This is a genomic window from Brevundimonas sp. UBA2503 (genome assembly GCF_002341485.1).
GTDB lineage: Bacteria > Pseudomonadota > Alphaproteobacteria > Caulobacterales > Caulobacteraceae > Brevundimonas > Brevundimonas halotolerans.
Window position 1 is genome coordinate 22150 of record NZ_DDOD01000020.1, and the last position, 55794, is coordinate 77943.

The 55794-nt window shown below is 67.4% G+C and carries 57 protein-coding genes and 1 pseudogene (1 of these 58 only partly in view); 25 read left to right on the forward strand and 33 right to left on the reverse strand.

Annotated elements, in window-relative coordinates; genetic code table 11:
- Nucleotides 1-203, reverse strand: a pseudogene (locus B4K74_RS09410) (ribonuclease PH); the annotation flags it as partial.
- Nucleotides 204-329: 126 nt separating this feature from the next.
- Between B4K74_RS09410 and hrcA the strand changes: the two are divergent.
- A complete protein-coding gene (gene hrcA, locus B4K74_RS09415; RefSeq protein WP_414631002.1) occupies nt 330-1409 on the forward strand; it encodes a heat-inducible transcriptional repressor HrcA in 1080 nt (359 codons plus the stop codon).
- Nucleotides 1410-1459: 50 nt separating this feature from the next.
- A complete protein-coding gene (grpE, locus tag B4K74_RS09420) occupies nt 1460-2086 on the forward strand; it encodes a nucleotide exchange factor GrpE (protein WP_414630932.1) in 627 nt (208 codons plus the stop codon).
- Between the two features lie 19 nt (nt 2087-2105).
- On the opposite strand, the gene B4K74_RS09425 is transcribed toward grpE, so the two are convergent.
- Together B4K74_RS09425 and B4K74_RS09430 are read right to left on the reverse strand one after the other, a co-directional pair.
- A complete protein-coding gene (locus tag B4K74_RS09425; RefSeq protein WP_286692718.1) occupies nt 2106-3008 on the reverse strand; it encodes a dienelactone hydrolase family protein in 903 nt (300 codons plus the stop codon).
- Between the two features lie 82 nt (nt 3009-3090).
- Entirely contained in the window at nt 3091-3510 is a 420-nt protein-coding gene (locus B4K74_RS09430; protein WP_286692719.1) for a hypothetical protein, read from the reverse strand.
- A gap of 352 nt (nt 3511-3862) precedes the next feature.
- Here B4K74_RS09430 and dnaK point away from each other — a divergent pair, with 352 nt between their 5' ends.
- From dnaK to B4K74_RS09450, 4 genes are all read left to right on the forward strand, one after another.
- Nucleotides 3863-5776, forward strand: a complete 1914-nt coding sequence (gene dnaK, locus B4K74_RS09435) for a molecular chaperone DnaK (protein WP_286692720.1) — start codon at nt 3863-3865, stop codon at nt 5774-5776.
- 193 nt (nt 5777-5969) lie between these two features.
- A complete protein-coding gene (dnaJ, locus tag B4K74_RS09440; RefSeq protein WP_286692721.1) occupies nt 5970-7178 on the forward strand; it encodes a molecular chaperone DnaJ in 1209 nt (402 codons plus the stop codon).
- Nucleotides 7175-7924, forward strand: a complete 750-nt coding sequence (gene dapB / locus B4K74_RS09445) for a 4-hydroxy-tetrahydrodipicolinate reductase (RefSeq protein WP_286692722.1) — start codon at nt 7175-7177, stop codon at nt 7922-7924. Before dnaJ ends, dapB begins: the two co-directional genes overlap by 4 nt.
- A gap of 11 nt (nt 7925-7935) precedes the next feature.
- The gene (locus B4K74_RS09450; RefSeq protein ID WP_286692723.1) at nt 7936-8835 is read left to right on the forward strand and encodes a DMT family transporter; all 900 of its coding nucleotides are present in this window, start codon (nt 7936-7938) and stop codon (nt 8833-8835) included.
- A 5-nt stretch (nt 8836-8840) separates the two neighbouring features.
- On the opposite strand, the gene dut is transcribed toward B4K74_RS09450, so the two are convergent.
- Nucleotides 8841-9290 carry a dUTP diphosphatase gene (gene dut / locus B4K74_RS09455; RefSeq protein ID WP_123285893.1) on the reverse strand — a complete coding sequence of 150 codons (450 nt, stop codon included), beginning with the start codon at nt 9288-9290 and terminating at the stop codon, nt 8841-8843.
- A complete protein-coding gene (gene coaBC, locus B4K74_RS09460; protein ID WP_286692724.1) occupies nt 9287-10537 on the reverse strand; it encodes a bifunctional phosphopantothenoylcysteine decarboxylase/phosphopantothenate--cysteine ligase CoaBC in 1251 nt (416 codons plus the stop codon). The genes dut and coaBC overlap by 4 nt, the downstream gene beginning before the upstream one ends.
- A 137-nt stretch (nt 10538-10674) precedes the next feature.
- On the opposite strand from coaBC, the gene B4K74_RS09465 reads away from it, so the two are divergent.
- The gene (locus B4K74_RS09465) at nt 10675-11196 is read left to right on the forward strand and encodes an S-type pyocin family protein (RefSeq protein ID WP_241153072.1); all 522 of its coding nucleotides are present in this window, start codon (nt 10675-10677) and stop codon (nt 11194-11196) included.
- Here B4K74_RS09465 and B4K74_RS09470 read toward each other — a convergent pair.
- The 15 genes from B4K74_RS09470 to B4K74_RS09540 form a co-directional block, all read right to left on the reverse strand.
- The gene (locus B4K74_RS09470) at nt 11193-11609 is read right to left on the reverse strand and encodes a helix-turn-helix domain-containing protein (RefSeq protein ID WP_123285895.1); all 417 of its coding nucleotides are present in this window, start codon (nt 11607-11609) and stop codon (nt 11193-11195) included. The genes B4K74_RS09465 and B4K74_RS09470 overlap by 4 nt on opposite strands.
- A 160-nt stretch (nt 11610-11769) precedes the next feature.
- Nucleotides 11770-13377, reverse strand: coding sequence for an apolipoprotein N-acyltransferase (lnt, locus tag B4K74_RS09475; RefSeq protein WP_123285896.1), 1608 nt, complete (start codon nt 13375-13377; stop codon nt 11770-11772).
- Nucleotides 13374-13859: an rRNA maturation RNase YbeY gene (gene ybeY / locus B4K74_RS09480; RefSeq protein WP_286692725.1), complete on the reverse strand. Its 486-nt coding sequence runs from the start codon at nt 13857-13859 to the stop codon at nt 13374-13376. Before ybeY ends, lnt begins: the two co-directional genes overlap by 4 nt.
- Nucleotides 13856-14803, reverse strand: a complete 948-nt coding sequence (locus tag B4K74_RS09485) for a PhoH family protein (RefSeq protein ID WP_286692726.1) — start codon at nt 14801-14803, stop codon at nt 13856-13858. Before B4K74_RS09485 ends, ybeY begins: the two co-directional genes overlap by 4 nt.
- The gene (gene miaB, locus B4K74_RS09490) at nt 14804-16186 is read right to left on the reverse strand and encodes a tRNA (N6-isopentenyl adenosine(37)-C2)-methylthiotransferase MiaB (RefSeq protein WP_286692727.1); all 1383 of its coding nucleotides are present in this window, start codon (nt 16184-16186) and stop codon (nt 14804-14806) included. It lies immediately after the preceding gene.
- A 56-nt stretch (nt 16187-16242) separates the two neighbouring features.
- Complete coding sequence (locus B4K74_RS09495) at nt 16243-16716, reverse strand: Fur family transcriptional regulator (protein ID WP_123285900.1); 474 nt, start codon at nt 16714-16716, stop codon at nt 16243-16245.
- A 27-nt stretch (nt 16717-16743) separates the two neighbouring features.
- Nucleotides 16744-17169 (reverse strand): GNAT family N-acetyltransferase, encoded by a 426-nt coding sequence (locus B4K74_RS09500; RefSeq protein WP_286692728.1) that lies wholly within the window; start codon nt 17167-17169, stop codon nt 16744-16746.
- A complete protein-coding gene (gene tsaB, locus B4K74_RS09505) occupies nt 17166-17897 on the reverse strand; it encodes a tRNA (adenosine(37)-N6)-threonylcarbamoyltransferase complex dimerization subunit type 1 TsaB (RefSeq protein ID WP_286692729.1) in 732 nt (243 codons plus the stop codon). The genes B4K74_RS09500 and tsaB overlap by 4 nt, the downstream gene beginning before the upstream one ends.
- 16 nt (nt 17898-17913) lie before the next feature.
- Nucleotides 17914-18336: a helix-turn-helix domain-containing protein gene (locus B4K74_RS09510; protein ID WP_123285903.1), complete on the reverse strand. Its 423-nt coding sequence runs from the start codon at nt 18334-18336 to the stop codon at nt 17914-17916.
- 75 nt (nt 18337-18411) lie between these two features.
- A complete protein-coding gene (locus tag B4K74_RS09515; protein ID WP_286692730.1) occupies nt 18412-19044 on the reverse strand; it encodes a helix-turn-helix domain-containing protein in 633 nt (210 codons plus the stop codon).
- Nucleotides 19045-19097: 53 nt separating this feature from the next.
- Nucleotides 19098-19661: a NifU family protein gene (locus B4K74_RS09520; RefSeq protein ID WP_286692761.1), complete on the reverse strand. Its 564-nt coding sequence runs from the start codon at nt 19659-19661 to the stop codon at nt 19098-19100.
- 88 nt (nt 19662-19749) lie between these two features.
- Nucleotides 19750-20214: a universal stress protein gene (locus B4K74_RS09525; RefSeq protein ID WP_123285905.1), complete on the reverse strand. Its 465-nt coding sequence runs from the start codon at nt 20212-20214 to the stop codon at nt 19750-19752.
- 21 nt (nt 20215-20235) lie between these two features.
- On the reverse strand, nt 20236-25155 hold the full coding sequence (locus B4K74_RS09530; protein WP_286692731.1) for an NAD-glutamate dehydrogenase: 4920 nt from the start codon (nt 25153-25155) through the stop codon (nt 20236-20238).
- A 173-nt stretch (nt 25156-25328) separates the two neighbouring features.
- Complete coding sequence (locus B4K74_RS09535) at nt 25329-26177, reverse strand: outer membrane protein (RefSeq protein ID WP_286692732.1); 849 nt, start codon at nt 26175-26177, stop codon at nt 25329-25331.
- Nucleotides 26178-26470: 293 nt separating this feature from the next.
- Nucleotides 26471-27613, reverse strand: a complete 1143-nt coding sequence (locus B4K74_RS09540; RefSeq protein WP_286692733.1) for an AI-2E family transporter — start codon at nt 27611-27613, stop codon at nt 26471-26473.
- Between the two features lie 81 nt (nt 27614-27694).
- Between B4K74_RS09540 and B4K74_RS09545 the strand changes: the two genes are divergently transcribed.
- The gene (locus B4K74_RS09545) at nt 27695-29269 is read left to right on the forward strand and encodes a helicase HerA-like domain-containing protein (RefSeq protein WP_286692734.1); all 1575 of its coding nucleotides are present in this window, start codon (nt 27695-27697) and stop codon (nt 29267-29269) included.
- Nucleotides 29269-29727, forward strand: a complete 459-nt coding sequence (locus tag B4K74_RS09550; RefSeq protein WP_286692735.1) for a hypothetical protein — start codon at nt 29269-29271, stop codon at nt 29725-29727. Before B4K74_RS09545 ends, B4K74_RS09550 begins: the two co-directional genes overlap by 1 nt.
- On the opposite strand, the gene B4K74_RS09555 is transcribed toward B4K74_RS09550, so the two are convergent.
- Together B4K74_RS09555 and timA are read right to left on the reverse strand one after the other, a co-directional pair.
- Complete coding sequence (locus B4K74_RS09555; protein WP_286692736.1) at nt 29724-30839, reverse strand: MltA domain-containing protein; 1116 nt, start codon at nt 30837-30839, stop codon at nt 29724-29726. The genes B4K74_RS09550 and B4K74_RS09555 overlap by 4 nt on opposite strands.
- On the reverse strand, nt 30836-31471 hold the full coding sequence (timA, locus tag B4K74_RS09560; protein ID WP_286692737.1) for a TIM44-related membrane protein TimA: 636 nt from the start codon (nt 31469-31471) through the stop codon (nt 30836-30838). The genes B4K74_RS09555 and timA overlap by 4 nt, the downstream gene beginning before the upstream one ends.
- 218 nt (nt 31472-31689) lie before the next feature.
- Between timA and secB the strand changes: the two genes are divergently transcribed.
- Complete coding sequence (gene secB / locus B4K74_RS09565; protein ID WP_123285912.1) at nt 31690-32223, forward strand: protein-export chaperone SecB; 534 nt, start codon at nt 31690-31692, stop codon at nt 32221-32223.
- Nucleotides 32224-32242: 19 nt separating this feature from the next.
- Here secB and dnaQ read toward each other — a convergent pair whose 3' ends face one another.
- Genes dnaQ through B4K74_RS09590 form a run of 5 tightly spaced genes read right to left on the reverse strand, consistent with a single transcriptional unit; the run spans nt 32243 to nt 35851 of the window.
- Nucleotides 32243-32932 (reverse strand): DNA polymerase III subunit epsilon, encoded by a 690-nt coding sequence (dnaQ, locus tag B4K74_RS09570; protein ID WP_123285913.1) that lies wholly within the window; start codon nt 32930-32932, stop codon nt 32243-32245.
- 30 nt (nt 32933-32962) lie between these two features.
- Complete coding sequence (coaE, locus tag B4K74_RS09575) at nt 32963-33565, reverse strand: dephospho-CoA kinase (RefSeq protein ID WP_286692738.1); 603 nt, start codon at nt 33563-33565, stop codon at nt 32963-32965.
- Nucleotides 33562-34371, reverse strand: coding sequence for a shikimate dehydrogenase family protein (locus B4K74_RS09580; protein WP_286692739.1), 810 nt, complete (start codon nt 34369-34371; stop codon nt 33562-33564). The genes coaE and B4K74_RS09580 overlap by 4 nt, the downstream gene beginning before the upstream one ends.
- The gene (locus B4K74_RS09585; protein WP_286692740.1) at nt 34368-34976 is read right to left on the reverse strand and encodes a Maf family protein; all 609 of its coding nucleotides are present in this window, start codon (nt 34974-34976) and stop codon (nt 34368-34370) included. The genes B4K74_RS09580 and B4K74_RS09585 overlap by 4 nt, the downstream gene beginning before the upstream one ends.
- Complete coding sequence (locus B4K74_RS09590) at nt 34973-35851, reverse strand: pyruvate, water dikinase regulatory protein (RefSeq protein ID WP_286692741.1); 879 nt, start codon at nt 35849-35851, stop codon at nt 34973-34975. Before B4K74_RS09590 ends, B4K74_RS09585 begins: the two co-directional genes overlap by 4 nt.
- A gap of 550 nt (nt 35852-36401) precedes the next feature.
- Here B4K74_RS09590 and hemE point away from each other — a divergent pair.
- The 11 genes from hemE (at nt 36402) to B4K74_RS09645 (ending at nt 46711) form a co-directional block, all read left to right on the forward strand.
- Nucleotides 36402-37436: a uroporphyrinogen decarboxylase gene (gene hemE / locus B4K74_RS09595; protein WP_286692742.1), complete on the forward strand. Its 1035-nt coding sequence runs from the start codon at nt 36402-36404 to the stop codon at nt 37434-37436.
- A complete protein-coding gene (gene hemH, locus B4K74_RS09600) occupies nt 37433-38497 on the forward strand; it encodes a ferrochelatase (protein WP_286692743.1) in 1065 nt (354 codons plus the stop codon). The genes hemE and hemH overlap by 4 nt, the downstream gene beginning before the upstream one ends.
- Nucleotides 38494-38964 (forward strand): CopD family protein, encoded by a 471-nt coding sequence (locus tag B4K74_RS09605; protein ID WP_286692744.1) that lies wholly within the window; start codon nt 38494-38496, stop codon nt 38962-38964. The genes hemH and B4K74_RS09605 overlap by 4 nt, the downstream gene beginning before the upstream one ends.
- 226 nt (nt 38965-39190) lie before the next feature.
- Nucleotides 39191-40582: a transcription termination factor Rho gene (gene rho, locus B4K74_RS09610; protein ID WP_123285921.1), complete on the forward strand. Its 1392-nt coding sequence runs from the start codon at nt 39191-39193 to the stop codon at nt 40580-40582.
- Nucleotides 40583-40656: 74 nt separating this feature from the next.
- Complete coding sequence (locus B4K74_RS09615) at nt 40657-40881, forward strand: DUF6489 family protein (RefSeq protein ID WP_286692745.1); 225 nt, start codon at nt 40657-40659, stop codon at nt 40879-40881.
- 7 nt (nt 40882-40888) lie between these two features.
- Nucleotides 40889-42205 carry a tRNA uridine-5-carboxymethylaminomethyl(34) synthesis GTPase MnmE gene (gene mnmE, locus B4K74_RS09620; RefSeq protein ID WP_286692746.1) on the forward strand — a complete coding sequence of 439 codons (1317 nt, stop codon included), beginning with the start codon at nt 40889-40891 and terminating at the stop codon, nt 42203-42205.
- 62 nt (nt 42206-42267) lie between these two features.
- Nucleotides 42268-44124: a tRNA uridine-5-carboxymethylaminomethyl(34) synthesis enzyme MnmG gene (gene mnmG, locus B4K74_RS09625; protein ID WP_286692747.1), complete on the forward strand. Its 1857-nt coding sequence runs from the start codon at nt 42268-42270 to the stop codon at nt 44122-44124.
- A gap of 53 nt (nt 44125-44177) precedes the next feature.
- Nucleotides 44178-44753 (forward strand): 16S rRNA (guanine(527)-N(7))-methyltransferase RsmG, encoded by a 576-nt coding sequence (rsmG, locus tag B4K74_RS09630; protein WP_286692748.1) that lies wholly within the window; start codon nt 44178-44180, stop codon nt 44751-44753.
- Entirely contained in the window at nt 44746-45561 is an 816-nt protein-coding gene (locus tag B4K74_RS09635) for a ParA family protein (protein ID WP_241153079.1), read from the forward strand. Before rsmG ends, B4K74_RS09635 begins: the two co-directional genes overlap by 8 nt.
- Nucleotides 45562-45585: 24 nt before the next feature.
- Nucleotides 45586-46482 (forward strand): ParB/RepB/Spo0J family partition protein, encoded by an 897-nt coding sequence (locus tag B4K74_RS09640; RefSeq protein WP_286692749.1) that lies wholly within the window; start codon nt 45586-45588, stop codon nt 46480-46482.
- A 25-nt stretch (nt 46483-46507) separates the two neighbouring features.
- On the forward strand, nt 46508-46711 hold the full coding sequence (locus B4K74_RS09645; protein WP_286692750.1) for a hypothetical protein: 204 nt from the start codon (nt 46508-46510) through the stop codon (nt 46709-46711).
- A gap of 26 nt (nt 46712-46737) precedes the next feature.
- Here the strand turns inward: B4K74_RS09645 and holA are convergent, their stop codons facing one another.
- From holA to B4K74_RS09665, 4 genes are all read right to left on the reverse strand, one after another.
- Nucleotides 46738-47790 carry a DNA polymerase III subunit delta gene (holA, locus tag B4K74_RS09650; protein WP_286692751.1) on the reverse strand — a complete coding sequence of 351 codons (1053 nt, stop codon included), beginning with the start codon at nt 47788-47790 and terminating at the stop codon, nt 46738-46740.
- Nucleotides 47791-47799: 9 nt separating this feature from the next.
- Nucleotides 47800-48306, reverse strand: coding sequence for an LPS assembly lipoprotein LptE (lptE, locus tag B4K74_RS09655; protein WP_286692752.1), 507 nt, complete (start codon nt 48304-48306; stop codon nt 47800-47802).
- Nucleotides 48303-50864: a leucine--tRNA ligase gene (gene leuS / locus B4K74_RS09660; RefSeq protein ID WP_286692753.1), complete on the reverse strand. Its 2562-nt coding sequence runs from the start codon at nt 50862-50864 to the stop codon at nt 48303-48305. Before leuS ends, lptE begins: the two co-directional genes overlap by 4 nt.
- Nucleotides 50865-50983: 119 nt before the next feature.
- A complete protein-coding gene (locus B4K74_RS09665) occupies nt 50984-51442 on the reverse strand; it encodes a DUF3576 domain-containing protein (protein ID WP_123285930.1) in 459 nt (152 codons plus the stop codon).
- 381 nt (nt 51443-51823) lie between these two features.
- On the opposite strand from B4K74_RS09665, the gene B4K74_RS09670 reads away from it, so the two are divergent.
- Nucleotides 51824-52270, forward strand: coding sequence for an NtrZ family periplasmic regulatory protein (locus B4K74_RS09670; RefSeq protein WP_221403366.1), 447 nt, complete (start codon nt 51824-51826; stop codon nt 52268-52270).
- A 9-nt stretch (nt 52271-52279) separates the two neighbouring features.
- Here B4K74_RS09670 and B4K74_RS09675 read toward each other — a convergent pair whose 3' ends face one another.
- Nucleotides 52280-52924 (reverse strand): thiamine phosphate synthase, encoded by a 645-nt coding sequence (locus B4K74_RS09675; protein ID WP_286692754.1) that lies wholly within the window; start codon nt 52922-52924, stop codon nt 52280-52282.
- Here B4K74_RS09675 and B4K74_RS09680 point away from each other — a divergent pair.
- Entirely contained in the window at nt 52923-53621 is a 699-nt protein-coding gene (locus B4K74_RS09680) for a YggS family pyridoxal phosphate-dependent enzyme (protein ID WP_286692755.1), read from the forward strand. The genes B4K74_RS09675 and B4K74_RS09680 overlap by 2 nt on opposite strands.
- Nucleotides 53622-53681: 60 nt before the next feature.
- Nucleotides 53682-54368 carry a response regulator transcription factor gene (locus tag B4K74_RS09685; RefSeq protein WP_123285933.1) on the forward strand — a complete coding sequence of 229 codons (687 nt, stop codon included), beginning with the start codon at nt 53682-53684 and terminating at the stop codon, nt 54366-54368.
- A gap of 44 nt (nt 54369-54412) precedes the next feature.
- Here B4K74_RS09685 and B4K74_RS09690 read toward each other — a convergent pair whose 3' ends face one another.
- Entirely contained in the window at nt 54413-55291 is an 879-nt protein-coding gene (locus tag B4K74_RS09690; RefSeq protein ID WP_123285934.1) for a hypothetical protein, read from the reverse strand.
- 104 nt (nt 55292-55395) lie between these two features.
- On the opposite strand from B4K74_RS09690, the gene B4K74_RS09695 reads away from it, so the two are divergent.
- Nucleotides 55396-55794: the start of an SLC13 family permease gene (locus B4K74_RS09695; protein WP_286692756.1), read on the forward strand. The gene runs 1008 nt beyond the window's last position; the window shows 399 of its 1407 coding nt (coding positions 1-399); it begins with the start codon at nt 55396-55398; its stop codon lies beyond the right edge, outside the window.

Sequence of the window (55794 nt, forward strand, 5' to 3'; positions counted from 1 at the left end):
CGGGGCAGCATGCCGTATTCGGCCGTCACCCAGCCCTGGCCCTTGCCGCGCAGCCACGGCGGCAGGTGCTCCTCGACCGAGGCGGTGACCAGCACCTTCGTCTGGCCGAACGACACCAGACACGACCCCTCGGCATAGCGGTTGACGCCGGTTTCAAGCGTCACGGGGCGAAGCTGGTCGGGCGAACGGTCGGAAGGGCGCATGATGTCTCTTTTGCGTATTGGATGGGGTCGCGGGCGTGCTTATCCTGAAAGCGTGACCCTGTCCCGCTCCCAGATGCCAGAAGACCCGCCCCCCGCAGATGCCGGACGAGGCTGCGCATGAGCTCCATGCCGTTTCATCCCTCGCCCTCGCTGACCACGCTGGACGCCCGGGCGCGCGACATCTTCCGCAGCATCGTCGAGACCTATCTGGAGACGGGAGAGCCGGTCGGGTCGCGGACCCTGTCGCGCGGGACCATCGCCCTGTCGCCGGCCTCGATCCGCAACACCATGCAGGACCTGACGCTGGCGGGTTTGCTGGCGTCGCCGCACACCTCGTCCGGGCGGGTGCCGACCCATGCCGGGCTGCGGCTGTTCGTCGACGGTTTGCTGGAGATCGGCGACGTCGGCACCGAGGAACGGCGCGAGATCGATGCGCGGCTGGCGGGGCTGGCGCGGCCGGGGGGGCGCGTGGATTTCGATCAGGCGCTGAACGAGGCGTCGTCCCTGCTGTCGGGACTGGCGGGCGGGGCCGGCATTGTCGCCAGCCCGGTCCGGGATACCGGAATCAAGCACGTCGAGTTCGTGGCGCTGGGCCATGATCAGGCCCTGGCCATTCTGGTGGCCGAGGACGGGCAGGTGGAGAACCGGCTGATGCCCATGGGGCCCGGCATGACCCCCTCGACCCTGCAGGAGGCCTCGAACTTTCTGAATGCCCGGCTGAAGGGTCGCTCGCTGACCGAGGCCCGGGGCGAGATGAGCCAGGAGCTGAATTCGGCGCGTCAGGCGCTGGATGCGGCGGCCGCCCGGCTGGTCGAGGACGGCATGGCGGCCTGGTCCGGGGCGGCGGGGCCGCGGTCGCTGATCGTGCGGGGGCGGGCCAATCTGTTGCAGGACCGCGAGGCGCTGGAGGATCTGGACCGGGTGCGGGTGCTGTTCGATGATCTGGAGCAGAAGGAACAGCTGATCGGCCTGCTGGACGGGGTGTCCGAGGCCCAGGGGGTGCGCATTTTTATCGGCGCCGAGACACGACTGTTTTCACTTTCGGGTTCCTCTGTGATCGCCGCGCCCTATATGACGGGGCGACAACGGGTGCTGGGCGCGGTCGGCGTGATCGGCCCCACGCGTTTGAACTATGCCAGGATCATTCCGTTGGTGGACTACACCGCCCGCGTACTGAGCCGATTGTTTGACGGACAAGAGCCTTGAACGACACACCGCACGACCCCGAAACTCATGAATTCGACGACCTGAACGGTATGGATCCGGCCGATGAAGCCGACGCCGAGGCGGGCCTGAATTCCGATCCTGCCCATACAGGTGTGGGCATGGACAACCTCGACGCCATCCTCGACGAGCGGGACCAATGGAAGGACCGGGCGCTGCGCGCCGTGGCCGAGGTCGAGAACATCAAGCGCCGGGCCGAGACCCAGAACAATGACGCCCGCGCCTATGCCATCCAGCGCTTTGCCCGCGACCTGCTGGGCGTGGCCGACAATCTGGAGCGGGCCCTGCAGGCGGCACCCAAGAATGCCGAGGGGGCCGAGGCCGGGTTGGTGACCGGGCTGGAGCTGACGCAGAAGTCCCTGCTGTCGGCCTTTGCCAGCAACAATCTGGTGCGCGTGGCGCCCGAGGCGGGTGAAGCATTCGATCCGCACCTGCATCAGGCGATGATGGAGCAGCCGTCAGAGACAGTGCCCGGCGGGTCTGTGATCCAGACGCTGCAGGCGGGCTATGCCCTGTTCGGGCGCACGGTGCGCCCGGCCATGGTGGTCGTCGCCGCCAAGGGGTCCGGCCCCGCACCCGGCACCTCGGCCTCAGACGCAGCCCATGCCTATGAGGCCACAGCCTCGGCCACGGGCGGGGCCCACGACTCGAAGGCCTGATGATTTGGGGGCCTGACCCTCAGGTCTTGAGGCGCGCGTCGAACAGGGCCAGCAGCTTGTCCCAGCCGTCGGCGGCGGCATCGGCCTTGTAGCTGGCGCGGTAGTCGGCGTGGAAGCCGTGCTGGGCACCGTCATAGACGTCGATGCCGCTGTCGGTGCGCCCGGCGCGCTGCAGGGCCTGACGCATGAGCTCGACACTGGACAGCGGGATGCCCCGATCCATCTCGCCATAGAGGCCCAGCACCGGCGCCTTCAGGTCGGCCGCCAGATCGACCGGCCAGGGCTGGCCGGCGGCGATCTGTTCGGGCGTGGCCTCGGCGGCGGGGGCCAGACGGCCGTACCAGGCGACGCCGGCGTCGATCACGGCAAAGCGGGCGCAGGCCTGCCAGACGACCTTGCCGCCCCAGCAGAAGCCGGTGATGCCGACCTTGTCGGCCCTGGCCCACAGCTGGCGCGACAGCCATTCCATGCCGGCGGAGATGTCGCCCATCACCTGCTCATACCCCGCCTGACCGACGATCTCCTGGATGCGACCGAAGTCGGTGAGCGGTGCCGGATCCTCGACCCGGACGAAGAAGGCGGGCGCCATGGCCGCATAGCCGGCCTTTGCCAGACGGCGGCAGATGTCGCGGATATAGTCATGGACGCCGAAGATTTCGGAGGCGACGATCACCACGGGAAAGGGCCCCTCGCCCTCGGGACGCGCGACATAGGCGGGCAGATCAAAGCCGTCCGGTGCCGGATAGCTGACGGTTTCGGTGACCAGACCCTCGCTGTCGGTGACGACCGGGCTGGCGTCCTGGGCCAGCGCCGCGGGGGCATAGCCCGCGAACATCAGGCCGGTCAGGCCCCCTGTGGCCAACGCCCTGCGGCTGAAACGAAAATCCTGATCGGTCGGGCCTTCGGGGCGGGTCAGTCGCATCGGGCGGTCTCCTGAGTTTCAGGCCGCAAACCTGCGCCCTGTGTCCCGGGACGTCCAGTCACGATCGCCTCAGCGACCGGGGTCAGCGGGTGAAATAATAGTCCGCGATGCGACAGACGTTGACGCCCACCCGCTCCAGTCGCTCGCCGTTCGAAAACTCGGCGCGCACGACATAGACGCAGGCGCCCGAGCCGTTGTCGACGTCGATGACCGCACTGTCGCCCGTCGCCAGCACCTCGGGCGTCAGAAGATCGCCGCGCCAGTCGGTCCGGGCGGGATCAGCGGCATAGAGGCTGACGATGGTCCAGCCGGTCTGGTTATGGACCCGCACGCGACGGTTCTGGCCGTCATTGGAAGACTGGGCGCCGCGCGTTGTCCCGCGCGACTGGTCCGCCGACTGGGCCCAGCCGGGTTCAGGCGCCGCCAGCAGGCAGGCCGAAAGGGCCAGAACGCCGGTGGCGCTGGCAACGCCGCAGAGCCGCAGGCCGGAAAACTTGGACATAAGGGCGTCGTCCCTGCAGCGAATGAAATCCGGAAAGCGCGGTTTCCGGGCGGTGCAACTGGTTTAGGTGACCCCCATACTGGCGTCCAGCCGAGGCTGTGACACCTGACGGAGCCTGATTATCGTCTTTCGTGAGGCGGTGAGGCGGTCTGCGCCCCGATCACAGCGGGCCCGTATGCACGAAAGGGCTTGCGGGTGCCCCTGCGCTTCCCATATCGGCATCAGCCGTGCAAAGCCCCTTGTCTCTCTGGGGATTTGCCCGAACCGAACACCAACCCCCCGGGGGTGGCTGACAAGGGCGCTCGAACGAGGCCCGGAGCCATCCGCCGAACAGGAGCAAGACGTAGAGTCCATGAGCAAGATCATCGGCATTGACCTCGGTACGACCAATTCGTGCGTAGCCGTCATGGACGGCAAGACCCCGAAGGTTATCGAGAACGCTGAGGGCAACCGCACCACCCCGTCGGTGGTGGCGATCCAGGATGGCGGCGAAGTGCTGGTGGGCCAGCCCGCGCGTCGTCAGGCGGTGACCAATCCGGCCAACACCCTGTTCGCCATCAAACGCCTGATCGGCCGGAATTTCGACGACCCCGTCGTGGCCAAAGACAAGAAGATGGTCCCCTATGAGATCGTCAAGGGCCCGACCGGCGACGCCTGGGTGCGCGCCCAGGGCAAGGATTATTCGCCCCAGCAAATCTCGGCCTACACCCTTCAGAAGATGAAGGAGGCCGCCGAGGCCTATCTGGGCGAGAAGGTCGAAAAGGCGGTCATCACCGTTCCGGCCTATTTCAACGACAGTCAGCGTCAGGCGACCAAGGATGCCGGCAAGATCGCCGGGCTTGAAGTCCTGCGCATCATCAATGAGCCGACGGCGGCCGCTCTGGCCTATGGCCTGGAAAAGAACGACGGCCAGAAGATCGCGGTCTATGACCTGGGCGGCGGCACCTTTGACGTCTCGATCCTCGAGATCGGCGACGGCGTCTTTGAGGTGAAGTCGACCAATGGGGACACCTTCCTCGGCGGTGAGGACTTTGACCTGCGTCTGGTCGATTATCTGGCCGATGAGTTCAAGAAGGATCAGGGCGTTGACCTGCGCCAGGACAAGCTGGCCCTGCAGCGCCTGAAGGAAGAGGCCGAGAAGGCCAAGAAGGAGCTGTCCTCGACCACCCAGTATGAGGTCAATCTGCCGTTCATCACCATGAACGCCTCGGGCCCGCTGCACCTGAACATCAAGCTGTCGCGCTCCAAGCTGGAGGCGCTGGTCGAGGATCTGGTCCAGCGCACCATCGCGCCCTGTGAAAAGGCGCTTAAGGATGCCGGGCTGAAGGCCTCGGATATCGACGAAGTGGTGCTGGTCGGCGGCATGACCCGCATGCCGATGGTTCAGGAAGCCGTGAAGAAATTCTTCGGCAAGGAGCCGCACAAGGGGGTCAACCCCGATGAGGTCGTGGCGCTGGGCGCCGCCGTTCAGGCGGGCGTGCTGCAAGGCGACGTCAAGGATGTGCTGCTGCTGGACGTGACCCCGCTGACGCTGGGCATCGAGACGCTGGGCGGTGTGTTCACTCCGCTGATCGAGCGCAACACCACCATCCCGACCAAGAAGAGCCAGACCTTTTCGACCGCCGAGGACAACCAGTCGGCCGTGACCATCCGGGTCTTCCAGGGCGAGCGGCCGATGGCGTCGGACAACAAGATCCTGGGTCAGTTCGACCTGATGGGGATTCCGCCCGCACCGCGCGGCATGCCGCAGGTCGAGGTGACGTTCGACATCGACGCCAACGGCATCGTCCACGTCTCGGCCAAGGACAAGGCGACCAACAAGGAACAGTCGATCCGCATTCAGGCCAATGGCGGCCTGTCGGATGAGGACATCGACAAGATGGTCAAGGAGGCTGAGGCCAATGCCGCGGCTGACAAGCAGCGCAAGGAAACGGTCGAGGCCCAGAATTCGGCCGACAGCCTGATCCACTCGACCGAGAAGGCCATGGCCGAGCACGGCGACAAGGTTGGCGAGCCCGACAAGGCGGCCATCCAGACCGCCCTCGACGAACTGAAGGCGGCGCGCGAAGGCTCGGACCTCGAAGACCTGCGGGCCAAGACCACGGCCCTGGCCCAGGCCTCGATGAAGCTGGGCGAGGCCATGTATGCGGCCCAGCAGGGTGCGCCGGGCGAAGGTGACGACGCGGCGGCCCCCGCCGACGACGGTGTGGTCGATGCGGAGTTCGAGGAAGTCTCGGGCGACGAAGCGGACAAGAAGGCCGACTGACGACCGCGCCTTCCCCCGTCTTTCGGGAAGGCAAAATGCATCCGGCCCCGCTTGTCAGGCGACAGGCGGGGCCGTTTCATGAAACTTGCATCATGCGACCCGACACCCATGTCTGTCGGGGTATCGGTTTCCGGCCAGCCTCCGCCGAAGAGGGGCGGCCGGATCGAAACGGGATAATGAGGATCACGGCCTGATGGCGCAGCGCGATTATTACGAGATTCTGGGGGTTGAACGCACGGTCGATGCCGCCGGGCTGAAGGCTGCCTATCGCAAGCTGGCCATGCAGCACCACCCGGACCGCAACGACGGCTGCGAGGAGGCCTCGACCCGCTTCAAGGAAGTGTCCGAGGCCTATGCCGTCCTGTCGGATGCGCAGAAACGCGCCGCCTATGACCGGTTTGGCCATGAGGGCGTGGGCGGCGGCGGTCAGGGTCCGTTCGGACGCGGCGGGGCCGGCTATGCCGACGTCAATGACATCTTCGAGCAGGTGTTCGGCGACGCCTTTGGCGATGTGTTCGGCGGGCGCGGTGCCCGCAGCGGCGGACCCCGTCGGGGTTCGGACCTGCGCTATGACCTCGAGATCACGCTGGAAGACGCCTATCGCGGCACCGATGTCGAGATTTCCTTTCCCACGACAACGGCCTGTGAGCCCTGCGAGGGCACGGGAGCCAAGCCGGGCACCCAGCCGGTCACCTGTTCGACCTGTCAGGGTGCGGGCCGCGTGCGGCAGGCCAACGGCTTCTTTCAGGTCGAGCGCACCTGTCCGCATTGTGGCGGGGCCGGCAAGCGCGTGGCCGAGGCCTGTGCCACCTGTCGCGGTCAGGGCCAGGTGCGGCGCTCACGCACCCTGTCGCTGAAGGTGCCGGCCGGGGTGGATGACGGATCGCGCATCCGCCTGACCGGCGAAGGCGATGCCGGGCTGCGGGGCGGGCCGCGCGGCGACCTCTATGTCTTTCTATCGGTCAAGACGCACGAACTGTTCGAGCGGGACAATCTGGACCTGCTGGTGACCGTGCCGGTGCCGATGACGGTGGCGGCACTGGGCGGGGCGATCGACGCCCCCTGTCTGGTGTCCGAGGCCTGTGACGGCCGCTGCAAGGCCCCGGTTCAGGTGCCCGCAGGGGCCCAGACCGGCCGGACCATCCGCATCAAGGGCAAGGGCATGCCGCACCTGAACGGCAAGCAGCGCGGCGATCTGGTCGTCGAACTGTTCGTCGAGACGCCCTCGGACCTGACGCCCCGCCAGAAGGAGCTGATGCAGGAGCTGGCGCTGTCGTTCGGCGAGGACCAGAACCCGCGCAATTCCAGCTTTGCCGGCAAGGCCAAACGCTTCTGGGCCGATATTCTGGGGGGGGACGGCGACGGGCCCGGCGCCTCCTCGTCGCGGGAGTCCGCCGCGTGAACGCCCTGTTCCACGCCGGGATTTCCGGCGCGCGCGGACGGATGGGACGGGCGGTTTCTCAGGTTCTGGACGCCCGCAAGGATGTGGTGGTCGCCGCCCGCTTTGATCGCGGGGAACTGCCCGATCTGTCGCTGTGCGACGTGGTGATCGATTTTTCGACCCCCGAGGCCTCGGTCGAACTGGCCGAGCGCTGCGCCCAGGCGGGTGGCCCGGCGCTGGTGATCGGATCGACCGGCCTGTCACCCGAGGAAGAGGCCCGGATCGAGGCGGCGGCCGAGAAGGTCGCCATTGTCCGGAGCGGCAATTTCTCGCTGGGCGTCAACATATTGATCGGTCTGGTCGAGCATGCGGCCCAGCGGCTGGATGCGCGCGACTGGGACATTGAGGTGCTGGAATCGCACCACCGCAAGAAGGTCGACGCGCCGTCGGGTACGGCCCTGATGCTGGGGGAGGCCGCCGCCAGTGGACGGAATGTCGAGCTGGAGGATGTCCGGGCCGCGCCGCGCAATGGGGTGGGTGAGCCGCGCGCCGAGGGCGAGATCGGCTTCGCCGCCCTGCGCGCCGGGGGCATCGTTGGCGAGCACACCGTGCTGTTCGCCTCGGACGATGAGGTCCTGACCCTCAGCCATTCGGCCATCGACCGGTCGCTGTTCGCCAAGGGCGCGGTGGCCGCTGCCGCCTGGGTGCGCAATCGCCGCCCCGGCCTTTATGACATGCAGGACGTGCTGGGCTTCCGCCAGGCCTGAGAGGAGACGCCGTGATCCGGCTGGAGGGCATCACGGGCGGGATCATCCTGAGGATCCTGGCGGCGGGCAGTTTCTCGCTGATGTCCGGCCTGATGAAGCTGGCGGCCGAAAGCGGCGTCACCGCCCCCGAGATGATGTTCTACCGGGCCATCTTCGGCCTGCCGGTGGTGCTGGCCTGGGTGATGATGGGGCCGGGCCTCAAGGCCATCGCCACGCGGCGGCCGCTGATGCATCTGTGGCGGTGTGGGCTGGGGGTGACCGGCATCCTGTGCCTGTTCCAGGCCCTGACGCTGTTGCCGCTGGCCGATGCGACGACGTTGGGCTTTACCGCCCCGATGTTCGCCACCCTGTTGTCCTTCCTGTTCCTGAAGGAGGCGGTCGGTCGGCATCGCTGGCTGGCGGTGGTGGTCGGCTTTGTCGGGGTGATGATTGTCATGCGACCGGGCGGGGACCCCCTGCCCGCCGTCGGAGTGGCGTTTGCGCTGGTGGGCGCGGGCTTTTCGGCCGGGGTGACGGTGACCCTGCGCCACCTGAGCCAGACCGAGCATGTGGCGGCCATTGTCTTCTGGTTCTTCATCGCCTGCGCGGTCGTAGGCGCGCTGCTGCTGCCGGCCTTTGGCAGTTTGCACCCGCCGCTGGCCTTTGCCTTTCTGGTGGGAGCCGGGATGGCGGGCGGTGTGGCCCAGCTGGCCATGACCGAGTCGCTGCGGCTGGCGCCCGTGTCGGCGGTGACGCCCTTTGACTATCTGCAGATCGCAGGCGCCGTGCTGTTCGGGTGGCTGGCCCTGTCGGTGGCGCCGTCGATCTCGACGCTGGCGGGCGCCGCCCTGATCGTCGCGAGCGGCCTCTATACCGCCTGGCGCGAGCAGGTCCGGCGGCGGGCGGTCACCGCCCCCACGCCGCCGATCTGAGGGGCTCAGCGGCCGGTGGAGCCGAAGCCGCCGGTGCCACGGGCGGTCTCATCCAGGCTGTCGACGACCGACCACTCCGCCCGCTCATGGGCGGCGATGACCATCTGGGCGATGCGCTCGCCGCGCCGGATGACAAAGGCCTCGCCGCCCAGATTGGCGAGGATCACCCCGACCTCACCGCGATAGTCGCTGTCGATGGTGCCGGGGCTGTTCAGGCAGGTGATGCCGGCCTTGAGCGCCAGACCGGAGCGGGGACGCACCTGGGCCTCAAAGCCCACGGGCACCGCAATCTTCAGACCCGTCGGCACCAGGGCCCGGGCGCCGGGCTCAAGCACCATGGGCTGGTCCTCGGGCACGGCCGCGCGCAGATCCATGCCGGCCGCGCCGTCGGTCTCATATGCGGGCAGGGGCAGGCCCTCGGCGTGGGGCAGTTGCACGAGAGCGATGCGGGTCATGGAGCCTCTTTCGTAAAATGGGCCGCCACGGCGCGGACCAGACGGTCGGCCACAGCGGTCTTGGTGGTCTCGGGCCAGGGGTCGGGGGCCTCGCCCTTGCTGAACAGCATCACCCGGGTCTCGTCCCGCCCGAAGACGCCCTCGGACACATCATTGCCGACGATCCAGTCGCAGCCCTTGGTCTCCAGCTTGGCGGCGGCCCGGGCCTCCAGCTGGCCGGTCTCGGCGGCAAAACCGATGACCAGCGCCGGGCGCCCCTTTGTGCGGCCCGCCAAAGCCTTGAGGATGTCGGGAGTCTCGACCAGCGTGAGCGCAGGCGGCCCCTCCCCCGCCTGCTTCTTGATCTTTGTGTCGGCAGCTCCGGCCACGCGCCAGTCCGAGACCGCCGCCGTCAAAATGGCGAGGTCCGCAGGGAGGGCCTGCTCTACCGCGTCCAGCATCTGCTCCGCCGTCTCGACCGAGACCCGGTCGACGCCGGCGGGCGTATCCAGCGCCACCGGCCCGGAGACCAGCGTCACCCGCGCTCCCGCCCGGGCGAGCGCCCCGGCGATGGCATAGCCCTGTTTGCCACTGGAGCGATTGGTCAGGCCGCGCACGGGGTCGATCGGTTCGAAGGTTGGGCCCGCAGTGACCAGGGCATGCCGCCCGGTCAGAAGACGAGTCGACAGCCCGCCCTTGCCGTCATGGGAGAGGATGGCATCAAGTATGGCTGCGGGCTCGGCCATGCGGCCCGGGCCATATTCGCCGCAGGCCATTTCCCCGTCATCCGGGCCGACCACCGCATAGCGGGGCTCGGTAAAGCCCAGCAAGGTCGACAGATTGGCCTGCACCGCCGGGTGTAGCCACATGCGGACATTCATGGCCGGGGCCAGCAGCACCGGAGCATCGGTCGCCAGAAGTGTGGTCGAGGCAAGATCGTCTGCGGCGCCCGTTGCGGCCTTGGCCATCAGGCCCGCCGTGGCCGGAGCTACCACGATCAGATCGGCCCAGCGCGACAGCTCGATATGTCCCATGGTGGTCTCATCTTCCGACGAGAACAGGTCCTGCCGCACAGCACTGCCGGTCAGGGCCGCCAACGACAGGGGGGTGACAAACTCGGCCCCGAACCGGGTCAGGATCGAGCGAACCTCCAGCCCGGCCTTTCGCATCAGACGCACCAGCTCCAGCGCCTTATAGGCCGCGATACCGCCCCCGACGATCAGAAGGACACGACGCACAGCGGGACGAGCGGGAGGATTTTGGGCCATGCGCCTTCCTTAGCCGCCCCTCCCCGCCCCGTCGAGCAGCGGCCCAGCCGGGAATTCGCGCTCACCGAACAAGAACATTGCAAGAACAGTTAACCTGTGCTTCTTTCCTTTCGGCGGGTTCCTTGAGGGAGGGTTTGATGCGCCTGACACGTTCATTTCTGATGATGGCCGGTGTGGCCGCTCTGGGTCTTTCGGCCTGTGATAACGGGGCGTCGGCGGTCGAGACGCGCGACCGTGCGGCGGTGTCCGAAGATGCCAAGCCGGCGGACGGCGGGTCTGACGGGGAGGCCGCCAAGAGCGCGGACGGCTCCGCCGAGGCCAAGCCGCTGCTGACGGCCAATCGGCGTGAAACAGTCGATGCCAAGATTCAGCGGCTGTTCGAGCGGAATGGGGCCGATTTCGGCACGCCAACGGCCGACGCCTATCTGGCGGCGATCACGGCCTTCACGACCACGCCGCCTGCGGATGCCGAGACGGTGCGCCGGGGCAATGGAGACATGTTGATCTATCAGGCCTCGACCAACACCTTTGCCGTGGTGGATTCCGACGGGGTGCCGCGCACCATGTTCAAACCCGACGACGGCCCGGCGTATTGGGCCAAGGAAAAGGCGGCGGCGCCGACCTTTGGCCAGCGGCGTCAGGCTAGCGAGAGCCGCTAATCCGCATCGTCGGTGTCGGGCGTGTCCAGCATTTCGCGGATCAAATCCAGAGCCAGGCGCTGACGTTTGGCCGACAAACGGGGTGCGAGCCGGGTGATCTCGATCGTCTGGCGGGTGGCGGGAAAGTCATGCTCGAACCCGGCACCTTCCTCGGCCACACCGGCAGCGCCTTCGGCCAGCCCGTCGAAGAAATAGCCGACGTCGACCTTGAAGAAGCGCGAGATGTCGAACAGCTTGGACGCCGAGATGCGGTTGACGCCCTTCTCGTATTTCTGGATCTGCTGGAAGGTCAGACCCAGGGCGCGCCCCAGATCGCTCTGGTTATAGCCCAGGCTGATACGTTTTTCGCATACGCGACGCCCGACATACCGGTCTACCGGATGGGGGCCATCGACGCCCTTGCCTCTCGCCATCGTCTCTTGTCCTGTTCCGCGCCCGGCTGCAGCGGGTTAAAGCCGTCATGCGCCCGTCAAAAGGCTGTGTCACCTAAAAATCAAGACAGATACGGGCCGAAATGCGGCTTCGACTCGCCACAGGCCATTTCCCCGCTTATGTCCGATACCGGACAGTCTGTCAGCGTCGGAAGCGTCGGACAAGGGACCCGAACCGGTCACCGATAGCGATCAGCAAGGCCCCCAGGGTCAGCAGCCAGAAGCCGAGGTCGCCGATCCGCCCAAAGAGGGTCGGAGACAGGGCGGCGGGCAGGCGGGTATCGATCACGCCGCTTTCGCCCGGGTCCAGTCGGGCGCGCGGATCGACCCGGCCCCACGGATCGATCAGGGCCGAGATCCCGGTCGGCGTGGCACGCACCACGGGCAGCCCCGTCTCGATGGCACGATAGGCAGCCAGGTTCAGGTGCTGGACCGGCCCCGAAGTCCGCCCGAACCAGGCGTCGTTCGACACATTGGCGATCCACAGCGGGCGATCCGCGCCGACCCCCCGGGTAAAGCCGGGATAGAGGCTTTCATAGCAGATCAGCGGTTGCAGATCGGGCAGGCCCTCCAGCTTCAGCGGGGCCGGACGCGGCCCGGGGCTGAAATCGGCGGCCACGTGGACGAGGCTGCGCACGCCGATACGGCTCATCAGGGCGCCCGCGGGCAGATATTCGCCGAACGGCACCAGCCGGTGCTTGTCATAGATGCCGGTGACCTCCAGCCCGCCCTCTCCGCTCTGACGGACTGCCAGCAGGCTGTTGTAGAAGCGGGCCCCGACCTCGGTGGAAGCGTCGGGCTCGGCGCGGCTCATCCCCATCAGCAGGATTTGGCCAGGCTGCAGGACATTGCGGAGCGCGGCGGCCTCCCACGCATCGGGGGCCAGAACGGCATTAGCGGTATTGGGTAGGGCGCCCTCGGGCCAGACGATCACATCGGGCACGCGCGCGCCGGGGCGTCCGGTCAGATTGACATAGCGGTTGACGATCGAGCGATAGGCGTCGGGCGTCCATTTCGACTGTTGATCGACGTCGGCCTGAACGATGCGGATAACCGTCGGGGTCATCTCGACCTGGGCCCCGGTCAGCCGGAACCCGCCCCAGATATGGAGGGCGAGGATCAGGACGATACCCAGTGCCGCCTTGCCGGCCCGGGCCTTGCGATCCCCGGGCATCATCAAGGGGCCGAGCGCGGCAAAGCCCGCCACCGTCAGGAAGCCGAGGCCATAGACGCCGACAAGGGCGGCCACCTGCGAGGGGGCCGAGCCCGCTTGCCAGCTGGCGCCCGCCGGGTTCCACGGAAAGCCGGTCAGCACATGGCCGCGCAACCATTCGACAAGGGCGAACAGGGCGGCAAAGGCCAACACCCGACGCACCCCCTGGACCTCCAGGTTGCGATAGGTCGCCAGCGCCAGCCCCCAGAACAGGCCCATACCCATGGGCAACAGGGCTGCGGCGAACGGCGCCATCCAGGCCTGGGCCGGATTGACCAGAAAGGCCTCGGCCACCCACCAGCAGCCGACGAGGAAATAGGCAAAGCCCGCCAGCCAGCCCATCCAGAAGGCGGCTCGACGATTTGGCGATCCGTCTGCGAGGACCAGCATCAGGGCATAGCCGAGAAGCCCCGGCAGAATGCCGAACGGTGGGTGGGCAAAGGCCGCACCGGCGCCTGCCAGAAGGGCAAGTCCGGCGCGCAGCAGGCGCATCCGGCCGGTCGTGCGAAGGGTTGGGTTAACGGTCGCGTCGGTCATGGCTCGCGATCCAGAATGGCACGATAGGGATCATCGATCCCCAGACCTGCAAGAAGCGTGCGCTCGCGCGCCTCCATGACCTCGGCCTCGCCATCGTCCTGATGGTCATGGCCCTGAAGGTGCAGCAGGCCGTGGATGACCAGATGCGACAGGTGATGGGCGAGCGGCTTTCCCTGATCGGCGGCCTCGCGGCTGCAGACGCCGAAGGCCAGAATTATATCGCCCAGATAGGGGTCGTCGTCCGGCGCGCCGGGTGCCGGAGCGGCGGGAAAGCTCAGCACATTGGTGGGAGCGTCGCGGTCACGAAACCGGGCATTCAGGGCTTGCACCGCGTCATCGCCTTCCAGCAGCACGGTGGCCAGCGGGTCTCCACCCGGAGTGGCCGCCTCGCCCAGCGCGGCCGCCGCGGCGCGCATCACCACCGCCTCAACCTCCGGCAAGGCCTCCCGCCAGGCCGGATCCTCGACCTGGATCTCAATCATGTGCCGCCGCGCGTGCCGTCGGCGTCATAGGCGCGCACGATCCGCTCGACCAGCGGGTGGCGGATGACATCCTCGGCGGCGAATTCGACGACGCCGACACCCTCGACCCCCTTGAGGATGCGCAGGGCGTGCGACAGGCCGGAGTCGCGCGGATTGAGCAGGTCGATCTGGGTCGGATCGCCGGTCACCACCATGCGGGAATTCTCGCCCAGACGGGTCAGCACCATCTTCATCTGCATGCGCGAGGTGTTCTGGGCCTCATCGACGATGACAAAGGCATTCTTGAGCGTCCGGCCGCGCATGAAGGCGATGGGCGCGGTCTCGATCTCGCGGCGGTCCCGGTGGGCCTGCACCTGTTCGGGGCCCAGAACCTCGTTCAGCGCCTCCCAGATCGGGGCCAGATAGGGATCGACCTTTTCGTTCAGGTCGCCCGGCAGAAAGCCCAGCTTTTCCCCGGCATCTACGGCCGGTCGGGTGACCACCAGCCGGCTGACGCTTTTGGCCCTGAGCAAGGATGCCCCGTAGGCCGCCGCCAGAAAGGTCTTGCCGGTGCCCGCCGGGCCCACGCCGAAGCTGAGCGGGCAGTGGGTCATCATGTCGACATAGCGGCTCTGGGCCAGACCCGTGGGGGTGATGGCGCCCTTGCGGCCAAAGGCCAGGACGCCGCCGGTGGCCGCCGCACCCCGCCGGTCCTGACGCAGGATGGCGATCACCAGATCGTCGGTAATCTCGACTCCCTGCTCGACCTTGGCCGACAGGCTTTCGATCATGCGCCGCGCATCGGCCCGGTCGCGCGGCGAGCCATTGATGCGGATGCCACCGCCGGGCGCGTCCAGGTCGACATCATAGGCGGACTCCATCCGGGCCAGATGGCGGCTGTTGGGCCCGACCACCTGACGCAGGACACCGTCCTCAAGGGTGATGAATTCGCTACTGCGCGCCATTCAGGCCGCCTGTTCCGAGCGGGGGATCAGACGCCCCTTGAGACTGTTCTGCTGACCGGCCGTGATCTCGACCTCGACGATCTGACCGATCAGGTCGCGCGCGTCCTCCACATGGACCGACTGCAGATAGGGCGAGCGGCCGATGGCCTGGGCGTCATGCCGCCCGGCCTTTTCAAACAGGACCGGCAGAACCCGGCCAGCCTGCGACGCATTGAAGACGACCTGTTGTTCCAGCAGCAGGGCCTGCAGCCGGTGCAGACGCTCGCGCGAGACCTCGGCGGGTACCTGGGCGCCCATGGTGGCGGCGGGCGTTCCCGGGCGCGGCGAATACATGAAAGAGAAGGCCGAGGCATATCGGACCTCGCGCACCAGATCCATCGTCGCCTCGAAGTCCGCCTCGGTCTCGCCGGGGAAGCCGACGATGAAGTCGCCGGACAGGGCCAGGTCGGGGCGGACCGTCCGCAGGCGCTCGACCAGATCCAGATATTTGGCCCGGCCGTGCTTGCGGTTCATCAGCCGCAGGATGCGATCCGAGCCCGATTGCACCGGCAGATGCAGATAGGGCATCAGCGCGTCCAGCTCGCCGTGGGCGGCGATCAAATCCTCGCCCATGTCATTGGGGTGGCTGGTCGTATAGCGGATGCGGTCCAGCCCCGGGATGTCGGCCAGCGCCCAGGCCAGTCGGGCGAGCGACGACGGCGTGCCATCCGGCCCCGCGCCGTCATAGGCATTGACGTTCTGGCCCAGCAGGGTGATTTCGCGCACCCCCTGATCGGCCAGCGACCGGGCTTCGTCCAGAATGGCGGCGACCGGGCGCGACCATTCGGCGCCGCGGGTATAGGGCACCACGCAGAAGGTACAGAATTTGTCGCAGCCCTCCTGCACGGTCAGGAAGGCAGTGACGCCCTGAATGCCGCGCGCCTTCGGCAGGGCATCGAACTTGTCGACCGGGGCGAAGTCGGCGCCGATCCGCTCGCCGCGCGCCCGGGCGGTGCGGGTCAGCAGTTCGGGCAGCTGGTGATAGGCCTGGGGCCCGACCACGAGATCGACGGCGGGCTGGCGGCGCATGATTTCCTCGCCCTCGGCCTGGGCGACGCAGCCGGCGACGGCGATGGTCATCGCCCCTGACTTTTCTTCCTTGAGGATCCGCAGCTTGCCCAGCTCGGAATAGACCTTTTCGGCGGCCTTTTCGCGGATGTGGCAGGTGTTCAGGATGACGAAGTCCGCGTCCTCGACCGTTTCAGTCGGCGCATAGCCCAGCGGGCGCAGCACATCGGCCATGCGCTCGGAGTCATAGACATTCATCTGGCAGCCGTAGGTCTTGATGAACAGGCGCTTGGGCGCACCCGCTCCGGTCCTGGGCAGGGTCTCGGTGTCGGTCATGGCACGCTTATGAGGGCAGGGCGTGGCGCCCGCAAGGCGGGGAGCAGGGGGCCGGCTCAGGCTTGCTCGGTGTCGCGCTGGCTGTGGCGCTTGTAGATCAGGCCTTCGCGGTCCGAAGGTTCGGCGCCGGGCGTGGGCTTGCCGTACAGTTCCAGCTTGTGCCCGATCAGGTCAAAGCCGAGGCGTTTGGCGATCTCGGTCTTGAGACGTTCGATCTCCGCGTCGTAGAATTCGATCACCTCGCCCGTTTTCGTGTCGATCAGGTGGTCGTGGTGGTCGTCGCCCGCCTCTTCATAGCGGCTGCGACCGTCGCCGAAGTCGTGCTTTTCGACCACGCCGGCCTCTTCGAACAGGCGGACGGTGCGATAGACGGTGGCGATCGAGATGTGCGGGTCGACGGCCGAGGCCCGGCGGTAAAGTTCCTCGACGTCGGGATGGTCTTCGGCTGCGGACAGCACCCGCGCGATCACGCGCCGTTGCTCGGTCATCCGCATGCCGCGGTCGGCGCAAAGTTTCTCGATCCGGTCCATGGGTAAAGAATAGGGCCTTGGCGGGCTCTAGGGAAGCGCCTCGCCCAAGTTGAGAGTGAGAATCAGGGCGTCCACCGGGGAACCGTCGCTGCGGGCATAGTAGCCGCGCCGACGGCCGCTCTCAATCATGCCGACGGCGCGGTAGAGCGCTTGGGCCGCGGCATTGTCGGCGGCGACCTCAAGGAAGACATCGCTCACCCCCCGGGTGCGGCAGGCGGCCAGCGCCCCCTGCATAAGGGCGAGGCCCTGTCCGCGCCGCCGGGCCTCGGGCAGGACGGCAAGGGTCAGGACCTCGGCCTCATCGCCAGCCTGACGCATGAGGATGAAGCCATCCGGCTCCACCTCGGCCCAGACGCCGGGCTGATCCAGCAGGTCGCGCAGCGCCGCCTCGGTCCAGGCGGGCGTGATCGCCCGGGCGTGGATGGCCGCCAGATGGGCCGGGTCGGGAATCACGCGCGGTCCGGTCGGGGCTGGCCCGGCAGGCGCGTCGGCGGTGTGGCATCGGGTGCGCGCAGATAGAGGGGGTCGAGGCCGGTGGCGCCGACTTGACCCGCTCGGATCGTTGCCAGATGCACCAGGGCCGCAGGATCGGGGCCTTCGACCTGCCCTGCGTCCGACGACGCCGGTTTGATCAGGTGTGCACCGCTGCCGATCACCTGCGTGCTGGGGCTGGATGCTTTCAGAAGGGAGGCCGCGTTCTCTATCGTCATGGCCCCGGCTGCCTGCATCGAGGCGCGGGCGAGCGAGGAGTCAATCACGCCGGAACCGTCGCCAGAAATGCCCTGGGCCCCCCAGAGCGCCAGATAGACCTGGCCCCTGCGGGCATCCATCACAGCCACAATAGGAGATGGGCCGTCGGGGGCAGCCAGATGGGCCTGAACCGCCAGCGCATCGAGCGACGACAGGCCGATCGGGCGGGCGCCGGTCGCTGCGGCCAGCCCCTGGGCGAAGGCCAACCCGACACGGAGGCCGGTGAAGGAGCCCGGCCCGCGCGTGGCGGCGACGACCTCGAGCGCCGACGCAGCAACACCGGCCTCGGCCAGCACAGCCTCGACCAGGACCGGCAACCGTTCCTGATGGCCGCGCGTCATGGGCTCCGACCGCGACGCGATCACCCGGCCGTCGCGCCCGAGAGCGACGGTGCACAGGCCCTGCGCCGTATCCAGAACGAGCAGGGTCACGCGCCCCGCCCCTTGATCAGGCGCGCGCGTCTGTCGAACCCGTCGACGGTACTGCCAGAGCCTCGGCCAGAACGACCAGCGCCCGTCGCGCCCTGGGATCGGGAATGTGGGAAAAGGCCTCGGCCAGTCGTCCGCCGGGAGAGGGCGGGCGGCGGGGCGGCGCTGAAGACCCGACCGGTGGTCGGGAGGGGTCCGGCGTCGGAAAGAAACTGCCCGGCTCGGCCCCCAGCGCGACGGCGACCTGATGCAGGCGCGAGGCGGAGATTCGGTTGATGCCGGTTTCGTATTTCTGGATCTGTTGAAAGCTGACGCCCACGCGTTCGGCCAGTGCGGTTTGGGAGAGGCCCAAAGCCTGACGTCGGCCTGCGATCCGCCCCCCGACCCAGCTGTCTACCGGCGTCCCCTCGCGACTTGTTTGACGTCTGGGCTGACGAGGCACCCGATTTCTCCAATAAAGACGTTTCGGCAAACTTGAAACGTTTCATATCGGCTTCGAGGATGAAATGCAAATGTTTCATGTTTCGTCGCGAGAGACGACGGTTGACAGGCGGACGACCTCCTGCCGGGCAAGCCGCTCTGTCTGGTCCAGGCCGCCCGACCCACCCTTCAGAATGAGAAAATCCCGGTCGGCGCCATCGAACACGCGGACGCGGCTTTCGCCATCGGCCGTCTCGACCACGCAGCCCTGGCCCCGGCGAGGCCAACGACCCGGGTCGCAGACCAGCACCACGCCGCTGGACGCCCAGGGCCAGACATCTTCGGTCTGGACTGGAAACGTGAAGGTTTCAGTTTGCGAGGGAACCGGAGCTTCGGCAGGCTTGAAGGCCGCCGACCTCACCTCGACTCCACTGACCCGCTCTTCGCTCGCGCTGGCCGGAGACGGCGGCGCCCCACGCTCCAGCGACAGGGCTTCGGGTGTAGCCTCCACGGCGGCGGTCAGTCGTGTCTGGATGTCCGGCCGGAACAGGCCGGCGCGCTTGCCGGCCTCATAGAGACCCCACCCCTGCCCTGTCATGCCGATCCGTTCGCCCGCTTCGGCCTGGCTGAGACCACAGGCGTGCCGCAGACGGGCCAAGGCTTCGCCCAGAGCAGCCAGTTCGGCCTGCATACGGGCCTTTACCTCATCGGATGACGCAGACAGTCGCATGGCGCCGGTTTACCACGCGCGGCAGACAGGGCGACGAAAAAGTTGGACCGTGCTCAGAGCGTTTGTTCGACCTGGGTCACTTCGGGGATGTAGTGACGCATCATCTGTTCCACCCCGGCCTTGAGCGTGGCCGTCGACGACGGACAGCCCGCGCAGGCCCCGCGCATCCGCAGGGTCAGAAGGCCGGTCGCCTCGTCAAAGGAGTCAAACAGGATGTCGCCGCCGTCCTGGGCCACGGCGGGCCGGATGCGGCTGTCCAGCAGGGCCTTGATCTCCTGAACGATCTCGGTGTCCTCTGCGCCGTCGCTGGCCTCGCCCGCCGAGACGCTGTCGTTCACGACAGGACGGCCTGAAACGAAATGATCCATGATGGCGGCCAGGATCGGCGCCTTCATATCGGACCAGTCCGGGCCGTCCGGACCCCGCGTGACCGCGATATGGTCAGCGCCCAGCATCACGCCCACCACATTTTCCAGCTCGAACAGAGCTTCGGCCAGCGGGGAAGCCGAGGCTTCATCGATGGTGCGGAATTCCAGTGTGCGGTCGGGCGACACGTCACGACCGGGGAGGAATTTCAGGGCCCGGGGATTGGGCGTGGTTTCGGTCTGGATGAACATGGCCCTGACATGCGCCCGCTGATCGCCGCATTCAAGGGCTGCGTTCAAGCCGCGAGACACCGCGCGTCGAGCGATAGCGCGCCCGCTCTTACGCCAGGTCTTCGATCTCGCTGTCGCTCAGCTCGCCCGGCACGATAGTCACCGGCAGCTTGCGCCCGCCCAGTGAGCCCTGTTTCAGGATGGCGCTGATCAGGGGCCCCGGCCCCCGGCCCCCGCCGCCCGAGGCCAGGATCAGGATCTTGATGTCCGGATCCTCGTCGACGACCTTGCGCAGGGCCGCCAGCGGGTCGCCTTCCTCGATCAGGAACAGCGGAGGGGCGCCCGAGCGATCGGCCGCCTCCTCCCCCAGCCGCATCAGCAGCGCCTCGGCCTCCTCGCGCAGCTGGCGGTCGATTTCGTCGCGGACACCGGACCAGTGGGCATCCGACCCGTGGCCGATGACCCGCAGCAGGGCCACCCGACCGCCCGTCGAGCGGGCCCGGCGGGCGGCATAGCGCAGCGCCGTCTCGAACTCGGGGCTGTCGTCGACGACCACCAGGAATTTACGCGGCATGATGTCCCTCCCCTTGCGGACCTACGGCTGGCCCTGGCCCGCCGACGCGGCCACCTCCCGGATCGTGGCATTGGCGATGGTCAGCTTGGCGAAAGTCCAGCCCTGACCCGACTGTTCGATCTCGTCGACCGAGGCCCGCATGGCCTCGACGACCTCCAGCCGGTGACCGATCCAGGCATCGACGGCGGCCTCGGCGGTGGCTTCGCTCCGGCCGACCTTGGGGTCTGACGCGCGGGCGACGGCCCGGGTCAGCACCATCTGCTCGACCATGAAGTCCTGAATCAGGCGACGCACGGCCAGACGGTCGAAATGGTCGGCCGAGGGCACCTGGCCGGCGGCAAACCGCAGCCGATCGAGATCGAAGGCGGCCCCGACCTGGTGATACAGGCGCGCCATGCACGGCGCCGGCCAGTCGGCCTCGCGCGCCAGATCCCCGACATCAGCCACCGCTACCTGGGACCGCAGCAGGGCGACCTCGCGGGCCATGGCCTCCGGGATTCCCTGGGCGATGAAGCCCCGGACGCGGTCGTCCAGACGACCCTGCTCGAACCGCGACAGGACGTCACCGCCCTCGGACAGCAGGGCGTCGGCGATCGGACGGTAGGTCTCGATCAGACTGTCGACGGTGACCCCCGACAGCGGCGCACGGCGCGACAGCCAGAAGGTCTGGCGTCGGAGAACGGTGGAAATCTCGCGATAAAGGGAGATCTGGGCCGACGAGGACACCTTGAGGTCTAGGGCCGACACCGCATCCCAAGCCTCGTCCAGACGAAAGATGCGGCGGGCTGCGGCGAAGGCCACGACCAGCGGTCCGGCCCCGACCTCGGCGCTGCGCTTGAGGCGCTCGGGGAAGGTGGCCCCCGCCATATTGACGATCTGGTTGCTGAGGACCGTGGCAATGATCTCGCGGCGCAGCCGGTGCGACTGCATTTCGCCTCCGAACCGCCCGAGCGGCTCGGGGAAATACTGGGCCAGGGTGTCCCGGAAGAAGGGATCGTCAGGCGCCGTCGAGGCGACGATTTCGTCGAACAACTCGATCTTCGAATAGGCCGTCAGCACCGCAATCTCGGGACGGGTCAGGGCCTGACCGATGGCCTTCATCTCGGCGATGCGCACATCGTCCGGCAGACCTTCGACCTGCCGGTCCAGACGCCCGCGGGCACCCAGCACCTGCATGAAGCCCTGCTGGGAATCGAGCGCACCCACACCCTCGTCGGCCTGCAGCGTCAGGGCCAGGGTCTGGTCGTAATTGTGGGCCAGCACCTTGAGGCCGACCTCTTCGGTCATCTCGGCCAGAAGGGGGTTGCGGTCAGCGGGCTTCAGCGCGCTCGACATGATCGCCGATCCCAGCAGAATCTTGATGTTGACCTCATGGTCGGAGGTATCGACGCCGGCGGAGTTGTCGATGGCGTCCGTATTGATGCGGCCACCACCCTCGTCCCGGCCCTTGAGGGCAAAAGCGATGCGGGCGGCCTGGGTCAGGCCAAGATTGGCGCCCTCGCCGACCACCTTGACCCGCAGGTCCTCGGCATTAACGCGCAGGGGGTCATTGGTCTTGTCGCCGACCTGGGCATCGGTTTCGTGCACCGATTTCACATAGGTGCCGATGCCGCCCAGATAGAGCAGCTCGGCCGGGGCCTTGAGGATCGCGCGGATCAGGCTTTGCGGGTCCAGCGCCTCATCCTCAATGTCCAGCATGGCACGGACTTCGGGCGTCAGCGGAATGGACTTCTCACTGCGGGAGAAGACCCCGCCGCCCTTTGAAATCTTCTTCGCGTCATAGTCCTGCCAGGACGAGCGGGGCAGGTCGAACAGGCGGCTGCGCTCGGCCCAGCTGGTGGCCGGATCGGGATCGGGGTCGAGGAAGATGTCGCGGTGATCGAAGGCGGCCAGCAGGCGCGTCTGTTTCGACAGCAGCATGCCGTTGCCGAACACATCGCCCGACATGTCGCCCACCCCGACGGCCGTGAAGGGCTCGGTCTGGATATCGCGGCCCATTTCGCGGAAGTGGCGCTTGACGGCCTCCCAGGCTCCGCGCGCGGTAATGCCCATGGCCTTGTGGTCATAGCCGACCGACCCACCCGAGGCGAAGGCGTCGTCCAGCCAGAAGCCGTAGTCCGCCGAGACGCCATTGGCGATGTCCGAGAAGGTCGCCGTGCCCTTGTCGGCGGCCACGACCAGATAGGGATCGTCCCCTTCCCAGCGCACGACCCGTTCCGGGGTCACCACCGTGCCGTCGGCGGCGATGGTGTCGGTGATGTCCAGCATGCCCGAGAGGAAGGTCTTGTAGGCGCGGATGGCCTCGGCCTGCTGGGCGTCGCGGTCACCGCCGGCGCGCACGATCTGCGGCAGGTTTTTCGGATAGAAACAGCCCTTGGAGCCGACCGGGACGATGACGGCGTTCTTGACCTGCTGCGCCTTGACCAGACCCAGCACCTCGGTGCGGAAGTCCTCGCGCCGGTCGGACCAGCGCAGGCCGCCCCGGGCGACGGGGCCGAAGCGCAGGTGCACGCCCTCAATGTGCGGCGCCCAGACGAAGATCTCACGGTAGGGCTTGGGCAGCGGCAGGTCTTCCAGCTCACGCGAGGCGATCTTGATCGAGATGTGCGGCTGCGGCTGCCCGTGCTCGTCGCGGATGTAGTAGTTGGTCCGCATGGTGGCCCGAACCAGATTGGTCAGGCGACGCAGGGCGCGGTCATGGTCCAGACTCTTGACCGCCTGTAGCAGCCCATCCAGCCGCGCATTGAGGCCCGAGACCTTGTCGAACCGGCCATCGCCCTCGTCCGCGTCGGGATCGAATTTGAGCCGGAACAACTCCAGCAGGCCGCGCGCGACCTCGGGATACAGATACAGAGCCTCTTCCTGGACCGCCTGGCTGGGATCCATGCCGGTCTGTTGGCGATAGCGGGCGAGGGTGCGGATCAGGGCGGCCTCGCGCCAGTCGATCCCCAGCTCGATCACCAGCCGGTTCAGTCCGTCGCTTTCCGTCAGGCCCGACCAGACGGCGGCAACCGCAGATTCGAACGGCGCCTTGATGGAGTCGAAGCTCAGCTTCTCGCCGCGCGGGTCCTCCAGCAGAAACTCATGGATATGGATGGGCATGTCGCCCTGGGGTCGGACGGCATGGCCCCACTCCTCAAGCGTCTTGAGCCCCATATCGGCCAGCACCGGAAGGACGTCCGACAGCGGAACAGGATTGCCACGGTGATAGAGCTTGAAGCGGAACTGAAGCGGGCTGTCCTCGGTCGTGCGGAAGGCGCGGACGGCGATCGGCTCACCGCCGTCACGCTCGCCGGTGCCGTTCAGCTGGTCGAACCGTTCAAGATCGATGACCGCTTCGGCTGCTGTATAGCGGTCGCGATAGGCGGTCCCGAAGGCTTCGGTCCAGCGGGTGCTGAGCGGGCCGACGGCGACGTCGTCCACCCCGGCGGCGCGCAGGGCGGCCTCGAACCGCTCGGGCCAGCCCCGCCCGGCCTCGGCCACCTCGGCTTCAAGGGCCACGGGGTCGGGCGTCGGGTGCTCTCCGGGCGTCACGCCGATGATGTAGTGGATGCGCACGAGCGGGGCGTCGGACAGCTGCGGATACCAGGCCGACAGGCGTCCGCCCCAGGCCCGGGCGAGGATCCGGCCGATCCGTTCGCGCAGGGAAGCGTGGAAGCGCTCGCGCGGGATGAAGGCCAGAATCGAGATGAAGCGGTCGAACGGATCAGTCCGGGTGAACAGCCGAATGCGCGGACGGTCATAGAGGTGCAGAATGCCGAGCGCGATCGGCAGCAACTCGTCCTCGGTGATCTGGAACAGCTCGTCGCGGGGGTAATTCTCGAGGATGTTCTTCAGGCGTTTGTGGCTGTGGCCGCTGCCAGCCTTGCCGGCCCGCTTGAGCGCATTCTCGACCTTGCGCCGGACCAGCGGTACCTGGGAGGCCACCCGGTCATAGGCCTCGGCCGTGAACAGGCCGACAAAGCGGGTCTCACCCGACGGACGGCCATCCGTCCCGAACCGTTTGACACCGATATAGTCCATATAGGCCCGGCGGTGGACGCGGGACCGGGCATTGGCCTTGGCCACGGTGACCGGGTCCGACAGATCCAGCTGGCGTTTCATCTGGCGGGTCAGGACGGCAGGCTCATTGGCGCGGCGCAGAACGGTGCGCTCGGGATCGCGCAGAACGCCCAGACCCTCGCCTGACTGGGAAAGCGGTGCCTCGGCCTCATAGCCGCCGTCCGCCGAGCGCGGATAGTCATAGTCGCGCGCGCCGAGGAAGACGAAATGGTCGTCGTTCAGCCAATTCAGGAAGGCCAGGGTCTCGGCCACGACTTCGGGATCGATGCCGGGAGGGTGGGCCTCCAGATGGGCGACGGACTGGGCCATCAGCTCGCGCATGGCGCCATGGTCGGCTGTGGCCGACGCGACGTCCGACAGGGTGGCGGCGAGGCCTTCGCCAAGGCTGTCGCGCCGCTCCTGCGGCAGCGGGTCCATCACAACGATGATGACCGACTCGCGCGACTGTCCGGCGCCGGCCTTGCGCTGTCCGTCAGCGTCGCGCGTGACATCGGCAATCGGGTGGAACATGGCGCGCACGGAGACGCCGGTCTCGGCCAGTTCTCCCATGACGCTGTCGACGAGGAAGGGCCGGTCGTCCTGAACGATCAGGATGCGGTCAAAGGCGGTGGTGCGGCCATCCGCCCCGTGCAGTGGGCCTACTTGGATGCGGGCCGGCTCGCTGGCCTGCCGGACGGCTGCGGTGGTCCAGGCCTCGGCCAGCAGGGCGGCGAGGTCCTCCAGCGCAATCTCGGGTGTCTCGTCGGAGTCGTAGTCTTCCAGCGCCTCGGCCAGAAAGCCCTTGACCAGGGCATCGGCCTTTTCGCCCGCTGCCTTTTCAAAGCCCTTGCACAGGATCTCAATGGAGGGGGCGGTGGAGGACGGGGCGTCGCGGGACATGCGAATAGGGTCTCGATGGCGCGGCTCATCACCGCCTGGATGACCCAGATGACTAGATCGGTGCGCGCCAAAGGGAAAGCCCGGAAACGGCGCGAACGGGACCTCCCTGACACAGCAAGGCCGGGCTCGCCTGCGCGAGCCCGGCCCTTCCGGGATTTAACCGGTGTCCAGCTTTAGAAGCGAACGTTCATACCCAGACGGAAGCCGTGGTAATCAAAGTCGCCGTTGCTGCGGGCGATGTCGGTACCGGCCGTGTTGGGCGGCAGGATGAAGGGGTTGGTCGGCCCGGCCGTACCCGGCCCGGCGCGCACAACGTAATCGCCCGCTTCGAGGCTGGTGTAGAGATACTCTCCGACCAGCGACAGATTGGGGGCCAGCTTCCATTCCATGCCGGCGCCGAACTGATAGCCGTCGGCATCGTCCTCGCTGGTCTGTTCGGTGAAGCTGTTGGCACCATTGGTGGTGAAGAAGCTGTTCTGGATCTTGCCGTAAGCGACACCGCCAGTGCCGTAGACCAGAACCGGGCCCATGGCGTAGCCGATGCGGGCACGCAGCGCGGCCGTGTGTTCCAGGTCGCGGGTCATGATGTAGGACGCCGGCGTGGTGCTGAACGAGGTCACGCTGTCGCGGGCGTCCGCTGCAGACACTTCACCCACGGCACCGACGACCCAGTTACCGAACTGCATGTCGTAGCCGATGCGGACGCCCGCCTCGACGCCGCCGTCATCGCTCGAGCAGAGGGCGCCGGGCGTCGCGCCATTGCCCGCATCCGGGCAGGAGCCCGGGCTGAAAGCGCTGTTTGTCGTGCCGTTCAGAACGACGGTGTCGTCGAACTCGCCGTCGAAGTCCCGGTCGAAGACCAGGCTCTCATTGGCGTCATCCTGGGTTTCCAGATAGCCGCCGTAAATGCCGATATAGGGGCCGCTCCAGTCGCTCGGGGCGGATTGCGCCAAGGCGGGGGTGGCCAGACCGGCCGCCAGAACCGCAGCCATGGCCGCGCCGGTTTGCAGGGAGATTTTCATCCCGTTGTATCCTCTCGTTTAACCGGATGTCCCCACCCGGATGTGATCATGCTTCCCTCCCGGCAGACACAACGGCAGCGAGGCTGGGCTGTTCCCGGCTGTTTGGTGGTCGGGGCGATGTGTGGGACATTGGCAACACAGACGACTAAGGCCGCCGGGTTTTCACCCGACGGCCTCTGTCTGGACGAACCCGGGAGGGGGAGGGGTCGTCCTCGGCGCCGCAGCCGGGGGAGGGGGAGGGAGGCCGCGGCGGTGATGGACAGGTGGTTTCCCCCCGCCCCCCTTTCAAGCCGTCAGTCGTCCGAAACGGAGGCGTCCGCCTGTGGCGCGTTGACGCGGGGTGAAGGGCGTTTGCGCGACAGGGTTTCCTCGCCGTCCGGATAGGGCTCGCCATCGCCCGACATCAGGACGGCGATCCAGCGGCTGCCCTTGAACTCGGCCAGGATGGCCATCATCAGCACCGCCAGCGGCGTCGACAGGAACATGCCGATCACGCCCCACAGCTTGCCCCACAGGGCCAGCGACAGCAGGACCACCACCGGGTCGATGTTCTGATTGTCGCCCTGCATGCGCGGCTGGATCCAGTTGCCGACAATGAACAGCACGGCCTGCAGGCCGATCAACAGGATCAGCGCCGGCCAGTAGCTCTCGAACTGGACAAGGGCGAACATCGGCGGGGCCAGACCCGCGACGGCGCCGCCCAGGATCGGGATGAAGCCCACGACGAAGATGACAAAGGTCCAGAACTCGGCGTTCTGCAGGCCCACAGCCCGCATCAGCACCCAGGCCACGGCGCAGATCATGATGCCGGTCACGGCCTGGACCCACAGATAGCCCTCGACCCCCGAGCGGATACGCTGAAAGACAGCGCGGGCCTCGTGCCGGGTTTCGCGCACCGGGAACATGCCGACGATCTTGCGCTGGAAGCCCGCCTGGGCCGCGATCAGAAAGCCAAGATAGACGAGGACGAAGAAGGCGCCGCTGGCGACATTCTGCACCTGCAGGGCAAAATCGGCCACATAGCTTCGGAGATCGATGTCGCCGATCAGGTCCATGGCCGTCGGCGGGCTGGCCACGCCGAACAGGCCCGCCACATCATGAATGACCTGGTCGATCCGGGGGCCGAGCCGGGTGGAAACACCGGAAGCCTCGCCGAAGAAGCCCGCCGCCCCGTCCACGATGATGGCGATCGAGGCGAAGAAGCCCAGAATGACCAACACCAAGGCCGCCACACCGGCCATACGGTCGCTCAGCACGGTGTTGTCGGCCACGAAGCGCTTGATGCCGTCGATCATGATCAACAGGAAGATGGCCATGGCCAGCGGGGTCAGGATGTCCCGCAGCCAGTAGAGCGCCGCGCCGCCCGCCACGGCGGCCAGCAGCACCAGCGCATTGCGCGCGACAGCGGAGGTTGGAACGGCCAGGGCGGACTTCATGGGCCGGTTGTCCGGCTTCCGGGCGTTCCCGTCAATCGCGGTCTGGTCTATGTCATGTGACAGACATTGCGAGGGCAGGGCATGAGCACGACGGACGGGCTGTTTCTGGGGTGGACCGATGACGATGACGAGGCCCATGCCCGTCACCTGCGGTTTGATCGCGCCAATCGCCACGGGGTCATCGCGGGCGCCACCGGCACCGGCAAGACGGTGACCCTGCAGATTCTGGCGCAAGGGTTTTCCGATGCCGGCGTCCCGGTGTTCTGCGCCGATGTGAAGGGCGACCTGTCGGGCATAGCGGTGGCGGGCACCCCCAATGAGAAACTGGTCGCCCGGGCCGAGGGTATGCAACTGGCCTTGACCCCGCGCGCGGCGCCGACGGTCTTCTGGGACCTGTATGGCGAGGCGGGCCACCCGGTCCGCACCACCGTCAGCGAGATCGGCCCCGTGTTGATGGCCCGCATGCTGGACCTGAATGAGGTGCAGGAAGGCGTGCTGTCGGTCGTCTTCCACGTCGCGGACACCGAGGGCCTGCTGCTGCTGGACCTCGACGACCTGCGCGCCCTGCTGGTCCATGTGGGCGAGAATGCCGAGCGGATCGGGCGCGAGGTCGGCCATGTGGCCCCCGCCTCGATCGCCGCCATCCAGCGGTCGCTACTGCAGCTGGAACAGGAGGGCGGCAAGGCCTTCTTCGGCGAGCCGGCGCTCAGGCTCGAGGATCTGATCCGCACCAGTCTGGACGGGCGGGGACAGGTCAATGTGCTGCACGCGGCCCGGCTGATGAACAGTCCGAGGCTCTATTCCGCCTTCCTGCTGTGGCTGCTGTCGGAGCTGTTCGAGCAGCTGCCCGAGATCGGCGATCCGGAAAAGCCGCGTCTGGTGTTCTTCTTTGACGAGGCCCACTTGCTGTTCGACGACACGCCCAAGGCCCTGGTCGACAAGGTCGAACAGGTGGTGCGCCTGATCCGGTCCAAGGGGGTCGGCGTCTATTTCGTCACCCAGAACCCGGCCGACATCCCCGACAGCGTGCTCAGCCAGCTGGGCAACCGTATCCAGCATGCGCTTCGGGCCTATACGCCGTCCGAACAGAAGGGCTTGCGGGCCGCGGCGGGCAGCTTCCGGCCCAATCCGGCGTTCGATACCAGCGAGGCCATTCCGGCGCTGGGCGTCGGCGAGGCCGTGGTCTCGACCCTCGACGAAAAGGGCGCGCCCGCGATGGTGGCCCGCACGAAGATCCGGCCACCCGCCAGCCGTCTGGGGCCCGCGACCGACGCCGAACGCGCCGCCGTGATGGCCGCCAGCCCGGTGCGCGGCGTCTATGACACCCCGGTCGACCGGGAGTCCGCCCACGAGATCCTGACCGCCCGTCGGGGTGAGGCGGATGCCGCCGAAGCCGAGGCCAAAGCCGCTGCGGACAAGGCCAAGGCTGATGCCGCCGCCGCGAAGGAGGCCGAGAAGGCCCGCCTCGCCCGGGAAAAGGAAGAGACCCGCATCCGCCGCGAGGCCGAACGCGAGGCCCGCGCCCGCGCTCCGGCTCGCCGCTCGTCCCGGGAAACCCCGCTGGAGGCCGCGACCAAATCCGTCCTGCGCACCGCCGGCTCAACCCTGACCCGCGAAATCCTGCGCGGCGTTCTGGGCGGGATGCGGCGGCGGTGATGGAGGATTTCGTCGAACGGCACGCCGTCCTGATCGCCGCCTTCCCCGTTTTGTGGATTGGGGCCATCGTAACGGCATCCGCTGTTTTTCGCAGGCAGCGCGGCAAGCGCATCTTTGCGACGAGTCCCGACAGCTGCATCTTCGAGGAAAATCGCACGTCGGGGCGTGAGCTGGGAGGCATCCGCGCGCTAGGCGGAGCATCCAACGCACTGAAGGTCTGCGTCACCCGGGATACATTGTACGTTATGCCGTGTTTCCCGTTCTCCCTGATGTTCATGCCCGAAATCTGGGGCCTGGATCATGAGATCAAGCTGCGCCGGGTACGGACGATAGAGGAGCGATCGGGGCTGTTCGGCCGTTCCCTGGTTGTGCACCTCGCCGATGACAAACGGATCGAACTTCGACTCCGAGACCCCGACGGCTTCCGGCACGCCATCCAGTCAGCAGGGCGAACCTAGAATCGGGGCACCAGCCGCCACATCCTGAGGGGGTGGCGGACCGCCCCGGCTTCCTGGCCCGCAGCCTCTCCCCGGCCCATATAGAGGTCGGCGCGGACCGGGCCGCGGATGGCCGAGCCGGTGTCGAGTGCCATGACCAGACCGCGATAGCTGGCGCGGGCGCCGATCAGATTGCCGCCGTCGGCCTCGATCCAGACCGGCTCGCCATAGGTCCAGTGGGAGGGATCAACGGCAATGGCGCGACGTGCCGGCAGGGGGATGCCTGCAGCCCCCGCCGGATGGCCGCCATCGTCGGGGTCCAGACGGAAGAAAATATAGCGGGGGTTGAGGGCCATGACCGCCCGGGCCTCGGGCCCCCGATGGGCGGCCAGCCAGGCCCGGATGGCGTCCCCCGAGGTGCCGTTCGGCGGCAGCAGGCCCTGATCCGCCATGGGCCGGGCGATCCCGACGAAGGGATGGCCGTTGTCGGCGGCATAGGCGGCGCGGGCGCGTGATCCGTCGGCAAAGGTCAGATAGCCCGAGCCCTGGATCTGCAGGAAGAACAGGTCCTCGGCCCGCATCCAGCCCAGAATCTCATAGGATGACGCATTGGCCTCGATGGTGGCACGGTCGGCCAGCCGGTCGCCGCGCTGCCATCCGGCGGGCCGGGCCAGCACCGGGGCGTCATAATCGGCGTCGGAGGCGCGGCGGGCCTCATACTCCGGCGCGAAATAGCTCGTCAGCAGGGCGCGTGACGGTTCCGGGGCAACAGCCTCGACCGCGACGAACCGGCGTTCCAGAAAGGCGCGGGCCTCGCTGGGCGTGGGACGCCTCGCCACAAGGGTCCGCGCCTCGGCACAAATAGCCTGCCAGATCGGGTCGCGGCGGGCGCTGCAGCCCGTCGAATAGGCGATCAGGGCTGTCAGATGGTCTTCCTGATCCCAACCGGGCAAGGCCGCGACCGGCAGGCTTTCCGGTCTGGGAGGGGGCGGCGGATGCGGGAACTCAAACTCGCTGACCGGGGGCACCGGAAGGGGCGGCGCGGACGGCTCGGGCGCGCTGGCACAGGCCGAGACGAGGGCGGCCAGCAGAAGGGCCGCGACCGCACCCGCCCGACCGGCCGTCGCCATCATGCGGTGGCGGGCTCCACCCGGGCCAGCACCCAATTGGGATCGCTGGCGTTCAGCGGGCGCTCGAAGGTCCAGAGTTCGGCGGTGCGGCGCTCCTCGACGCGCGGCTCTGCCTCGCCGGCGCTGATGGTCTGCTTCAGTTCCGACAGGAAGCGTACCTTGGCCACGGCCTTGTCGCCCTGGACCGTCGCCAGTTCCAGATCGGCGCGCGGGACGTGGGGAAACTCGACCCGTTCCTGTTCGCCGCGGGCCTCCCGGTCGGCCATGCCGGCCTCAAACGAGGTCATGACGACCGAGGTCAGCAAAGGCTTCAGGGCCTCGCGGTCGCCTTCGGCATAGCCGCGGACGATGGTCTCATGGGCCTGACGGGCCCCGTCGAGGAAGCGGTGGGGGTCAAAGGCGGGATCGCGGGCCTTCAGACCGGCGATAGCCGCAAGGGTCGCGGAATCGAGGGCGGGTCCCGCCGCCGCCTGCCCGGCCTGCGGCGCATCGGCCGCTTCAGGCGCGCCCTTCGGCCGGGCACGGGCATCCTCTTCCGGCTGGCGGCCGACCTTCTTGCCCAGCACATTGTACAGCTGGAACAGCACCACGGCCGCGATCACGGCAAACAGGATGATCTGGAATTGAGGATTCACGTCGGGTCCGGGTCTGGCGCCACCGAAGGTGCGGCGCTTGGCCCTGAGGATTAGGGATTGCCGGGGCCCCATGCAAGGCGGCCCGGCCTCGCGCCCCTGCACCGCTGCCCCCCGGGGGTGCGTGACATTGCCGCCCCGCGCCCGCCATGCTAGTCGCCCCGCCTTCAAGCCGCCGATGCGGCCCGAGCTCTCATCGATCCAGGAAGACCTGTCCGCGCATGACCGATTCCACGCCTCCCGCCCCCAATGGCGACACCCCGAACGGCTCGACCGAAACGCCGGTGCAGCCGGGCCAGCCCGCCCTGCCGGGCTTTCGCATCATGGCCCAGTATGTGCGCGACTTCTCGTTCGAGAACCCGCGCGCGCCGGAGAGCCTGAAGGTCGAGGGTCGCCCCAATATCGATCTCGGCGTCGAGATGAACGCCCAGGGCCGTCAGGACGGCCTGTTCGAGGTGGAGCTGAAGCTGTCGGTCAAGGCCACCAGCGAAGACAAGCCGGTGTTTCAGGTCGAGCTGGTCTATGGCGGCCTGTTCCAGCTGATGAATGTCGCGGAGAAGGACATCGAGCCGCTGCTGCTGATCGAGTGCCCGCGCTATCTGTTCCCCTTCGCGCGCGAGACCATCGCCAAGGCGACGTCGGACGGCGGCTTCTATCCGCCCTTCCTGATGGAGCCGATCGACTTCACCGCCATCTATACCCAGCGTCAGGCCCAGGTCGCGCGCGGCGCCTCGACCCCTCCCGGTCAGGCCTGAGCCCTTCTGAACGGAGCGATCAGGCCTTCAGCCAGAGCGCCTGATCCCCCAGTTCGGCGGCGACAAAGGCCGCATGCGCCTGAACCTCGGCGTCGGTCAGGCGCGGTGCAAGCGGCGTCGACCGGGACCCGTGGCGACGGGGGCCGTCCGGTCCGCCGGTATCATCCGAGTGCGCGACCAGCTCCAGCGAGCGGGCCTTGCCGCCTTTCAGCTCCAGATAGACATCGGACAGCAGGCGGGCATCGATCAGGGCCCCGTGCAGGCTGCGCTCGGTCAGGGAAATCTTGAACCGGCGACACAGGGCATCCAGCGAATTGGCCATGCCGGGAAAGCGCATCTGGGCCATCTGCAGGGTGTCGATCCAGCGTGCCTCCTCGATCAGCAGCTGGCCGCACAGGCCCAGTTCGTGATTGATGAAGGCCCGGTCAAAGCTGGCGTTGTGGGCAATCACCGGCGCATCACCGATGAATTCCAGCAGATCGGCCGCGACCTCGGCGAATTTCGGCGCGTCGCGCAACTTCTCGAGGGTAATGCCGTGCACGGCAATGGCGCCGGCGGGAATGTCGCGCTCGGGATGGATCAGCCGGTGAAAGGTGCGGCCGGTCGGCAGCAGGTCATCGATCTCGATACAGCCGACCTCGATCATCCGGTCGCCCGTCCGGGGATCAAAGCCGGTGGTTTCGGTATCTAGAACGATTTCGCGGGCCATGGCCCTTGATGCCGCGCTTCGCCCCGGGCTTCAATCCGTCGAGGGTGAGGTCAGGCGGTCCATCAACAGGCGAACCTGGTCCCGGGCATGGGGAATGCCCCGGCCGGTATCGATGACGACGTCGGCGCGGACGCGCTTTTCCGCATCCGGCACCTGGCGGGACAGGATCTGGCGGAACCGGGCCTCGGTCATGCCCGGCCGGGACAGGACGCGCCGCCGCTGCTCGGCCTCGGGGGCGCTGACCACCACCACAGCCGTGACCCCGGTCCGGTCGGCCCCGGTCTCGAACCAGAGGGGAATGTCCAGGACCACGACCGTCCGGCCCTCCTCGCGCGCCCGGGCGACAAAAGCCTCCCGGTCGGCCCGCACCAGCGGATGGACGATGGCCTCCAGCGCCGGAAAGCCTTCGGGAGTCTCCTGAAGCCGGGCCGAGAGCCGGGTCCGGTCGACGGCGCCGTCGACGACCACGCCGGGAAAAGCCGCCTCTACGGCATCCACCGCGGCGCCCCCCTTTTGATAGAGTGTGTGAACGGCGGCGTCGGCATCCCAGACGGCGGCCCCGGCTTCCTCGAACAGGCGCGCGGTCGTGCTTTTGCCCATGCCGATCGAGCCCGTCAGTACCAGAACCTTCATGGCTGTTCTCCCAGCACCCGCAGGGCCTCGGCCCGGACATCGACGTCGGGCGGTCGGACGCCGAACAGGGTCGCAAACGACGGCTGCGCCTGGCCGATCAGCATGGCCAGTCCATCAACGACCGTGTGGCCCCGCTCCGCACCGGCCCGCAGAAAGCCGGTCATCAGGGGGCGATAGGTCATGTCCATCAGCACGGCGTCGGGGGCGAGCGTCGTAAGGTCGAGTTCGGGCGGGACGCTCAGCGCATTGACGATGAGGGCGGCGTCAGCTGCCGCGTCACCGAGGGTCAGCCGCGCCGGGCAGTGGGGCTGGACGGCGGCGATGAGGGCCTCAGCGCGGGCAGCCGTCCGGTTCAGAACACGCACTTCGGAAAAGGTTTGGCCCAAGGCATGGACGGCGGCCCGGGCAGCACCTCCCGCACCCAGCACGACGGCGACCCGGCCCATCCCTTCCAAAGCCGTTGCCTGTTCGGTCAGCGCCGCCCTCAAGCCGTAGCCGTCGGTGCTGTCGGCCCGGAGCACCCCGGCGTCCTGCCACAGCAGATTGGCCGAGCCACAGGCGCGAGCGGTCTCGCTGACCGTATCCGCCAGCCCAAGCGCAGTTTCCTTATAGGGCGCCGTGACATTCAGCCCCCGAATGATGCCGTCGCGGACCTGACCAACGAGCTCCCGGAAGCGATCGTCGTTTTCCGCCCCGAACGCTGCGTAGTCGGCATCCAGACCGGCGGCCCGGATCCAGGCCCCGTGGATCACCGGACTGAGCGAATGGGCGATCGGCCAGCCCGCGACCCCGGCCCGGATCGTCATCGGTCGATCACGCCCTGATCCCGCAGGGCCTCCAGCACCGCCCACAGCGGCAGACCCAGGACGGTGAAATAGTCCCCCTCGATGCGCGCGAACAGTTGGGCCCCGGGCCCTTCCAGCCTGTAGCCCCCGACCACGCCAGTCAGGGCCGCGCCCTCGGCCTCGAGGTATGTGGCCAACCAGGCCTCCGAGAAAGCCCGCACGGTCAGAGCGGCGGTGTCAACGTGGCGCCAGACGACCGCTCCGTCCCGGGCGAGCGCCGCGCCCGAGTGCAGATGGTGGGTCCGTCCCCGGAAGCCCCGGAGACGCGCGGCAATCTCCTTCAGATCGTCTGCCTTGGAGACAATGACCCCGTCGTCCTCCAGAATCTGGTCGCCACCCAGAACCAGCACCCCGGGGCGCATCCGGCTGACCACGACGGCCTTGGCCTCGGCCAGGCACACCGCCATGTCCGCAGGCCCGAGGTCGGGATTGGCCAGCCTGAGGCCCTCCTCATCCAGATCGGCGGGTTGGAGATCGACCGTCAGACCCACCCCGGCCATCAGGGTCCGGCGGGCGGCGCTGGCCGAGGCCAGCACCAGCGGCTGACGCTGAAATCCGGCGCTCATGCCGGCATGCCGGGCGTGCGGCCCGCCTTGCCCGAGCGGCGCTCGCTCAGCAAATTGACGATGGCCGCGGCGGTCTCCTCGACCGAGCGGCGGGTCACGTCGATGACCGGCCAACCGCGGCGTTCGAAGGCCCGGCGCGCCTTGATCGTCTCATCGCGGACGGCGTCGTGATCGACGTAGGAGGAGCTGCGGTCGGCATTTAATCCGTCCAGCCGGTTGCGCCGGATCTGCACCAGCCGGTCGGGCGAGACGGTCAGGCCGACCACCAGCGGCCCGTTCAGCTGGGTCAGACGCTCGCCGTCCTCCTGACCGGGGACGAGGGGCACATTGGCGGCGCGGATGCCGCGGTGCGCCAGATAGATGCAGGTCGGTGTCTTGGAGGTCCGGCTGACCCCGCACAGGACCACATCAGCCGTCTCCAGCTGTTCCGTCGTGCCCTGACCGTCGTCATGGGCCATGGCGAAGTCGAGCGCGCCGATGCGGTTGAAATAGTCGGTATCGAGCGCGTGCTGGGCTCCGACCCGGGTTGAGAGCGCCGCGCCCAGATAATGGGACAGGGCGCCGACCAGAGGATCCAGCGCCCCGATCTGGGGCATGTCCAGCGCGCGGCAGCCATCTTCGAGCTGCAGCCGCAGACCCTTGTCGACCAGGGTGTGGAGAACCACGCCCGGCGCCGCAGAGACTTCTTCGAGCACCCGCTCCATCTGTTTGGGCGAGCGCACCAGGGCATAGATGTGCTCGATCGGGATGACGCCGTCGAACCGGGCGGTGACCGCCTTGGCCATGGCGTTCAGGGTCTCACCGGTCGAATCGGAGACCAGATGGACGTGGAAATAGGTGGCCAGCCGGCCGGAGCCTGAGCGTGTCGGGGTCATGTCCTGTCATCGTCTGAAGCGGCGCAGGCGTCAAACCTGTTCGGCCCTGGCAGGACTCCTGCGGAGCGAATCCGGGATTCCTGTGGATGAGGGGCCTCGCCAGACGGGGATCAATCGGCCCCTCATGCGGGCAGAATCCCGGATGAGGGCCGTGGGGCGCAGGCATCGGGGATGAATGTGAAGATCCGGCGACAGTTCGGATCCATCTGTCCCAAGGGAGGAACCGGCCGCCGAGTACCCTGGGGAAAGGTTAATGAGACGTTAATCCGCAAACAGATCATCCCCTGACGGACGTCGGCGTGCGGGCCCGCGTGTTAAGGTTTGATTAAGGATTATCCCCGGTTTCTACAGGCATGACCGGCGGCCTCGGTCCTTGCCACCCATCCCTGTGAAAAGGTCCTGTTCAGGCGCCGGATTCGGGTCAACTGTCCCCGTCATCCCCGGCCCTACCTTCTATCTTCACCTTCAATATCTCTATCGAGAGGAAGAGAAGCAGAGCGAGGCATTTCGCCCGCTTGAGCTCTCGGCCCGCCCGGCCTAAAGCCGCTCCATGACGGATATGCGCTTGCTCAAGGCCCTGAGGGGCGAGGTCACCGACCGGCCCCCGGTCTGGTTCATGCGTCAGGCCGGGCGCTACCTGCCGGAGTACCGGGCTTTGCGCGCCCAAGCTCCCGACTTCATTGCCTTTTGCCTGAACCCGGAGATGGCCGCCGAGGCCACGCTTCAGCCGATGCGGCGCTTTGGCTTCGACGCGGCCATCGTGTTTGCCGACATCCTGCTGATCCCGCAGGCTCTGGGCCAGAAGGTCTGGTTCGAGGCCGGAGAAGGTCCGCGACTGGGGGCCCTGCCGGATCTGGCGTCTATGCAGGCCTTGACCACGGGGGCGGGTAACGCCCTGTCGCCGGTCGGGGAGACGCTCAGCCGGGTTCGGATAGCACTGGATCCCGAGCGCACCCTGATCGGCTTTGCCGGGGCTCCGTGGACCGTTGCCACCTATATGCTGGACGGGGAGACCCGCTCGATCGGCAAGGGCGAACGGGCCCAGGCGCGGACCTTCTATTATCGCGAGCCGGAGACGGTCCTGGCCCTGCTGGACATTCTGGTCGAGGCCACGGCGCATTATCTGAAGATGCAGGCCGATGCGGGCGCCCAGGTCCTCAAGATCTTCGAGAGCTGGGCCGAGGGCCTGCCCGACGATCTGTTCGAGGTTCTGGTGCTTAAGCCCCATCAGAAGCTGATGGCCCGGGTGCGGGAGCTGGGCGTGACCGTCCCCCTGATCGGTTTCCCGCGCGGATCGGCGGCGTTGGCCGAACGTTATGCCCATGAATGCGATGTTCAGGCTGTGGCGCTGGATACGGCTTGCCCGCTGGTGGTCGGCCAGAGGGTGCAGGCGATCAAGCCGATCCAGGGCGCGCTGGACCCGCTGTTGCTGCGGGTGGGCGGCGAAGCGCTGGATCGCCGCGTGGACCAGTTGCTGGAGGCTTGGGGCGAGGGTCCGTGGATCTTCAATCTGGGCCATGGAATCCTGCCCGATGTGCCGATCGCCCATGTCGAACAGGTACTGAAAAGGATCGGCGCCCAATGAGCACTGCGCAGGACAGTCAGGGCCGCCGGATCGCGGTGGTGCTGTTCAATCTGGGCGGGCCGGACGGACCGGACTCGGTAAAGCCCTTCCTGTTCAACCTGTTCAATGACCCGGCCATTATCGGCCTGCCGGGCCTGTTCCGCACTGCGGTGGCCCGGCTGATCTCCAGCCGCCGGGAAAAGAGCGCCCAGGCCAACTATGATTATATGGGTGGGGGTTCGCCCCTGCTGCCCGGTACCCGGGCCCAGGCCGGGGCGCTGGAGCAGGCCCTGTCCGACCGACTGCCGGCCGATGACATCAAGGCCTTCATCTGCATGCGCTACTGGCATCCGATGACGGAGGCCGTGGCGGCCGAGGTCGAGGCGTGGGCACCGGACGAGATCGTCCTCCTGCCCCTCTATCCGCAGTTTTCGACCACAACGACGGCCTCATCGCTCAAGCTGTGGCAGGAGACCTATCGCGGACCGGGCGCCAGCCGCGCCATCTGCTGCTATCCCCGGGCCGAAGGCTGGGTCGAGGCCCAGGCTGGGCTGATCCGCGAGGGCCTGACCGCCGCCGGAGACCAGCCCGTTCGGGTGCTGTTTTCCGCCCACGGCATCCCCGAGTCGCTGGTGACGAGCAAGGGCGATCCCTATGCCGAACAGGTCGAGGCCGGGTGCCGGGCCGTCGCCGAGCGGCTGGGGCTGACCGACTGGGGCCTTTGCTACCAGAGCCGGGTCGGGCCGATGAAGTGGCTGGGCCCCTCGACGCCCGAGGCGCTGGAACAGGCCGGCAGGGACGGCGTCGGGGTCGTCTTGGTGCCGATCGCCTTTGTCTCCGAGCATATCGAGACCCTCGTCGAGCTGGATATCGAATACCGCGAACTGGCCGAGGAGCACGGCATCCATCCCTATATCCGGGTCCCGACCGTCAGCGTGACGCCGAACTTCATCTCCGGTCTGGCCGAGGGTGTGATCGCGGCGCTTGATCGGTCGGGCACGGCGCCGTTCGGGCCGGGGTGTCAGGCCGACTGGAAGGCCTGTCCCTGTCAGGCGGAACAGCGGCAAGGGGCCGCCGCGTGAACCTGTATGATTTCGCCCGGGCCCTGCACATTCTGGCGGTGATCGCCTGGATGGCGGGATTGCTGTTCCTGCCACGCCTCTATGCCTATGACGCGGAACAGGCAGACAAGGCCGAGCCCCTGCGCAGCGAGATGCGCGAGCTTTTGCGGACCTGGCAGCGGCGCCTGCTGAAGATCATCCTCAACCCGGCCATGGCGGCCGCCTGGGTCTTTGGCCTGTGGCTGTTCTGGTTGCGCAGTGGCGGCGGCACGGACTGGAGCTTTGCCCACCAGCCGTGGATGCTGGCCAAGATCGCCGGGATCTTCGCCCTCAGCGGATGGCATGACTATCTGTCCGGAGAGTTCCGCCGGATCCAGGCTGGGACCTCGACCCGGACCGGGCGGTTCTGGCGGATGACCAATGAAGTCCCCTTCCTGATCGCCATCGTCATGGTGCTGTCCGTGACGCTGGAGTGGGGCACGCGCTGACTCCCGGAAGGCACCGGGCTTGACCCGGTGCGGCGGGCGTGGTTTCCGTGGTTCTGAGCCGTCCTCGCGGGCGGTGCCCTTCTCTTCCTCCTGTGTCCGCCGCTGATCGCCCTTATGGGCCGGGCAGACTCCGGAGTTCCCCGACTGGCCCCTAAGGGCCTGACATTTCTAGGCTTTTCGCTCCTGAGCATGGGTTGTTCGGGGGCTCATTCCCGTGCGAGTTCTGATGAGCGACACTTCCGACACCCCCGAGACCGAGCCGACTTCGGTCGAAGAGTCTGCAGCTGACACTCCGGCGACCGAGATCGAGACGTCCGAGGACGATGAGGATGACGGCGAGGCTATCGTCCCGTCCGGTCGGATCACCCTGGCCGAGCTGAACGAAAAGACCCCGGCCGATCTGGTCGCCTTCGCTGAACAGCTCGAGGTCGAGAACGCCTCCAACCTTCGCAAGCAGGACCTGCTGTTCGCCATCCTCAAGGCCCTGGCCGAGGAAGAGGTCGAGATCATCGCCGATGGCGTGCTGGAAATCCTGCCGGACGGCTTTGGCTTCCTGCGCAGTCCGGATGCCAACTATCTGCCCGGGCCCGATGACATCTATGTCTCGCCGTCGCAGATCCGCCGCTTCGGCCTGCGCTCGGGCGACACCATCCACGGGGCCGTGCGTGGCCCGCGTGAGGGCGAGCGCTATTTCGCCCTGCTCAAGGTCGACACGATCAATCTGGAAGACCCGGAGCTGGTCAAGACCAAGGTCCTGTTCGACAACCTGACCCCGCTCTATCCCGAAGAGCGGCTGCACATGGAAATCCAGGACCCGACGCTGAAGGACCGTTCGGGCCGGGTGATCGACATCGTCGCCCCCCTGGGCAAGGGCCAGCGCTGCCTGATCGTCGCCCCGCCGCGGGTCGGCAAGACGGTCATGCTGCAGAACATCGCCAAGTCGATCGAGGCCAACCACCCCGAGGTCTTCCTGATCGTGCTCCTGATCGATGAGCGGCCGGAAGAAGTCACCGACATGCAGCGGACGGTGAAGGGCGAGGTCGTCGCCTCGACCTTTGACGAGCCCGCCACCCGTCACGTCGCCGTGGCCGAAATGGTCATCGAAAAGGCCAAGCGTCTGGTCGAGCACAACAAGGATGTGGTGATCCTGCTCGACTCCATCACCCGTCTGGGCCGTGCCTATAACGCGACTGTGCCGTCTTCGGGCAAGGTGCTGACCGGCGGTGTCGACGCCAACGCCCTGCAGCGGCCCAAGCGCTTCTTCGGCGCGGCGCGCAATGTGGAGCAGGGGGGTTCGCTGACCATCATCGCCACGGCCCTGATCGACACCGGCAGCCGCATGGACGAGGTGATCTTCGAAGAGTTCAAGGGCACGGGTAACTCGGAAATCGTTCTGGACCGCAAGGTCGCCGACAAGCGCATCTTCCCGGCCATCGACGTCCTCAAGTCCGGCACCCGCAAGGAAGATCTCATCACGCCCAAGGACCAGCTGGCCAAGACCTATGTGCTGCGGCGTATTCTCAATCCGATGGGTCCGCAGGACGCGATCGAATTCCTGCTCGACAAGCTGCGCCAGTCCAAGAACAACGGCGATTTCTTCCAGTCGATGAACACCTGATATTTGCCCTACCGCTCGCAACGCGGTTGCTCGCTGCTTGAGGGCATGTTTCACGTGAAACAGGAGGTCCCATCATGAAGATCAATGTCGAGATCGATTGCACCCCGGCGGAGGCGCGCGCCTTTCTGGGCTTGCCCGATGTGGCGCCGCTCAATGAGGCCATGGTCTCGGAGATGCAGAAGCGCATGTCTGACAATATGGCCGCCATGCAGCCCGAAGAGCTGATGAAGACCTGGACCGGCTTCGGCCTTCAAGCCCAGGAACAGTTCCGGCGCATGATGGAAGCCGCCACGAAATGAGGCCCAGGTGAGGGACACGCTCTTTGCCCTGGCCACGCCGCCGGGCCGGGGGGCGGTGGCCGTCATCCGCCTGTCCGGATCGGAGTCTGATCGGGTGCTGGATGCCCTCGGGGCGGGCCGACCCAGGCCGAGAGTGGCGGTCGTCCGCACCCTGCGTCATCAGGGGGCAATCCTGGATCAGGCACTGGTCCTTCGCTTCAAAGCGCCCGCCAGCTATACCGGCGAGGATGCGACCGAACTACATTTGCATGGCGGACGGGCCGTGGTCGAGGCGGTCAGCACCGCCCTGCTTGATCTGGGTGTGAGACCCGCAGAGCCGGGCGAATTCACCCGCCGTGCCTTCGAGAATGGCAAGCTGGACCTGACCCAGGCCGAGGCCATCGCCGATCTCATTGATGCCGAAACGGCCGAACAGTCCGCCCAGGCAGTGGGCCAGTTGGGCGGCGCGCTGGCGGAGACCTATGCGGGGTTCCGCCAGGATTTGCTGACCGCCCTTTCGCTGGTCGAGGCCGAGATCGATTTTCCCGACGAGGACATTCCCGATGCGCTGGCCAGCCGGGCGGGGCCCGTGCTTGACGCGTTGATCGAGGATCTTCAGCGCGCCCTTGCAGACGGGCGACGGGGAGAGCGCATTCGCGACGGCTATCGGATCGTCCTGATCGGCGAAACCAATGCCGGCAAGTCGTCGCTGTTCAATGCCCTGGTTGAGCGGGAGGCTGCCATCGTCACGCCGATCGCCGGGACGACCCGGGATGTGCTGGACGCGGCACTCGTCATCGGAGGCTATGCGGTCACCCTGTCCGACACTGCCGGGCTGCGGGACAGTGACGACCCGGTCGAGGCCGAGGGCGTGCGTCGCGCCCGCGCCCGGGCCGAGGCGGCCGACCTTCGGCTCTGGGTGGTGGCGCCCGGCGACCCGGTCGGGCCCGCCGGTGCGCTGGTCAGGCCCGGTGACCTGTGCATCCGGACAAAAGCCGACCTGGACCGCGCCGACTGGCTCGATGTGCCGGAGGGAATTGCGACGCTGACCGTGTCGCCGACCGCGGGAGAGGGGCTGGAAGCGCTGACCGACTGGCTGTCGGACCGTCTGGCTGCCGATCTCAGTGGCGGCGATTTCCCGGCCCTGACGCGCGAGCGCCATCGCCTCAGGCTGGAGGAGGCTCTGGCGTCCGTCCGAGCCGGGCGTCAGGCCTTGGTCGTGGCCCCCGAAATGGCTGGAGAGGATCTGCGCCGGGCTGCGCATAGTCTCGCGCGGGTCACAGGAGAGATCGGAGTGGAGGACGTCCTCGGTGAGGTCTTCGCCAGCTTCTGCATCGGCAAATAGTTTCACGTGAAACAGAGCGGGCGCGGTGGCGGAGACGCCGGTTTTCCCCTATGTCCCCGGCCATGAACACGTTCGACGTTATCGTCATCGGGGGAGGGCACGCCGGCTGTGAAGCTGCGGCCGCCTCGGCGCGCGCCGGCGCCCGCACCGTACTGCTGACCCAGCGCCTCGACACCATCGGCGAGATGAGCTGCAACCCGGCCATCGGCGGGCTGGGCAAGGGCCATCTGGTGCGCGAGATCGATGCCATGGACGGCATCATGGGGCGGCTGGCCGATGTGTCGGGCATCCAGTTCCGCATGCTGAACCGGTCGAAGGGCGCGGCCGTTCAGGGGCCGCGGTCGCAGATCGACCGTCGTCTGTATCGTGAGGCCATGCAGGCCGAACTGGCCGCGACCGCTGATCTTACCCTGATGGCGGGGACGGCCGCGCGGCTGATCGTCGAGGGCGCCCGCGTAGTGGGGATCGAGACCGAGGCGGGCGAGTCCCTGAGGGCGGCTGCCGTCGTTCTGACGACGGGCACCTTCCTGAACGGGATCATTCACCGGGGCGACCTCCGAATTCCTGCCGGTCGGCATGGCGAGGCGCCGTCCACCGGTCTGGCCGCGGACCTTCACGCCGCGGGTCTGGCGTTGGGTCGTCTCAAGACCGGCACACCGGCGCGGCTGGATGGCCGGACGATTGCCTGGGACCGGCTGGAGATGCAGGCGGCGGACGCCGAGCCCGTACCCTTCAGCTTCCTGACCGACCGGATCACCGTGCCCCAGATCGCGTGTGGCATCACCCACACGACCGAAGAGACCCACCGGATCATCGCCGAGAACCTTGGCGAGAGTGCCGTCTATGGCGGCCACCTGTCCGGCCGGGGCCCGCGTTATTGCCCATCGATCGAGGACAAGGTCGTCCGCTTCGCTGACAAGACCAGCCACCAGATCTTCCTCGAGCCCGAGGGACTGGACGACCCGACCGTCTATCCGAACGGCATTTCGACCTCGGTCTCGGAAGCGACCCAAGACGCCTTTCTGCGCACCATCCCGGGCCTCGAGGCGGTCGAGGTCATGCGGTACGGCTATGCGATCGAGTATGACTATGTTGATCCGCGCGAACTGCTGCCGACACTTGAGGTCAAGGCGCGCCCGGGCCTCTATCTGGCCGGCCAGATCAATGGCACGACCGGGTATGAGGAGGCGGCGGCGCAAGGGTTGATGGCCGGGCTGAATGCCGCCCGGGCGGCAGGCGGACAGGAACCGGTGATCCTGCGCCGCGATCAGGCCTATATCGGGGTGATGATCGACGATCTGGTCACACGTGGGGTGACCGAGCCCTACCGCATGTTCACCAGCCGGGCCGAATACCGACTGAGCCTCCGCGCCGACAATGCCGACCGCCGTCTGACGCCGCTGGCGATTGAGCTGGGGCTGGCCGGTGTTGACCGCGCGCGCGTGTTCGCTGCGAAACAGGCCGAACTGGACGACGTCCTGACATGGGCCAATGAGACCCGCTTCACACCGGGAGAGGCGAAGCAGCTCGGGATTCATGTGAACGCCGATGGTCAGCGTCGGTCGGTGCGGGATCTACTGGCCCATGCGGGCGTGACCCTGGATCAGTTCCTGCCGGTCCGGCCCGACCTTGCCGATCGCAGCCCCGCGGTGCGCGAACAACTGGCCATTGAAGCCACCTATGCCGGCTATCTGGATCGCCAGTCGGCCGATGCCCAGGCGCTGCAGCGGGAGGAAGACCTGCATCTGCCTGCTAACCTCGACTATGCCGCCATGGGTAGCCTGTCGACCGAGGTTCGGGAGAAGCTGGCCAAGGTCCGTCCCGTGACACTGGGGCAGGCCTCCCGCATCGAAGGCGTGACGCCCGGCGCGCTCACGGCCCTGCTGGCCCATGTGAAAAAGAACCGGGTCGCAGCGTGACGGTTCGCACGCGAGAAGACTTCCAGGCCCGCACCGGCGCCTCCGCCGAGCGGATGGCCGAGCTGGACCGATTCCGCGAGATGCTGACCGAGACCAATGCGGTGATGAATCTGGTGGGCCCGGATACCCTGCCGGACTTCTGGTCGCGCCACGCCTGGGACAGCGCGCAGCTGCTCGAGATGGCGCCTGAGGCCAATACCTGGGCCGATCTGGGTGCCGGGGCGGGCTTTCCCGGTTTGATTCTGGCCATACTGCTGAAGGACAACCCCGACGCCCATGTGTGGCTGATCGACAGCTTGGGCAAACGCTGTCGTTTCCTTTCGACCGTTGTTGAAACGCTGGAATTGCCGGCGACGGTGATCCACGGTCGCGCCGAAGAGCAGGATCATGTCGATGTAGACGTCGTCACCGCCCGCGCGCTTGCGCCGATGGAGCGGCTTCTGGGTTATGCACAACCCTATGTGCAGCGCGGTGCACAAGCTGTGTTTCTCAAGGGGGAACGGGCCGAGGAGGAGTTGCGCGAGGCGCGGAAATCCTGGCACTTCACCCCTGAGCTAAGGCCGTCGCAGAGCGATCCACGCGGCCGCATCGTCCACATCGGGAGTCTGCGTCGTGTCCGTTCTGTCTGAGACCAAGCCCGGACCGCGCGTGCTGGCGGTGTCGAACCAGAAGGGCGGGGTGGGCAAGACCACCACGGCGATCAATCTGGGAACCGCGCTGGCCGCCATCGGCGAGAAGGTCCTGATCGTCGACATGGACCCCCAGGGCAATGCCTCGACAGGGCTCGGCGTTTCACGTGAAACACGGCGCGTCACCATCTATGACGTCGTGACCGACGGTAGGGCCGTGGCCGAGGCGGCGGTGGAAACGGCCGTCCCCGGGCTGCATATCATCCCGTCAGATCCTGACATGTCGGGCGTTGAGATCGAGCTCAGTCAGGCAGACAGGCGCTCGTTCCGCCTTCGCGACGCCCTTCTGGCCCACGGACGCGTTGGCCAGACGCAGTATGACTACGTCCTGATCGACTGTCCCCCGTCCCTGAACCTGCTGACGCTCAACGCCATGGCAGCGGCTGATGCCGTTCTGGTGCCGCTGCAGTGCGAGTTCTTTGCGCTGGAAGGCCTGACCCAGCTGATGAAGACCATCGAGATGGTCCGCCAGAGTCTTAATCCCCGGCTGGAGATTCAGGGGCTGGTCCTGACCATGTATGACAAACGCAACGCCCTGTCGGGCCAGGTGGCCAATGATGTCCGGGCCCATTTCGGCGACAAGGTCTATGATGCGGTCATTCCGAGGAATGTGCGGGTGTCGGAGGCGCCGTCCTTCGGCAAGCCGGCGCTGATCTATGATCTGAAGTGCGCGGGCAGTCAGGCCTATCTGAAATTGGCCCGTGAAGTGGTCAAACGTGAACGCTCCCGTCGTTTGGCGGCAGCGTAAGGTACTGAACAGAAAGATAGAGTCGTGTCTGAACGTCAAAGAGGTCTGGGGCGCGGTCTGTCGGCCCTGCTGGGCGAAAGCGTCGGGGAACAGCCGGTGGCCGTGTCGGGCGAGGGCGCGCCTGCGGGCGTACGCATGCTGCCGATCGAGCTGCTGAGCCCCAATCCGGATCAGCCGCGCAAGCAATTCACCCCGGCGGACCTCGAGGAACTGACCGTCTCGATCCGCGATCGCGGCGTGCTTCAGCCCATTCTGGTGCGCGTCTGGCCGGGCGAGACGGACCGATGGCAGATCATCGCCGGAGAGCGGCGCTGGCGCGCGGCCCAGGCCGCTCGCCTGACCACTGTGCCGGTGATCGAGCGCCAGATGGACGATGTCGAGGTGCTCGAGGTCGCCATCATCGAGAACGTCCAGCGGGCCGACCTCAACCCGATGGAAGAGGCCAATGCCTATGCCCAGCTGATGGAGCGGTTCGGTCGCACCCAGGACGCCGTCGCCGGTGTGGTCGGCAAGAGCCGCAGTCATGTGGCCAACACCCTGCGCCTGCTGCAGCTGCCGGCACCGGTGCGCGAGCATGTCATGGCTGGCCGGCTAAGCGCCGGACATGCCCGGGCCCTGATCACGGCGGCGGATCCCGTGGCGCTGGCCGAAGAGGTTCTCGCCAAGGGGCTGAACGTCCGCCAGACCGAAATTCTGGCCCGTCAGGCGACAGAGGGCGTCCGGCCGGTCCGGCCGTCCCAGCGGGGCGGCGCCGCCAACAGCGAGGCCTCGGCCGACATCGAGGCCCTGCAGCAGGATCTGGCCGACGCCCTGGGCATGAAGGTCGATCTGGCCGATCGGAACGGCAAGGGCGAGCTGATCCTGCGCTACGCCAGCCTCGAACAGCTGGACGAGCTGTGCCGTCGATTGATGCGCCTTTGATCCGCGGCCGTGCTAGGGTGACGACATGACCGACGCGCCCCACGATCCCGGCAAAAGCAACCCCACCGCTGATGCCATGAAGCGGGCCCTGGCCGCCAAGAAGGCCGGGGGTGGTGGCGCGGCCGCGTCCGGCGGCTTCAAGCCGGGGCAGCATGAAGAGAAGAAGGTCGCACGGCAGAGCGCGGCGGCCAACAAGCCGGCCTTCCGCAAGGCGTCGAAGCGAGGCTAACTCGCTGCATTATAAGCGTATTTTAGCTACAGGCCCAGCCTGCGGGCCCGGGCAGAGATCTCGAGAAACAGGCGCTCGGTGATCAGCCGGTCGGGCAGGCCCGTGGTCTTGGTGCGAACCTCGGCCAGCGCCACGGCCTCGGTGACCTCCTGCAGGTCGCGGGGGGACCAGACCTTCACCTGTCGCAGGATTTCGGCCTCCTGTTTCCAGAAGACGCCCGCGGCCTTGGCGGCCTCACGCGCGCCCTGACCCGAGGCGATGGCCGCCGATATGCGCCGCAACCGTCCCAGATGCTGGCCCGCCGCGCGGACGGCGGCCACCGCCGCCTCGCCCTCGGCAAAGGCCCGGCGCAAGCCCCCCTGACAGGCCGCCGCCTTGCCGCCAAAGGCCTGCTGGGCCGCATCCTGAAACGACGCCTGCGGCTCGACCCCCAGGTGGGCTTCCAGCTCGGCCTCATCGATCTGACGCCCAGAGCCCGGGCCAATATAGAGGATCAGCCGCTCCAGCTCCTGACGCATCAGGCCGCGTTCGCGGGGCAACCGGGCGACGAACCGATCCAGCGCCTCGCGCGTGAGTCCGACATTGTCGGCCTGCAGGGCCTCGCGCGTCATCCGCGCCACATCGCCCGTCTCGTCCTCATAGCAGACGATGCCCACGGCCCCTGACTGGCTCTCGGCCGCGCGGCGCAGCGCTGAATCCCGGCCCAGATTGCCCGCCTCGATCACCCAGACGGCGTCGGCATTGAACTGGCCGTCGGCGTGGCCCTTCAGCACCGCCGCCAGCGCCTTTTCCTGAGGGACGCGCTCGCCGCCGAGGCGCAGTCGCACCAGACGCCGCCCGCCCATCATCGACAGGGCTGACAGGGCATCCTCAAGCCGGCCGTCGTCCGCCTCGACATCGGTCTCGGTCAGCAGGGAGACGTTGAAGGGGTCGTTGAGGTCCGGGGTCACGGTCTTGCACAGCCGTTCGGCCCGTTCACCCACGCCCGAGCGGTCGCGCCCGTGGATCAGGACCACCCGCACTGACGGGTCGGGGGACTTGAGAAAGCGCTCGATCTCCGGAGCCTTGGAGAGCTGCATGGCCCCGGATCAGGGGCGGGCCGGGGCGGTCGGGCCCACGGCATGGAACAGGGCCAGGCGGATCCGCTGGGCGAGGGCCTCGGCCGCGCGCTCTTCGGCGTCTTCCTGGGCGGCGATCGCGGCATAGGGCTGGTCCGAGACCGCATAGGTGACCGTGACCGTCTCGTTTCCCGCCAGAGCCTCGCCCCCCGACAGCGGAGTCAGCGTCCACTGACCAATCAGGGTCATCTCATAGCGGGCGGCGGTGTCGTCGATCCGGCGGCCCAGCGGCCTGCGGGACGGATCAAGCGTCACGTCCAAACGCCATTCGGGCGCGAGGGCCCGATCATACAGCAGGGCATCTTCCAGCCGTTCGCGCAGCCGGTAGCCCAGCCGGGTGTCCGGGGTTTCAACGGCGACGCGCGACAGGCCTGCGGTGGTCGCCTCCCCATACAGGGGCGTGAAGCCACAGGCCGAAACGACCAGCATCAAGGCCGCAGCCCCGCCCAGCCACAGGCCGCGCAGGCCGGCGGTCATCCCGCCACCAGATTGACGATGCGATCAGGCACCACGATCACCTTTCTGACCGACAGACCATTGGCCTCAAGGTAGGCGCGCACAGCCGGATTGGCCAGCGCCTCGGCCTCGACGGCCTTGGGATCGGCCCCGCGCGGCATGACGATCTCGCCCCGTCGCTTGCCGCCGATCTGGACGGGCAGGGTCAGCTCGTCATCAGCCGCCAGCGCCGGGTCCCACTGAGGCCAGGGGGCATCCAGGACCATCCCGGCCTCGCCCAGCGCCGACCAGCATTCCTCGGCCAGGTGGGGCGTAAAGGGCGCGATCAGACGAGCAAAGGCCGACAGGGCCTCACGCCGCGCCGCGCCGCCCGCCCCCGCATGGGCCCGAAGGGTCGACAGGAAGCCATACAGCTTTGCGATGGCCGAGTTGAAGCGGAAGCCCTCGACCCCTTCGGTCACCGCCTTGATCGCCTTGTGCGTCTCGCGGCGCAGCGCCAGATCGATCTCCGGCTGATCGGGGGCGCCGGCGTCAAAGCCGTCGAACTCGGCCCAGACGCGCTGGACGAAGCGGCTGGCGCCTTCCAGACCGCCGGTGGTCCACTGCACATCGCGTTCAGGCGGGCTGTCGGACAGGACGAACAGACGCCCGGCATCGACGCCGTGACTGTCGAGGATTTCCTGCGGCGCCACGACATTCTTCTTCGACTTGGACATCTTCTCGATGTCGCCGATGGTCAGCGGCTCGCCGGTCGTAAGGCGGGTGGCGACGCGCTTGCCGTCTACGGTCTCAAGGCGGACGTCGGTCGGCTCGACCCAGGCACCGGCCCCGGTGCGATAGGTCTCGTGAACCACCATCCCTTGCGTGAACAGGCCGGCGAAGGGCTCCTTCACCGACATCATCCCCGCATCCGACAGGGCCCGGCTGATGAAGCGGGCATACAGCAGGTGCAGGACCGCGTGCTCGACCCCGCCGATATACTGGTCGACGGGCAGCCAGTGGTCGGCGGCCGCCGTATTGATCGGTACATCGGCCTTCGGATCGGTGAAGCGGGCGAAATACCAGCTGGAATCGACAAAGGTGTCGAGCGTGTCGGTCTCGCGCACGGCCTCGGCGTCGCAGGACGGACAGCGGACGTGCTTCCAGGTCGGGTGCCGGTCCAGCGGATTGCCCGGCTTGTCGAAGGTCACGTCCTCGGGCAGGACCACCGGCAGCTGGTCGGCCGGCACCGGCACGGCGCCGCAAGACGAACAGTGGATGACCGGAATCGGACAGCCCCAGTAGCGCTGGCGGCTGACACCCCAATCACGAAGGCGGTACAGGGTCTTGCCTTCGCCACTCCCGGCCGCCTCGACCTGGGCAATCACCTCGGCCTTGGCGTCGGCGATGGCCTTGCCGTTCAGGAAGTCCGAATTGAACAGGGTGCCGGGGCCCGTATAGGCCTCGCCCGCCACGTCGAAGTCGTCGCCCGCGCCCTCAGGCCGCACCACGGGCCGCACCGGCAGGTCGTATTTGCGCGCAAACTCCAGATCCCGCTGGTCGTGGGCCGGACAGGCGAAGATGGCGCCCGTGCCGTATTCCGACAGGATGAAGTTGGCGATCCAGACGGGGATATCCTCGCCGGTGAAGGGGTGACGGACCTTCAGGCCCGTATCGCGACCGATCTTTTCGGCCTGTTCGATCTCGGCCTCGGACGTGCCGCCCCGGCGGCATTCGGCGACGAATTCTGCGACGGCAGGGCCCGCCTCGGCCAGTTGCTTCGACAGCGGATGGTCGGGGGCCAGACCCAGGAAGGAGGCGCCGAACAGGGTGTCGGGCCGGGTGGTGTAGATCTCGATGCCGCCCTCGAACCCCTTGGGCGGCGTGCCGGAAAAGGCCCATGTCATCTGCAGGCCGCTGGACCGCCCGATCCAGTTCTCCTGCATGGTCCGCACCTTGTCGGGCCAGCGGTCGAGCGTTTTCAGCCCGTCGATCAGGTCGTCGGCATAGTCGGTGATCCGCAGGAACCACTGGTTCAGCTTGCGCTTTTCGACCACCGCGCCCGAGCGCCAGCCGCGCCCGTCGATCACCTGCTCATTGGCCAGAACCGTATTGTCGACCGGATCCCAGTTGACGACCGAATCCTTGCGATAGACCAGACCCCGCTTCAGCAGTTCCAGGAACCAGGCCTGCTGCTTGCCGTAATAGGTCGGGTCACAGGTGGCGAACTCGCGCGACCAGTCCAGCGACAGACCCAGCAGCTTCAGCTGGTCGCGCATGGTCGCGATATTGGACCAGGTCCATTCGCCGGGGTGGACGCCACGCTCCATGGCGGCGTTCTCGGCCGGCATGCCGAACGCATCCCAGCCCATGGGGTGTAGAACTTCAAAGCCCCGGGCCCGTTTGAAGCGGGCCACCACATCGCCCATCACATAGTTGCGCGCATGGCCCATGTGGATGTTGCCCGACGGATAGGGAAACATCTCGAGCACATAGTATTTGGGCTTGCCGGTCGGCGTGACCGGTGTGGTGAAGGCGTCAGCCGCGTGCCAGCGATCCTGCTGGCGGGGCTCGGCGGTCTTGGGGTCGTAACGGGCCACGCGAAAGAGGGCTCCTTGAACGAGCCCGGCGCGGGCCGGGCCCGGAATGCGTCGGTCGGGAGAGACGAAGCCCGTTCGGGGCCCGTCAGATCAGATGCAGGGGCCAGCGCCCCCCACGGTCAGCGGGCGTCGGCGAGGTTGAGCTGGCGCGCCCGCGTCAGAATGGCGTTCTCGAGGTCCGTTTCGGTCTGCGGGTCGACCGGGGCGGCCGTCCACTGGCCGTCGGCGCCGCGCACCTGCTTGACCACCGCCACGTTCAGGGCATCGGCCCGAAGTCGGGTGTCGAGGATGAAGACGGTCGCCTTGAATCGCTCGTTCGGGGCGGCCGGGTCCGAATACCAGTCATAATTGATCACGCCACCCCAGGGGTCGGCGTTCGTCAGAGGCATGAAGCTCAGCGTGTCCAGCGAGGCGCGCCACAGATAGGCGTTCACGCCGATCCCCACGGCCGGGGCGTTGGAGGTCGCTGCGTCGCGCGAACCGCCGATGATCGGGATCGAGCTACATCCGGCCAGGGCCAGGCTCGATGCCATCAGGACCAATGCTGCGCCGCGAACCACAGCCGACTGGGTGGCCATTCAGGACTCTCCGTTCAGATTCAACCTCATCGCTCCCGGATAGAAGCGCATGCGTCGCCCCGGATCGCACCGACCCGGAACTGTCCGTCCTATAGCACGGGGAAAAGGGGCAAAGACAAGGCAAAGCCGCATCTGCGGCCCGGAGGGCGGGACTCGCCAGCCGGGACATGGCGACATGTTCGGAATTCGCGTGACGCTTGCGCCACACGACAGAACGGAGTCGCGATGCGCGCAACCCTTGGCGCGGGTTTGCATTGACCGTCCATGCGGCCAGTGTCTTAGTTTCAAGCTGTAGTGTCTTAGTTTCAAGCTGTAATGCGCCGGGGTCGGCTTTTGCCGGTCACTGACGCCAACCAGAGTCGAAGGCTCAAAGGGCAGGACATGCGCCAGACGCGCACAGGACAGGTCAAGGCACAGCGCGCCCGCACGGGTGTGACCCTCAGCCTTTCGCTCGCCCTGGTGCTCGGGGGAGCGGCCCTGACTCTCACGCCTGCGACGGCTGAAGCCCAGACCCGCCCGACACCTCGGGCCCAGACGCCAAGCGTGTCGCTCAGCGACGCCGATCGCGCGGCCCGCACTGGCCAACGTCGCGGACTGCGCGTGAACGAGAGCGGCCGCTGGGGCCTGGACTTCAATCTCAGCCCGCCTGTCGGTCGCGAAGCCGAGTGGGGCGATGTGGAAGCCGGCGCCTATTACCGCGTCAATCCCAGCCTGCGCGTCGGCGCCTCGGCCGGGCTGGCGGTCGCTGATCCCGACCCGGCCCGGGTCCGCGAATCTGACGCCCGCGCCCAGCCGCGCGTTCGCCTCGAGAGCATTTTCCGCTTCTGAGTGCGCAGTTCAGACTGCGCTGAACGCCTTCATCACACCGTCAATCGCCGCCAGCCCGCACAGACCGGTGTCCGCCAGTGTGGGCGCCGTCTCCGACGTGATCCCACCGAGGCCGTAGGTCGGCAGTGGCAGGCGCGCGACCCGACGGGCGACCTCCGCGATCCCCAACGGGTCCCGATCCACGCTCGCGCCCCCCGCCCGAAACACGGGTGACAGGATGACGGCGTCCAGCGCCTCGCTCTCGGGCACAGCGGCATCCCTATGCAGGGCGGCGCTTATGATCCACGTCGGATGACGAGACCGCAGCGCCCCGGCCTGTTCCAGATCGCGTTCGGGCAGGTGCACGCCGTCCGCCTCAATGGCCTCGGCCAGTTCGGCGTCCTGACCGATCAGCAGCCGCACCCCCCGGTCGGTCGTCACACGTCGCAAATGCCGCGCCTCCTCTGCCATTTCGGGTCGGCCAAAGCCGCGATAGACCACCCCGGCCCCCCGGGGCAGGCGCACGGCGATCTCCCAGGCCCGGGGCGTGCGAACCGGGTCGGTAAAGAACAGCAGGGGCGGCAGGGAGGCGACACCCGGGCTGACAGCCGCCGCCGCCCGGTTTAGAGCCTGTGCCGTCTGCCAGAGCTGGTTTTCGTCCGGATCGCCCGTCATGTCCTCCTCATCGCCTGTCTCCGTCCCCGCGTCCATCGCCGAGCGTCTGGCCGACGCACGGGCGCGGATCGACGCTACGGCCCGCGACGCCGGGCGCGATCCGGCCGCCGTCACCCTTGTCGCCGTGACCAAGACCCAGCCGTGGGGGCGGGTGAAGGCCATCCTTGACGCCGGGCAGGCCGTATTCGGCGAGAACCGGGTGCAGGAGGCGGACAGTCGCTGGGGCGCGCCCGAGGCTGCAGGCCATTCTGTAGAACTGCGGCTGATCGGTCCGTTGCAGACCAACAAGGCCGAGGCGGCCCTGGCCCGCTTTGACATCATCGAGACCCTGGACCGCGAGCGTCTGGCCGAGGCGCTGGCGCGGGCCGCCGACAAGCTGGGCAAGCGGCCGCGCGTGCTGATTCAGGTCAATACCGGTGAGGAACCCCAGAAGGCGGGTCTTGCGCCGCGCGACGCCGACGTCTTCATCGCCCGGGCGCGCGAGGTGCACGGTCTGGCGGTCGAGGGTCTGATGGCCATTCCTCCGGTCGAGGAGGCCGCAGGTCCTCATTTCGCTCTGCTGGCCAAAATCGCCCGACGGAATGAGCTGCCGGTCCTGTCCATGGGCATGAGCGGCGATTTCGAGACTGCCATCCGCTTTGGCGCCACCCATGTGCGGCTGGGCACGGCCCTGTTCGGGACCCGCGATGCCGACTGAGAGACCGGAAAACGCAGGCCTGCCCTTGGCGTAGGGCCCGACGCTCGCCATTGTCATTATATGCCCACGTCCAAGACCCTGTTGATCATCGACGACGACGACGACCTGCGCGAGGCGCTCGCCGAACAGCTGGCCCTGCACGAGGAGTTCGTGCCCCGTCAGGCCGCCAATGCCACCGACGGCATCCGCATGGGCCGCGACTCACGGATCGATCTGATTTTGCTGGATGTTGACCTGCCGGACATGGACGGGCGCGAGGCCTGTCGCCTGTTGCGCAAGGCCGGGGTGTCTACCCCCATCATCATGCTGACCGGCCAGACCTCGGACTCCGATACGGTTCTCGGGCTGGACGCAGGGGCGAATGACTATGTGGCCAAGCCGTTCCGGTTTGCCGTGCTGCTGGCCCGCATCCGCGCCCATCTGCGAAGCCACGAACAATCCGAGGACGCCGTTTTCCGGATCGGCCCCTATGAATTTCGTCCGGCCGCCAAGACCCTGTCAGCCCCCGAGGGCCGCAAGATCCGGCTGACGGAGAAGGAAACCAATATCCTGAAATACCTCTATCGCGCCGGGGCCAAGGCCGTGTCGCGCGAGGAACTGCTGACCGAGGTCTGGGGCTATAACGCCGGGGTCACCACCCACACGCTCGAGACCCACATCTATCGCCTGCGCCAGAAGATCGAGCCCGAACCGGGTCAGGCCCGTATCCTGGTCACCGACCAGGGCGGCTACCGTCTCCAGCCCTAGGATTGCCAGCGTCCGGATTTGTCATCCCGGAAGCGCCGCAGGCCCTATCCGGGACGCCACTCGCTGAGCACGGTGCCGGAACTGCCATCCTCAAAGGCGACGCGGTCCAGCTGGACGGCGGCGATACAGACCGGGCGCTGGTCGATGCTGGCGGCGCGACAGCGAATGGCTCGGCCGTCGGGGAAGCTGGCGAACCGGCCCTCCAGCACGACCCGATAGCCCATGGGCGCGGGGACGGGCGCGCGGTCATCTTCGCCCCGCAGGGTAAAGCGATAGGCCTGTCCGTCGCGGCGGCCCAGACGCGAACTGTTGGTCTCATGGACCGAAGCCAGACCGACCGTCTGGGGGTCCGCCTGTCCGGTCCCACCCCCCAGCGGGTCGCGGTCGATCCGTTGCGGGCAGGTCTCGCTGCCCAGCCAGGGGCGGCTGAGCCAGAACCCCTCGACCGCTTCCCAGCGGTCGCCGGCGCCCGAACTGGTGATCAGGGCTGTGTCTGACCAGTCGTCCGGCGTCAGCGACAGGCGCAGCGTTTCATTCTCCGGGCCCCAGGCCAGGGTCGGCACCCCGGCGTCGGGGGAGCGGGCCGTGCCCTCAGCATCGGCAGGCGTGGCCAAGGCTGCCGGCTTCGGACGCCCGCAGCCGAACGGCAGGCGGATGGCAAAGGTGCGGCCGACCAGCGGGTCTGGTCCGCTGACGGTCGTGCCGATGGCATAGGCCGAACCGGCCCGTGATATGGCGCCCAGAAAGGCCGACCGGTCGAGCGTGGTCGGGGTCGCAATCTCAGGCTCGGGCACCGGCGTCTCGACGATCGGTTCCGCGTCCACGGGCTGTTCGCGCGGTTCGCGATCGCACTGGGCCAGACCCACGGCCATCACGGATGCCATCGCCAGACGGGCGACAGGCAGATCGCGGATCGATTTCATCGTGTCATTCCCAAGCATCCCAAATCTTTAGCACAGTCTGCCTTCAAGACGAATTTCCGTGACCTGTATTGACGCCAGCTTCAGGGGCGCGTCTTCAGGGACGGATGACTCTCGATCAGATCATAGCCCTTGGCGTCCTGGTGACCGTGGTCGGCGTGCTTATCCACGGACGGGTGCGCGCGGATGTCGTGGCCCTGGCCGGGGCGGCGGTGCTGCTGCTTCTGGGTGTGGTGCGGCCCGTCGAAGTGCAGGCGGCCTTTGCCAGCCCGGCCGTCATCGCCCTCGCCTCGCTGTTCGTCATCGCCTACGCCATTGAGCTATCCGGCCTGCTCGGTCTGCTGATCCGTCAGGCAACCAAGCTGTGCGCGCACCTGGGCGAGGCAGGGCTGTGGATCGTCATGATGTTGTGCGGCGCGGCGTCGGCCCTTCTGAACAACACGCCGATCGTGGTGCTGGCGGCGCCGGTCATCAAGGACGTGGCCGAAACACTAAATCGCTCGCCG

Coding starts and splice junctions, on each gene's coding strand:
- hrcA (WP_414631002.1), top strand. CDS start 330: ATGCCGTTTCATCCCTCGCCCTCGCTGACCACGCTGGACGCCCGGGCG.
- grpE (WP_414630932.1), top strand. CDS start 1,460: ATGGATCCGGCCGATGAAGCCGACGCCGAGGCGGGCCTGAATTCCGAT.
- B4K74_RS09425 (WP_286692718.1), bottom strand. CDS start 3,008: ATGCGACTGACCCGCCCCGAAGGCCCGACCGATCAGGATTTTCGTTTC.
- B4K74_RS09430 (WP_286692719.1), bottom strand. CDS start 3,510: ATGTCCAAGTTTTCCGGCCTGCGGCTCTGCGGCGTTGCCAGCGCCACC.
- dnaK (WP_286692720.1), top strand. CDS start 3,863: ATGAGCAAGATCATCGGCATTGACCTCGGTACGACCAATTCGTGCGTA.
- dnaJ (WP_286692721.1), top strand. CDS start 5,970: ATGGCGCAGCGCGATTATTACGAGATTCTGGGGGTTGAACGCACGGTC.
- dut (WP_123285893.1), bottom strand. CDS start 9,290: ATGACCCGCATCGCTCTCGTGCAACTGCCCCACGCCGAGGGCCTGCCC.
- coaBC (WP_286692724.1), bottom strand. CDS start 10,537: ATGGCCCAAAATCCTCCCGCTCGTCCCGCTGTGCGTCGTGTCCTTCTG.
- B4K74_RS09465 (WP_241153072.1), top strand. CDS start 10,675: ATGCGCCTGACACGTTCATTTCTGATGATGGCCGGTGTGGCCGCTCTG.
- B4K74_RS09470 (WP_123285895.1), bottom strand. CDS start 11,609: ATGGCGAGAGGCAAGGGCGTCGATGGCCCCCATCCGGTAGACCGGTAT.
- lnt (WP_123285896.1), bottom strand. CDS start 13,377: ATGACCGACGCGACCGTTAACCCAACCCTTCGCACGACCGGCCGGATG.
- ybeY (WP_286692725.1), bottom strand. CDS start 13,859: ATGATTGAGATCCAGGTCGAGGATCCGGCCTGGCGGGAGGCCTTGCCG.
- B4K74_RS09485 (WP_286692726.1), bottom strand. CDS start 14,803: ATGGCGCGCAGTAGCGAATTCATCACCCTTGAGGACGGTGTCCTGCGT.
- miaB (WP_286692727.1), bottom strand. CDS start 16,186: ATGACCGACACCGAGACCCTGCCCAGGACCGGAGCGGGTGCGCCCAAG.
- B4K74_RS09495 (WP_123285900.1), bottom strand. CDS start 16,716: ATGGACCGGATCGAGAAACTTTGCGCCGACCGCGGCATGCGGATGACC.
- B4K74_RS09515 (WP_286692730.1), bottom strand. CDS start 19,044: ATGCGACTGTCTGCGTCATCCGATGAGGTAAAGGCCCGTATGCAGGCC.
- B4K74_RS09520 (WP_286692761.1), bottom strand. CDS start 19,661: ATGTTCATCCAGACCGAAACCACGCCCAATCCCCGGGCCCTGAAATTC.
- B4K74_RS09525 (WP_123285905.1), bottom strand. CDS start 20,214: ATGCCGCGTAAATTCCTGGTGGTCGTCGACGACAGCCCCGAGTTCGAG.
- B4K74_RS09530 (WP_286692731.1), bottom strand. CDS start 25,155: ATGTCCCGCGACGCCCCGTCCTCCACCGCCCCCTCCATTGAGATCCTG.
- B4K74_RS09535 (WP_286692732.1), bottom strand. CDS start 26,177: ATGAAAATCTCCCTGCAAACCGGCGCGGCCATGGCTGCGGTTCTGGCG.
- B4K74_RS09540 (WP_286692733.1), bottom strand. CDS start 27,613: ATGAAGTCCGCCCTGGCCGTTCCAACCTCCGCTGTCGCGCGCAATGCG.
- B4K74_RS09545 (WP_286692734.1), top strand. CDS start 27,695: ATGAGCACGACGGACGGGCTGTTTCTGGGGTGGACCGATGACGATGAC.
- B4K74_RS09550 (WP_286692735.1), top strand. CDS start 29,269: ATGGAGGATTTCGTCGAACGGCACGCCGTCCTGATCGCCGCCTTCCCC.
- B4K74_RS09555 (WP_286692736.1), bottom strand. CDS start 30,839: ATGATGGCGACGGCCGGTCGGGCGGGTGCGGTCGCGGCCCTTCTGCTG.
- secB (WP_123285912.1), top strand. CDS start 31,690: ATGACCGATTCCACGCCTCCCGCCCCCAATGGCGACACCCCGAACGGC.
- dnaQ (WP_123285913.1), bottom strand. CDS start 32,932: ATGGCCCGCGAAATCGTTCTAGATACCGAAACCACCGGCTTTGATCCC.
- coaE (WP_286692738.1), bottom strand. CDS start 33,565: ATGAAGGTTCTGGTACTGACGGGCTCGATCGGCATGGGCAAAAGCACG.
- B4K74_RS09580 (WP_286692739.1), bottom strand. CDS start 34,371: ATGACGATCCGGGCCGGGGTCGCGGGCTGGCCGATCGCCCATTCGCTC.
- B4K74_RS09585 (WP_286692740.1), bottom strand. CDS start 34,976: ATGAGCGCCGGATTTCAGCGTCAGCCGCTGGTGCTGGCCTCGGCCAGC.
- B4K74_RS09590 (WP_286692741.1), bottom strand. CDS start 35,851: ATGACCCCGACACGCTCAGGCTCCGGCCGGCTGGCCACCTATTTCCAC.
- hemE (WP_286692742.1), top strand. CDS start 36,402: ATGACGGATATGCGCTTGCTCAAGGCCCTGAGGGGCGAGGTCACCGAC.
- hemH (WP_286692743.1), top strand. CDS start 37,433: ATGAGCACTGCGCAGGACAGTCAGGGCCGCCGGATCGCGGTGGTGCTG.
- rho (WP_123285921.1), top strand. CDS start 39,191: ATGAGCGACACTTCCGACACCCCCGAGACCGAGCCGACTTCGGTCGAA.
- B4K74_RS09615 (WP_286692745.1), top strand. CDS start 40,657: ATGAAGATCAATGTCGAGATCGATTGCACCCCGGCGGAGGCGCGCGCC.
- mnmG (WP_286692747.1), top strand. CDS start 42,268: ATGAACACGTTCGACGTTATCGTCATCGGGGGAGGGCACGCCGGCTGT.
- rsmG (WP_286692748.1), top strand. CDS start 44,178: ATGGCCGAGCTGGACCGATTCCGCGAGATGCTGACCGAGACCAATGCG.
- B4K74_RS09645 (WP_286692750.1), top strand. CDS start 46,508: ATGACCGACGCGCCCCACGATCCCGGCAAAAGCAACCCCACCGCTGAT.
- holA (WP_286692751.1), bottom strand. CDS start 47,790: ATGCAGCTCTCCAAGGCTCCGGAGATCGAGCGCTTTCTCAAGTCCCCC.
- lptE (WP_286692752.1), bottom strand. CDS start 48,306: ATGACCGCCGGCCTGCGCGGCCTGTGGCTGGGCGGGGCTGCGGCCTTG.
- B4K74_RS09665 (WP_123285930.1), bottom strand. CDS start 51,442: ATGGCCACCCAGTCGGCTGTGGTTCGCGGCGCAGCATTGGTCCTGATG.
- B4K74_RS09670 (WP_221403366.1), top strand. CDS start 51,824: ATGCGCCAGACGCGCACAGGACAGGTCAAGGCACAGCGCGCCCGCACG.
- B4K74_RS09680 (WP_286692755.1), top strand. CDS start 52,923: ATGTCCTCCTCATCGCCTGTCTCCGTCCCCGCGTCCATCGCCGAGCGT.
- B4K74_RS09675 (WP_286692754.1), bottom strand. CDS start 52,924: ATGACGGGCGATCCGGACGAAAACCAGCTCTGGCAGACGGCACAGGCT.
- B4K74_RS09685 (WP_123285933.1), top strand. CDS start 53,682: ATGCCCACGTCCAAGACCCTGTTGATCATCGACGACGACGACGACCTG.
- B4K74_RS09690 (WP_123285934.1), bottom strand. CDS start 55,291: ATGAAATCGATCCGCGATCTGCCTGTCGCCCGTCTGGCGATGGCATCC.